Below are 56767 nucleotides of genomic sequence, written 5' to 3' on the forward strand. Positions count from 1 at the left end.
GCCGCAGGTCGGGTGACCTGCGGCTGCGGCGTCCTCGGGCGTCCCCGGAGGTCCCGCCGTACCGGGCGTCCGCTCGGGCCGACCACTCGGAGCCGCCCGCTCAGGCCGCCCGTTCCCCGGCCCGCAGCGCGACCCGGGCCGGGAGCCAGGTGCCCACCGCGGCGAGCGTGGCCGCGCCGGCGACGACGATCACGAGCTGCCCCACCGGCACGGCGACCCCGGCCGTCCCCCGGGTGATGCCCTGGGCGTAGGTGGTGAGCACCGCGAAGGCGATCCCGAGTCCGAGCACGGTGGCGATCACGACGGAGGCCGCGGTCTCCCAGCCGAGCATCCGGCGGACCTGGCGGCGGGTGGTCCCGATCAGCCGCAGCGCGGTGAACTCCTGGCGGCGGTCGGTGATGCTCATCGCGAGGGTGTTGAGCACGGCGATCGCCACGAAGGCGATGATCAGGCCGAGCGTGACGTAGCCGATCTGGGCGCTCACCCGGTTGCCCGCGGACTGCGCGGCGGCGCGGTCCAGGACGCCGATGCCGGGCTCGGCCCGCAGCGCCGAGGCCAGCGCCTCCCGGGAGACCCCCTCGCCCCGGACGAGCAGGTTGTCGTCGAGCGGGACGTCGACGTGCGCGGCGACCGGGCCGTGCGCCAGCGTCAGGTCACCGAAGCCCAGGCCCCGGGCGTACAGGGCGACGACGGTGACCTCGGCCGGGGTGCCGTCGGCGAGGGTGAGCCGGACCCGCTGGCCGAGCCGGTAGCCCAGCCCGTCCGCGGCCGCCGCCGTGCCGTCCGCCAGCGCGCCGAGATCGCCCGCGGTCACCGCGAGGTCCAGGGTGTCGGTCAGCCGCTCGGGCGTGACCGCCTGCACGCTGCGCCTGGTCAGGCCGTCGCGGACCTGGGTGTGCAGCACCCGGGTCACCGTCCGCACGCCGGGGACGGCGGCGACCGAGGCGGCGGCGGAGGCGGGGACGCGCGGCCCGACCACGAAGTCGGCGACGCTGCCGCGGTCGCGCTGCGCACCCGCAGCGCCGTCCACGGTGGTCTGGGTGAACAGGATGGTGCAGGCCATCGCGACCAGCAGGGTCAGCGGCGTGACCACCGAGGCCAGCCGGTGCGCGGCGGCCCGCAGGTTGTGGGCGGCGAGGTAGCCGCCGACCCGGGACGCCCGCAGCGGCAGGCCCAGCACCGCGACCCCGGCCCGGGCCACCAGCGGGCCGAGCAGGGACAGCGCCGTGCACCAGAGCAGGACGGCGACGAAGCAGGCCGGGGTGGAGGCCTGGTCCGAGTGCAGCACGGTGAGCACGGCGGTGAGGACGACGGAGCCCGCGGCCGCGACGACGCCGAGGACGATCCGCGCCCAGCCCGGCCGGGGCGGCTTGATCTCGGCCTCGCCGAGGGCCTCCACCGGCTTGATCGCGGTGGCCCGGCGGGCCGAGATCCGGGCGGCGCCCCAGCCGGCCAGCAGGGTGGCGCCGGCGGCGGCGATCGCGGGGAACGGGGAGAGCACCACGGGGAGGTTCGCGGGGATCACGTCCAGGGCGACGAACCGGTCCCGGAGCCAACTGCCCAACGGCAGGCCGGCGGCGGCGCCCAGCACCCCGGCGGCCAGCCCCACCGCGAGCGCCTCGCCGCCGATCATCTTGCGGACCTGTCGACCGGTCGCGGCGACGGCGCGCAGCACCGCGATCTCGCGCTGACGCTGCTGGATCGAGAGGCCGAAGGTGCCGACCACGACCAGCAGGGCGACCAGCAGGGACGTGCCGCCCAGCACACCGCCCATGCTGACCAGTCGTACCTGGGCGTTGGCGGCGTCGGGGAACTCCACCGGTCCGCGGTCGTCGCCGGTCCGGGCGAGGGCGACCGGGGCGGCCTGCGTACCGGTGGCGGCGGCGGTGCCGGCCGGGGTGCTCCGGAGCAGGGCCGCGACGTCGGCGGCGGCCGAGGGCGCCGCCGGGAACACGCCGATCGCACTGAACAGCCCGTCGTGGCCGGCCAGCTGCCGGGCCCGCTCGGGGGCGAAGAACACCCCGGCCTGGGCGTCGAAGACCTGGGCGGTGACGCCGACGACCCGCACGGTCAGCGTCCCCCCGGCGGTGCGGGCCCGCACGGTGGAGCCGACGGCGAGGTGGGTCCGGGCGGCCGTGCCCGCGTCCAGCACGACCTCGTCGGCGGCGGACGGCGCGGTACCCGAGGCCAGGGTCAGGCCGGCCAGCGGCGCGGACTCCCAGCCGTGGCCCCAGGAGTTCGCCGTGGGGCCGCCGGGCAGCAGCACCGGGAACGTCACCTCGGTGCTGACGGACCGCACCGAGGGCAGCGCCGCGATCCGGTCGGCGAGCGCGGCGGGCACCCAGGCCCGGCCGGCGATCGGCTTGGCCTTCTCCTTGACCTTCCCCTTGCCCTTGTTCTGGACCTGGTGGACGTCCTGGTCCCCGGCGACCACGATCGGCGCGGCCGCGTAGCGCTCCGGCCGGACGCCTCCGAGCAGCCCGGTGGCCAGCAGCGTCCCGCAGCCGCAGACCAGCGCGGCGGCGCAGAACAGGGCGACGAAGGCCCCGGCGAATCCGGCCTTGCGGTGCCGGAGGGTGGCTACGGCGAAGCTGAACATCATCGGTTCCACGCTCCCAGGCGGATCATGCGGTCGGCGACCTTGGCGGCGGTCGGCGCGGACATCGTGTCGGCGACCCGGCCGTCGGCCAGGAAGAGCACCTCGTCGGCGTAGGAGGCGGCGACCGGGTCGTGGGTGACCATGACGATGGTCTGGCCGAGCTCCTCGACGGTCTGCCGGAGCAGGGTCAGGACTTCGCGGGCGGTCATGGTGTCCAGGGCGCCGGTGGGCTCGTCGGCGAAGAGCACCTCGGGGTCCGAGATCAGCGCCCGGGCGATGGCGACGCGCTGCTGCTGGCCACCGGAGAGCTGACCCGGGCGGTGTCCGGTCCGCTCCCGCAGCCCCACCCGCCCGACCAGCGCGGCCAGCCGGGCCGCGTCGGCCCGGCGGCCCGCCAGGCGCAGCGGCAGCGTGATGTTCTGCTCGACGGTCAGCGACGGGACGAGGTTGAACGACTGGAACACGAACCCCGCGCGCTCCCGGCGCAGTTCGGTCAGCTTGGTCTCGCTGAGCCGCGACAGGTCGGTGTCCCCCAGCCGGACCGTCCCGGAGCTCGGCCGGTCCAGCCCGGCCGCGCAGTGCAGGAAGGTGCTCTTGCCCGAACCGGAGGGCCCCATCACCGCGGTGAAGCCGCCCTTGGGCAGCCGCACCGTCACCTCGCGCAGCGCGGCGACCGCCCCCCGCCCCTTGCCGTACACCTTGCTCACAGCTTCCAACGTGATCGCTTCGCTCATGCCTCCAGCCTGCCGAGCCGCGAACTCCCGGCCCAGGGACCGGATCACGAGCGACCCGTGACATCGTCACGGGTAGGGTCGTCGCATGATCAGACTCCTGCTGGCGGAGGACCAGCACGTGGTGCGCGGCGCGCTGGTGGCACTGCTGGAGCTGGAGCCCGACCTGGAGGTCGTCGCCCAGGCCGGCTCGGCCGACGACGTGGTGCCGCGCGCCCTCGTCGCCCTGCCCGACGTCGCGGTGCTCGACATCGAGATGCCCGGGCGCACCGACGGTCTCCAGGCAGCCGCGGCGCTGAAGGAGAAGGTGCCGAACTGCCGGACCCTGATGCTCACTTCGAACGGCCGCCCCGGACTGCTCCGCCGCGCCCTGGACGCCAAGGTCGACGGCTTCCTGCTGAAGACCGCCCCGCCGGAGGAACTGGTGGCGGCGATCCGGCAGGTGGCCGGCGGCGGCCGGGTGCTCGACCGGGGGCTCGCCGTCGCGGCCTGGGACCTCGCGGACAACCCGCTGACACCGCGGGAGAACGACGTGCTGCGGGAGCTGGCCGAGGGCGCCGAGCCGCCGGAGATCGCGGCGCGGCTGCACCTGTCGACGGGGACGGTCCGCAATGTGCTGACCGCGGTCGTCGGCAAGCTCAACGCCCGCAACCGGACCGACGCGGTACGCATCGCGCGTGAGGCGGGCTGGCTGTAGCCGCCGCGCCCGCCCGTTCCCCCGGCGCTCCGGGCGTCAGCCCGCGGTGAACGCCCCACGCAGCACCGGCCTCAGCCCGCGGGCACCTCGGCGCGCAGCAGGTACCAGCCGTCGTCCGGACCGGCCGCCAGGGTGCCGCCGATCGCGGCGAGGCGGACGGTCAGCCCGCCGATCCCGGAGCCGGGCGCGCTGACGCCGTCCGGCGCCCCGTCGTTCTCCACCTCCAGCCGCACCGCGTCCCCGGCCACCGAGGTGGCGATGCGCGCGTGGCGGGCGGCGCTGTGCCGCAGGATGTTGGTGACCGCCTCCCGGAGGACCACGCTCAGCACGGCGCCGGCCGCCGGCGGCACCGGGACGTCGTCGACCTCCACCGTGATCGCCGCCGCCTCCAGCACCCCGGCGGCCGAGGCGAGTTCGGCCTCGAAGGACAACCGGGGGCTGTCGCTCACCACCGTCCGCAGTTCGGTCTCGCCGCGTTCGGCCAGCCGCACGATGTCCCGCAGCTCGGCCCGGCCGCGGTCGGCGTCCGTGGCCGCCAGCCGCCGGGCCAGCTCGGCCTTGAGCAGGATCGCGGTCAGTCCGTGGCCGAGCAGGTCGTGCAGGTCGCGGGCGGCGCGCAGGCGCTCGGTCACCACCGCGGCACGGGCCAGCCCCGCCCCCGCCCGCTGGAGCTCCCGCACCAGCCGGGCCAGCCGCAGGACGCCGTAGACCACGACGCAGGTGATCAGGGCGTCGACGACGGCGAGCAGCACGGGCACCGGCCCGCCGCCGGTGAGCACACCGCCGGCCACCGCCGCCGCGACGGCGAGAGCCGCGCCGGCCCGGAGCGGCAGGGCGAACAGCAGCGCACCCGCGAGGATGCCGACCGCGCCGATCCAGTTCCGCCCGGACCAGGGCAGCGGAACGAGGGCGATCACCGCCGAGGCGAGCAGCACCAGCCGGGCGTGGCGCGGCGAGTCCTGCGTCGCGAAGCGGATCTGGAGCAGGCAGAAGACCAGCAGACAGGGTGCCCCGAGCGCGAGCAGCGGCACCGGGACGAGCAGCACGGCCTTGACGAAGAAGGTGCCCAGGACGAGGAGGTACAGGCCGAGCACGGTCCGCAGCTCGGGCGGGTCGGCCGCGTCCGCCGGCGCGGGCGTGGCCGCGACCGCCGCCTCGACGGCGAAGCGCCCGTCCGGTTCCAGACCGGCCGTCAGCCCACCGCCGACCTCACGGACCCGGTCGGCGAGGCCGTCGAGCAGATCGGCGCCGAGCGCGGCCGTCGGCACGCCGTCACTGACCACCCGCAGCACCACCTGCCCGGCCCGCTCCCCGGTGACGATCTCGCACCGCCGCGCGTCACCGACCCGCACCACCGCCGTGACCGCCTCACGCAGCACCGCCGCCAGCACCGTCCCGGCCGGCCCGAGCGGCTCCGAGTGCCCGACCCGCAGGTCCGCGGTGATGCCCGCGGACGCCAGCAGCGCCCTGGCGCTCGCCGCCTCGGGGGCCAGCGACAGGCTGCGCAGCTCCGCCGCCGTGGCCCGGGTCGCCGCCAGGGTCCGCCGCGCCGCGCCGATGAGGTCCGCCAGGACGCCCGGATCGTCCCGGAGCGCCAGATCGCGGACCTCCTCCAACCCCTCGGCGAGCCCGCTCCGCAGCCCGGTCGCGATCCGCAGCCGCTCGCCGGTCACCGCGGCCGCCGCCAGCGCGAGCCGGGCCGCGTGCACCCGCGCCGCGAACAGCGCGAGCGTGGTGACGGCGTACAGCATCACGCCGCCGATCGCCACGATGAGCGTCATGTCGACGGCGTCCCGCACACTGCCCGACCGCACCAGCTCGATCAGGGCCGCGGCGGCGCCGAACAGCGGCACCAGCACCCGGCGCCGTTCCAGCAGCAACGAGGCGGCCGGGAGACAGAGCAACCCGACCGACACCCCGAACCCCAGCACCGCGACGTACCCGACGGCCAGCTCCACCGCCGTCCCGACCCCCGGCGGCACCACCCCCAGCACCCGCCGCACCGCCGACGAACTGTGCCGCAGCTGCACCACCACCAGCACGACGCACGCCACGACCACGGCCACCCCGGCCCCCGGCTCCCCCGGAACCCGCGCGAGCCCCTTCAACAGGTGCACCGAAGCCACCGCGGCAGCCGCCGCCCCCACCAGCCCCCGCGCCGGCCACCCCGCCCGCGCCCCCACATCCACCCCCGCCACCCGGCGCATGCTACGCGGAACCCGATCAAGCCGGCAGCCCTGGCCCCGCCCCGAATCCGCCCCGAAAAACAGCGAAACCGCAGATCCGAAGACCTGCGGTTTCGCCATGAAGAGCGGGCGACGAGAATCGAACTCGCGCTATAAGCTTGGGAATCCTTGGGCCTTCGGCCCCGAAAGAGGCCCTGACCTGCGGCGATACCTGGCCAGGTGGGCACATGAGGCGATCAGTTCTGACCACTGCGGACCATCGTTCGCCGCCCGTTCTGGCACGGATCTGGCACGGCCTGATCAGGTCCCCCGATCAGCGCTCGCTCGCGGGCTCATGGACGACGTGCCGCCGCCCCTCAGCCTCTCACGCCGAGCGCCCAGTTCACAGACCTGACAGCCAGTTTGCCATCGACGATCACGACCAGTCGTAGGAAGCCCACAGAACCGCCTCCTGGGGCGACGAGTTGCGAGGCGGTCTTCCCACGAGCCCGCTCCGTGCCTAACACTGCTGACCGGGATCTTGGGAGGGGGACCGCATGGCCAAGCGAGGCGGACGTCGCTCATCCGCGCGGAAGCGCCCGAACAACCAGTGGAAGGCAGCCGCCGTTGGCACCGTTGTGCTACTGCTTCTCCTCACGGCCTTCTGGTCGCTGATCTGGCCGTACCTCCTCGGCGCAGCCGGGATCAGTGGTGTTGGCGCACTGGGGTGGCGGCTATGGCGCACTGACCGCCTCCTTCGCAGCGGCGATCGGAAGTGGCGGGCCGAGGAGCTGGTGCGGGCCGGCCACCGGACGCTCGCCGACGTGGACAAGATGACCGGCACCGAGTTCGAGGAGCTGGTCGCCGACCTCTGCCGCCGAGACGGCTGCTCCGAGGTCCAGCGAGTAGGAGGGGCCGGCGACAACGGAGCTGACGTGCTCGGCCGCCTGCCGGATGGCCGCAAGATGGTGATCCAGTGCAAGCGCTACACACCCACCGCCTCCATTGCGAGCCGTGAGGTGCGCGACCTCCTGGGTGCCAAGCAGCACTTCAAGGCCGACATCGCCATCTTCGTCGCCACCACTCGCTTCACGCGCCCCGCCGAGACCTTCGCCCAGGAGAACGGGATCATCGCCATCCATCGCGACCACTTCGGCGTCTGGAACAACGGCACCACCCTGGAGGCGCTAACCCAGGTCAGCGGAGCCGGCCAAGGAGATCTGAGTCATCGCGCTCGGTGGAGGAAGACCTATCAAGCCAAGGGTCGGTGAGTCCGGTCACCCCATACCTACCACGGCGTCAGATCTGCTGGTCAGGCCAAGGACGCCCGCAACTGCGGGCCACGTGCCGGAACACCGCACAAGCTCGTAGCGGCAATGAGCCCACAGACATGCGCCAGTCACTGGCCAAGAATTCCACAGATTACCGAATCGGACCCAGCAGATGGACTGCACACCGGTAGGGTACGCATCAAAACGCACTGTCATCAGGCAGCCCTGAATCAGTAGCCACGAGCCAGTCTCAAGGGGGAGTCATGGCCAGCCCGCTCGGTGCCACACGTCTGACCGTCACCGTCCTGGACGACGATCCGCTGCGGGAGGCGCGCGACCTTCGGTCTCTTCAAGAGGCTTTGACTCACGACGGTGTGCCCACCGAAACACGGCAGACCCGCATCGGCACGCCTGACTCCGATTCCAAGGGCCCGAGCACCTCCGAGATCCTCTCTCTGATCTTCGAGGGAAGCGGCCTCGGCATCGCCGCCATCCAACTGTGGCTATCCCGGGTACCTGCACGCCGTCTCCGGATCGAGCGTGCCGATGGCAGCATCCTCGAAATCGACGGGCGTACCCAGCGCGAAGACGCCGACGTGGTGAAGGCGTTCTGTGCCTCTGACGCGCCGCGCGAGGTCGAGGGCAGCTAAGAGATGCAGGACAACGATCGCCACGCTCTTCTCATCGGCGTCAGCGCCTACGACGCGCCCCACTATCAGGACCTTCCGGCCGTGCAAGCCGACCTTCATTACATGCAGGCCGTCCTCGAGCGGACCGACATCGGCATGTTCAACCCGTGCACAGTTGCGGCCGAGCCGACCGCCGCACAGATGATGCGTGTCGTCGAGGATTTCCTGTCCGAACGGACCAGCACCGACACCGCCCTGCTGTACTTCAGCGGTCACGGTCAGTACTCCGCCGCCGATGGTCAGTTGTACTTCATCACCCAGGACAGCGATCCCGACGACCTGTCCCACACCGCCGTCGCCGCCGAGTTCCTCCACCAGCAGCTTCAGGAGTGCCGCGCCACGGCCCGCGTCGTCCTGCTGGACTGCTGTGACAGCGGCGCCGCCGTCCAGTCCTGGTCCGCCAAGGGCACCACCGCCGGCCCGCTCAAGGCTCCCGACGAAGGTGTGCTGCTCAGGCCCTCCGGTGTCTACGTCATCACTGCCTCCCGGGCACGCCAGAGCGCTTCGGCGAAGGCCCCAGAGGGATCAACGCTGGGCACCTCCCGTTTCACGGGCGAGATCGTCGAAGGCTTGCGCTCAGGGCGGATGACCGACAAGAACTGGGTCACCACCGACGACCTATTCACCTACGTCTCCCAGCAACTGCGCGCTCCCGGTGGCCAGCAGCCCACTCGCTCCATGCTCGCAGCCACCGGCACCCTGCGTCTGGCACGCAGCGTCGCTTCGCCCGTCTCCCTCCCCGGGCACGGACCGCAGCCCGGGGACGCCACGCCGTCGATCCCCGACAAAGCTCTACACAGGGCGGCCGACGAGTCCAGGGGCAGCGCCCGGTGGCCGCAGCTTACCGATTTCTACCTCTCGTGCATGTCCAAGGAAGCGGCCGCCGACTGGCTGCCGTCCCGTGGCCAGAAGGACAAGTACGAGATCCTCGGCCGCGGTCGAGAACTCCTACAGTCAGGCGCTGGGCAGACCATGCCGGCTCCCAGCCGGCTTCCCGGCACCACGCTCGGCAGCGCTGACAGCGACCCCGAAATTTGGTACGGCTACCCCGTCGTCACATTGCCAGCCGCTGGCGGAGCTCGCAGGAAGGGCACCGCAGATGGCACTCGACTCGCGCCCCTGCTCCTCCAGCAGCTCGAACTCAGCACCGACGACTACGGCTCGCGGATTCTGCAGTCGGCTGGTGTGCCCATCCCGCACCCCGGCGTCCTCGAGGAGTTCCTGGAGACGCACGAGATCACCGAACTCACCAGTTCGTGGCAGCCTGACTGGCAGCACGGCAACACCGCCCAGATGCTCCAGAGCATCCGCCAGCTCCTGAAGATCCTCGGCATCGACGAGATACAGCCGTTGGACCCCCTCCTCCTCCAAAGCGACAGCGTCACTGCCGAAGTACGCCCCGGTGCCCATAACTGCGCGCTACTGCTGACGTCCTCAGGAGCCGACCGCGCGACCGTCGGCCTTGTCGCCAACCTGCGCGAACTCGCGGACCGGTCAAGCGAGATCGAGAACACCGCCCTGGCCGACCTCATCTCCGACCGCCACCGCGACAACCGTCGCCGCCGGAAAGCCGTGGAGGATCTCAGCGGCAGCCCGATCGTCTCCGTCCAGCCCCTCAACGAGCGTCAGGAAGAGATCATCCGTGCGGTCCTCGGAAACGGACTGACCGTCGCAACCGGACCAGCCGGGACGGGCAAGAGCCAGCTGGTCACCGCTCTTGTGGAGACCGCGGCTCACCTCGGCTGGAAGACCGCCGTGGCCTCCACCAACAATAAAGCCGTCGACGAAGTCGAAGGCCGTTGCTCCGCGATCGCTCCGGGGCTGCTTCTGCGGACCGGAAACCCAGATGTGCGCGTCCGCGAAGCGGAAAACCTGGCCCGCCTCCTTCAGAACGGCGAACCTCCGGAGTGCTCGCCAGGCACGGCCGGCGGCGAGCTGCGCATTGCTCGGGACGCCCTGACCGCCGCCCGCACCCGCCTCGCAAGCGTCACGGAACACGAAGCCGTGCTGGTGGCCACGGCGACCGAGCGCAACCGAAGGCTGACCGACGTCGGCGCCGAGCACACCACGCTCTCCAGTGTCTGGGCGGGACAGGACGACCAGCTTCGCCGCTGGGGGCATCGGGCGCGCAAAGCCGCCGACGCCCGTGTGCTGGGCCCATGGCGCAGACGCCGAACCAGCACCGTCCTGCTCAAGGCCCTCGATGCAGCCGGCACCACGGCCCCCGCCCTCACGGTCCGCGCGACCGACCCTGCCACCGTGTCCGCCACCCTCGCGGCGCTTGCCGATGCTGCCCAGGCCGAGTGGAAGCTGCGCCAGGACCTGCTCCTCCTGCCGTCGGACGCGGCCGCTCAGGCCATGGCCGCTCTCACCCGCGCCGGTGAACAGGCCAGCCGGGCATCAGGAAGGCTGATCCGCTCCACCACCAACGGGCGGGTCCGGGCCGCCCGCACGCTCATCCAGGCCAGGCTCAGCGCCCTCCAACGCGGCCGCGACCTGCGCCGCACCCAACGCGACCTGATGAGCGTCCTCGGTAGTTGGGCCGTGACGACCCACTCCGTCCAACAACTCGACCTGGCGCCAGGCCACTTCGATCTTGTCATCATCGACGAGGCCAGCCAGTGTTCCATCCCTGCGGTGATGCCGCTCCTGTTCCGCGCCAAGCGAGCTCTCATCATCGGCGACCCCGCTCAGCTGGGGCACATCAGTAGTCTCACGGTCGGCACTGAACGCGACGCCCGGCGCCATGCCCAGCTCAGTGCATCCTGGCTGGAAGAACGCCGCCTCGGCTACACGACGGCGTCGGCCTTTGACGCTGCTGCCCACGCGTTTGGCGAGCCGATCTTCCTCGATGAGCACTACCGCTGCCACCCCGATATTGCCGAGATTCCCAACCGTGCTTGCTACGCGGGCAGGCTCCGCGTCCTCACCGATGTCCGCAAGCTGAAACGGCCGGGTGCAGGCCAATCCGCGACGCCGCTGCGCTGGATTGACGTGTCCAACAGCCAGCCCCTGCCCGGTCCCCAGGGGTCCTGGTACAACAGCTCGGAAGTCCGACAGGTCCAGGAGGTCGTCAACGACCTGACAGCCGCCCTCCCCCCGCACGCGACAATCGGTGTCATCACGCCCTTCCGGGAGCAGCGCAAGCGACTCCAAGCCCAGTTGGACGGCACCCGCGTCGCGATCGGCACGGTTCACCGGTTCCAAGGCGGTGAATGCGACGTCATCGTCCTGAGCCTGGCTGCCAATGCCACCATGCCACGGCGTACCGTCAACTGGCTCAGCCGAGAAGCACAGTTGTGGAACGTCGCGATCACTCGTGCCAAGGCCCAGCTCATTACCGTCGGCGACCATGCGTTCTGGTCCGGGCAACCCGGACTTCCCGCCACACTCGCCCAACAGTCGGCCGAAGACGGGCCCTTCGCGTTTCCGGAACTGGCCGCGCGCGTGGACCAACTCGGCGACATGCTTCACGCCCACCTGATCAAGGCCGGTCACAAACGCGTTCAGCGAGACGTTCGTGCGGACGGCCATCACTGCGACTTCCTGGTAACCACCAACGAGGGCGACATCGCTCTCCTCATCGACCGAGGACCAGACGTCGACGAGGACGCTGCCCGCCACCTGCGCCTGCTTCACGCCCAGGCCGCCCTACTTCCCGGGTTGCTCCCCAGCACACCGGGCGTCAGCTGTAACCCGATCATTCGAACGGTGCGAATTCCCGCCTGGAAGATCCTCGCAGCAGAGCACGCCGGTGATCTTCTGGGCGACTGATCGTCGGCCGCGACACCAGCCGCCCACGCAAAACCCTTACCTGGAAGAACACCAACCGAGCTCCGTCACTGGCGCTGCCGCCCATGGGGCGGGTGCCGGGGGCGGCGAAGACCACGCGGACGCCAACGGTGGCGGTGGCACAGGCGTCGAGAAGGCGCTCCAGGAGGGCCGGAGCGCTAGCCCTTGGATGGCCTCTCAGCTGGCGACTTGCACCATGGCCACTGAGATCCACTGAGGTGGCGAGCCCGGGCTGCTGGCAACTGACCAGGCAGCGTTGGTTGGAACCGATTCTCCGTGTCGATATTGCTAGGGCCGATACCACCTGGGTGGCTGGCGGGAGGGGGATGATCCATGGGGATCAAGGTCGTGCCTGTGTCGGGGGTTCAAGACGAACTGCTCGCTGCGGCGATCGCGTTGGGTGATCGCTATACCAAGACGCTGGGCCTGATGACTCCACCGGCCTACGAGAAGATGGCGGACGACGGCGGGCTGCTCGTTGCCGTCGATGGTGACGTCGTCGTCGGCTACGCGCTGTTCGGGCTCCCGAAGCGGACCCCGCATGTGCGGCTGGCCCATCTCTGCGTTGCCCAGGAGCACCGAGGCAAGGGAATAGCACGTCACCTGGTGGAGGCGATCCGGGCCGGCCACGGGCAGCGGTTCGGGATCAAGGCCAAGTGTCGGCGCGACTACGGGCTCACTGGGATGTGGGAGAGCCTCGGATTCAATCCGCGAGGCGAGGTCAAGGGTCGCAGTCGCCGCGGCGACATACTGGATGCCTGGTGGTTGGACTTCCGGCACCCGAGCCTCTTCGCCGAGGTGGACAGCGATGCCCTGCTGACCGTCGTGGTGGACCACGGCGTCTTCGCGGATCTGCATGGAAAGGCGCTGTCGCCCGACGCGGCCGAGTCGCAGGCGCTCACGGCCGACTGGATGGCCGACCTGGTCGAGGTGGCGATCACGCCTCGGATCAATCACGAGGTCCGCGCGATCGAGGACACCATCGAGCGTCAGCACCAGCGCTCGGCTCTCACCGGGCTGCGGGAGATCACCCCCGATCCCGAGGCCGCCGCCACCTGCGGTCGCGATCTGTTGAACGCCGCAGTCGCGGCCTTTCCTGCCCTCACCGAACGGTCCGGGCTGGAAGCACGGCTGCGCTACGTCGCCGAGACCTCGGCCGCCGGACTGCAGGTATTGGCCACCCGCGATCCGCTGCTCACGCAGCTGGCGGATGTGGCCTGGGCAGTCGCCGGGGTCCACGTGGTGGCACCGTCAGTGGTGACACTGCACGTGGACGAGCTGCGACAGGCTCAGGTCTATCGGCCAGCCGGCCTGATGGGCACCGAGTTCCGGATCAACGAGGTCGTGCCGGGCGCAGAGGCCGAGCTGGCGGCCTTCTTCGAACAGACGGGCGGCGACAGCGGCTCAGCCTTCGTCGAGCGCCTGAGGGCCCTGGTGCGGGACTCACTCAGTTGGCGCCGCGAACTCATTCGCGACGGCAGCGGGCACCCGGTCGCGCTGTACGCCTGGGCGATCGACGGCCGCACGCTGACCGTCCCGGTTCTGCGCACCGCCGCCCATCCGCTGGAGGAGACCCTGGCGCGGCAGCTGCTCTTCACCCTAAAGCAGAGCGCTCGCGAATCCGGCGCCCACGTCGTGCGCATCACCGACCCCTTCGTATCAGCCACCGCGCGGGCAGCAGCTAGCGACGACGGCTTCTTCGAGCACACCGGCGGCCAGGCAACGCTGCTGGTGGACATCTGCGGAACAGCGGCAGCGGTCACCAATGCAGCCGCCTTGGCAGCACGGGAGCTGGGCAAAGCTGCGGATGTCCTCCCCGCTGAGCTGTCGGCCGAAGTTGCCAGCGTGGCTGAACGGTCCTGGTGGCCGGCGAAGATCATGGATTCGCAGCTGCCGTCCTTGATCGTGCCGATCGCCCCTCGCTGGTCCACAGAACTCTTCAACGTGCCCACGATGCTGCTGCCACGGCGCAACGAACTTGGTATCAGCAGGGAGCACGTCTACTACCGCTCGCCAGGGCACCGAGGGGAGAGCGTTCCGGCCCGCCTGCTCTGGTACGTCAGCCAGGGGCTGTCCCACCAGGAAGGACAGTTGGTGATTGGCTGCTCACGGCTGGAGGAGGTAGTTGTCGACACAGCCGAGGCCCTGCGTGCGCGATTCGAACACTTGGGCGTATATGGTCAGGATGAGATCCAAGCAATCACCGACAGATCGTCAGGCAAGGCTATGGCCTTGCGCTTCTCGGACACCGAGCTCTTCCCCAAACCGGTGACGTTGCGGCGCTTGACCTCGCTGGCGGACGGCCTGGGGCTACGGTTGTCCCTGATGTCGCTGACGAAGATCGACAACAGGCTGTTCCAGGCGGTCTACCAGGAAGGGCACCGACGGACGTGAACGAGATGGAACGCGCACTCCTGCTCTCAGTCCACCCGCGCTTTGCCACCGCGATCCTCGCGGGCAGCAAGACGGTCGAGGTGCGACGCCAGCGAGTCGCCGTTCCTCCCGGAACGCCCGTCGTGCTCTACGCCACCGCGCCCACCATGGCCCTGGTGGGCATGGCCCGTGTCGCTGCCGTCCAGGTCGGCACCCCGCGGGAGGTCTGGTCCGCCAGCCGTTCCCGTACCGGGATTACCCGGCGCGAGTACGACGAGTACATGAGCGGCGCCACCCAGGCCAGCGGTCTCACATTGGAGGAGCCGGTTACCTTCGAAGAGCCGGTGCCGCTCAGCGCGCTGCGGTCCACCGGAGCGTTCCACCCGCCACAGAGCTACCGCTACCTTCAAGGCGAAGCTCTCCGGCAGATGGCAGCGGCATCTCCAGTGGCGGGAACGACCCTTCTCGGCGTCCTGGGGACGCCCGCTCTCGCGTAAGGGCTGCGGAACGCAACACCCCTACGGCCGCGTTGCCGTCCGCGCCAATCACACGCTGCGCGGCCGACCAGCTGTCATCGAGCCGGCGCAGACTGCTCCAGTGGCGTACGGGGTACACCGTGGAAGACCTGTCGGGCATGCCACTCACGATGCCGCCCGGCGACGGGTGGAAGGCCCGCCTGCGGACCGATGACCGGCCGCCCGGCCAGCGCGAGCACGTGCTGCCTGCTCGCCTCGCTGCGGCCGACAAAACGCTGCGAGACAAGAACGCGCTGCCCCTCGCCCAGGCCCAGGACACCCTTGTCGAAGAGCTTGTGGTGCAACGAACACAGGCACAGGCCGTTGTCGACCTCGTCCGGACCGTCGTATGACCACCAGCGCACATGCGCGGCCTCCAGCCCGACGCTGCTCGCGCCGAGCATCCCGTCGTAGCCGCAGAAGGCGCACTGGAACTCATAGGCCGTCAGTACGAGTTCACGCATCCGCCGATCCCGCTGCCGTCGCGCAGCGGTCTCCGCACCACCCGGCAGGCCGGCCGCGGGCCCGGTCTCGGCCAGCTCCAGGTCGAGTCCGACGGCCTCGCACAGATCGGTGTGCAGCGACGGCGGGAAATGGATGTCCAGCAGCACTCTGGCCAGCCGCCCCAGGAGCGAAGGCTCCTTGGCGAGCGCTGTCCTCAACTCCGGCACGAGCCTGCCGGTGGCTCCGCTGGAACGGAGTGCCCGGCCCCCGCTCCCCGGGCTTCCCTGCCCACGATCGGTCCTGACCTCCCATACGCCGTCACTGACCAGATGATGGAAGGGGTACGCGGGAGTCGTCGGGTTCGGGGGCCCGTACTCGACCAGCAGCCGCTTGAGCTCCTCCTCGACCGCGCTGTAACGCAGTTCACCATCAGCATCCTGCTGGAAGCTGCCGAGGGCATACAGCAGCAACAACGGCTTGTGCGGAGCGCGGACCTCGTTGTTCGTCCACTGCCGCAACTTCGCCACCCGATCGAGCCAGTCCATGGCCGCCAGCGTAGTTCGTGGCACCGACGTCAACTCCGTGGTGGCGCTTAACGCCTCAGCGCGATCGACGTTCAGAGTAGGCCCATCCGGACCGGCTCCTCCCGACCCGTTCCACGCTTGATGCCCCCTGCAGCGTCGGCATAGGTTTGCCGCCGGTAACGGACGATCAAGCGAGGTAGGGTGCATGGCGGGATTGGATGATCTTGTGGAGTTTTTCGGCCAGCCCCCCGCTCGTGAACCGTCTCCGGAAGCCTGGGCTGAGGTGGAGATCTACGTCGGCTCGGCGCTGCCCAGCGACTTCAAGGCCTTCTTGAACGCCTATGGCACGGGCGTCATCTGCGGCGAGTTGGTCGTCTTCCACCCGCGAGGTTCCAGTCCGCTGCTGACGAGGATGCGGAAGATCCACGAGTCGTTCGGCCAGTCGTGGCGACGTGACTCGGACGAGTATCCGTTCCGGTTCCACCCCGACCCGGGTGGCCTCATCTCCTGGGGATACGACTACTCCGGCGACGAGCACTTCTTCTGGCCGTGCGACCCCGAGCCGGACCGCTGGAAGGTTGTCACCAACATCAATGGGACCGAGCCCGTGGTCTTCGACGGGCCGTTCACTGACTTCGTTCTCTCCTTCGTCAAGCGCTTGCGCGACGTGGACCCGCATCACGGCATTGACCCGGACGCCTTGGAGTTCCTTGAGCCGGAAGATCTGAACGAACTGGCAGAGCGCGGCGAGATCGGTCCGGTCAACCCGAGCTTCGAGCCGTTCTGACCTGCTGCCCGGCGGGGCCTGTCGCTCCAGCTACGGCCTCGGGCGCATCAGGGTCGCTCGCGACTGCGACTGTAGCGGGCGGCGTGGTCTGCACTTGGCCGGTTCAGACCCGCAGTCACGTGTTCGGGTCGCGGAGCATTGTGGTCAACTAGGGCCGTCGCTGCTCTCACACCGGGATGTGAACGCTGATGAGCAATCAGGCGGGCGAGCTCGAGCCGTGGCGGATCCACGGGGACCGAGTGGTGTACGACAACCCCTGGGTGCAGCTCGCCCTGGTGCATGTCGAGCCGCCGGGAGTTCCACGGTTCGAGCATCACGTGGTCAGGTTGAAGCGGGTGGCCATAGCGGCAGTCCTGGACTCCGAAGACCGCGTACTGATGCTGTGGCGATACCGCTTCGTGCCGAACTCATGGGGCTGGGAGCTTCCGGGCGGCATCGTCGATCCCGGGGAGGACGGCCGGCAGGCGGCGCTGCGTGAGGTGGAGGAGGAGACCGGCTGGCGTCCGGACGGCCTTGACCACGTGGTGACGTTCCAGCCGATGGTCGGGATGGTGGACTCCCCCCACGAGGTCTTCGTCGGCGAGGGAGCGACCTTGGTGGGCGAGCCCGAGAACGGCGAGGAGGCTGGACTCATCTCATGGGTGCCGCTGGCCGACATTCCGGCGCTCATGGCGGAGGGGAAGCTGATGGGCTCCGGCACCCTGGTGGCGCTTCTCCATATCCTGGCTACCCGAAACCGGTAGGTCGGCCTCCGGGCCAGACCCCCGCCGACACTGCTGTCATCAGAACCTGGCGCCCAACTGGTCGATGCGCGCCGCGCGTACCGAGCCGCGGCGGGCCAGCCGTAGTGGTCAGGGGTGAGGTGTCCCGTGCTCCAGGTAAGCAGTCGCCGAGCGAGATCGAGCGGCGACGGCAGCGTGGACTCGCCGGGCCAGACGAGGGATGAGGAGCGTGTCGATCTGGTCGGCGGTGTGGAAGGCGTACTCGCCGATCTCCATTCCGTCCAGGTTGATCCGAGCTCGCTCGTCGGCCGGGAGGATGCCGCCGTCGAAGACGAAGAGCAGCTTGTCGCCCTCGGTCGGGTGGGGTGCCCAGTCCGCGACGAGGAGTCGGCCGATGGGCGGGGTGATACCGAGTTCCTCCTTGACCTCCCGGGCCGCGCCTTCGCTCGGAGTCTCACCGAGGTGGAGGTAACCGCCCGGGATCTCCCATCCCGGCTTGTACGTGGGCTTCACCAGGAGCACGCGGTCAGCTTCGTCGAAGAACAGCACGCCGGCGGCGGTACGCGGCTGGGCAACGACCTCAGGCGCGTCGGAGTCGCTCATGGAAACAACTGTAGTGGTCCACGCTGGGTTACCACTGAGGTTCTGGCCGAAGCACCGATCACCCAGCAGGCCGTAGGTCAGCGTTCGGCCGACACTGTTGCTGTGACTCTTCGATCAACTGATCCGGCGGCCCGAGACCGCCCCTTTGGCCTCGGCACCGTGCGGCGATTCACTGAGGGGGACTCGGTGGAGCAACTGACCCGCTTGCTGCATCTCGCATACGCCGATCACGCCGCCGCTGGGCGGGTGTTCTTTGCCTCCTACCAGTCCCTGCAGGACACGGCCTACCGCCTGGGCAAGGGTGAGTGCTGGGTGGCGTTCCAGGGGGACGCGATGGTGGCGACGGTGACGGTGACGGCTCCTTTCGCGGCCCCGGAGGGCTACCCGGCTCCGGCGGGCGCGGGGTCGTTCTGGCAGCTGGCGGTTGAGCCGTCCCAGCGGGGCACCGGGCTGGGGCAGCGGCTGCTGACGCTCGCAGAGGAGCGGATTGCCGCATTGGGTTGCGGGCAGGTCGTGATCGACACGTCGTCCCAGGCGAGAGAGCTGGTCGGCTGGTACCGCCGGCGTGGATACGTGCCGGTGGGCACGTGGCGGTGGGACGTCACCAATTACGACAGCGTTGTCCTGGTGAAGAACCTGTCGGAGCGCTGATCGGGGCCGGCGGGAGGCATGCTGCGGGCGGTGGCGGCCCCGCGTGGAAGCCGCCACTCGCAGCGTGGTCATGCGCGTAGGCGTCTACTGGTTGAGGGCGCGGGTCGCCTCCTGGACCGCGATGCTGAGGGCCTCGTCGAGGGCTTCGACGCGGCGGCCTCCGGCGTTGGCGACTGGGCCCGTGCCGCCTGTTCCGCCGCCTACCGCGCGGGCAGCACCGGCGAGGATCTGGCTGGCCTCGGCTCCGTCGCTGAGAAGACTGGGCGTGATGGCGGCGACGAGCAGGGCCTTGCCGTCGTGTTCGGTCCCGAGGACGACTACGGCGCGGTCGTTGCGGAGGCGGTCGGCTGTGCCGGCGGCGAGGACGCGGAGGCCATCCGCCCCCAGCCCCGTGACTCGCTGCGAGACGATCCGGCCCCCGGGTACCTGGCGGGAGTCCGAGGCGAGCTGTTCCGACTGGCTCCGTAGGTCGGCCTCGCGCAGGCGGGCGAGCTCCCGCTGCATGGTGGCCAGGGCGTCGAGGCGCTTGTGCAGGACCTCGGGGGCATCCTTCGGGCGTGTGCCGAGAAGTGTGGAGACCTCTTCGAGCAGTCGGCGCTCGGTGTCGTGGTGGCGGAGAGTGCCGTGGCCGGTGAAGGCTTCGATGCGGCGGAGATTAGAACCGACCGAGGACTCGCTGAGCAGGCGGAAGGCACCGACCTGGGAGCCGTGACCGACGTGGGTTCCGCCACACAGCTCGCGGGAGAAGTCGCCGATGTCGACGATGCGCACGGTGTAGCCGTACTTCTCGCCGAACAGGGCGATGGCGCCGGCGGCCTCGGCTTCGACGCGGTCGGCATGCCAGGCCCGGACGGCCGGGTCGTCGAGGACGTGGCCGTTGACGGCGGCCTCGATCGCAGCGAGCTGCTCGGGGGTGACGGCGGAGAAGTGGGCGAAGTCGAAACGGAGCCGGTCGGGTTCGACGAGGGATCCCTGCTGGCGGGCGTGGTCGCCAAGAGTGGCGCGGACGACGGCGTGCAGGATGTGGGTGGCCGAGTGGGAGCGCATGAGGCCCTTGCGCCGGTCGGCGTCGACGGTGGCTTCGCCGCTCGCCCCGGTGCGGATCTCGCCTTCGATCACGCGGGCGCTGTGGACGCGGAAGCCTTCCAGACCGTATCGGGTGTCGGTGATCCGCAGGAGGGTGCCGTCGGTGGTGCGCAGCGTGCCGGTGTCGCCGATCTGGCCGCCGGCCTCAGCGTAGAACGGGGAACGGTCGAGCACGAGTTCGACGTCGGTGCCTTCGGCGGCGGTGGTGGTAACGGCTCCGTCGGAGATCAAGCCCAGGACGGTGACCTCGGCGGTTAGGTGGTCGTAGCCGAGGAAGTCGGTGCGGGGCAGGTGAGCGGACAGCTCGCGGTAGGTGTCCTGCTTGCGCAGGGCTTCGGTGGTCTTGGCCTTGCCGCCGGCCTTGGCGCGCTTCTTCTGCTCGTCCAGCAGGGTGGCGAAGCGGTCTTCGTCGACCGTCAGCCCGGCGTCGTGGGCTGCCTCGACGGTCAGTTCGAGGGGGAACCCGAAGGTGTCGGCCAGTTCGAAGGCGGTCTCGCCGGGCAGCGCGGTGGAGCGGCTCTCACGGGTACGGGTGATCGCGGCGTTCAGCAACCGGGTGCCCTGCGTGAGGGTGCGGGTGAACGACTCCTCCTCGGCGGTGACGACCTGCTCGATGAGGGCGGCTTGGTCGGAGAGTTCGGTCCAGACGTCGCTGAGGTTGGCAATCACGCTGGTGGTGGTCGGCGCGAGGACGTCCTGGTTGATGCCGAGCAGGCGCGCGTGGCGGATCGCGCGGCGCATGAGGCGTCGCAGGATGTAGCCGCGTCCGTCCTTGGCGGGCAGGACGCCGTCGGCGATGAGGAAGGCGATGGAACGGGCGTGCTCGGTGACCACCTGGAAGGAGACCTTCTCCTCACCGCTGCCGAGGTAGTCGCGGCCGGCGAGTTCCTGGACTGTCTTGAGGGTCGGCAGGAGGAGGTCGGTGGTGCAGACGTTCTCGACGCCCTGGAGGATCGCGGCGAGGCGGTCGAGGCCGAGGCCGGTGTCGATGCTCTGCTGGGCAAGGTCGCCGAGGATCGGGAAGTTGCCCTTCTTGTCACCCTCGCCACGCTGGGACTGCATGAAGACGAGGTTCCAGATCTCCATGAAGCGCTCGCCGTCGACGGCGGGGCCGCCTTCGGGGCCGAAGGCTGGGCCTCGGTCGTAGTGGAGCTCCGAGGAGGGGCCGCAAGGGCCAGGGACGCCCATCGACCAGAAGTTGTCCTCCATGCCCAGGCGCTGGATTCGCTCAGCGGGTACGCCGATCTTGCGCCACAGCTGCTCAGCTTCGTCGTCGTCCTCGTAGACGGTGACCCAGAGGCGGTCCTTCTCCAAGTTATAGCCCTGGGTGAGGAGTTCCCAGGCGAAGGCGATGGCGTCCGCCTTGAAGTAGTCACCGAAGGAGAAGTTGCCCAGCATCTCGAAGAACGTGGCGTGCCGGTTGGTGCGGCCGACGTTGTCGATGTCGGAGGTGCGGGCGCACTTCTGGATGCTGGTGGCACGCGGGTACTCCGGGGTGACCTCGCCCAGGAAGTAGGGCTTGAACTGGTTCATGCCGGCGTTGGTCAGCAGCAGGGTCGGGTCGGCGGGGATCAGCGGGCTGGACGGAACCTCACGGTGTCCGCGGGAGGCGAAGTAGTCCAGGAAGGTGGAGCGGATCTGCGTCGAGCGCATGGCGGTATGGCCTCACGGAAGAGTCGTGGAGGGTGGGGGAGATCACACGCCGAGCCGGGCCGAGAACAGGGACTGAGAAGTTCTCAGTTCTCCAGCTCGACGCAGATAGCTCGCGCCCCCACGGTGTAGACCATGACTCCAGATCCGTTGCTCACAGATGGTGCAGCCGACGCGGACCCAGGGGTCCTGTGCAGGCTGCACCACCCAGAGTAGCGGGTCCGGAGTCAAGATCGCTGGGATTCCTGGCGCGACCGCTCCGCTCCCACCAGAAGGAGCAGTACGTCGGCGAGCTCTGCGGGATGCGGCAGGACGAGGTCGGCGCCGGCCAGGGTGAGCGCGGCGGGGCCGGCGAAGCCCCAGCCCGCGCCGACGGCCGTGACACCTGCCGCGCGGGCGGCGTGGACGTCGACGTCCATGTCGCCGACGAACACGGCGTCCCTCGGCGCGACGCCGAGCTGCCCCAGAGCGAGCAACAGCCCGTCGGGCGCGGGCTTGGGAGCCGCATCCTCGAAGCAGACGACGGTGTCGAGCATTTCGAGGATGTCCGGTGCCAGCAGCCAGCCGACCCGGCGACGGCTCCGCAGGGTCACGATGCCGGTGCCGACACCGGCGGCCCGAAGGGCGGTGAGGGTGTCCACGACGAACGCGAAGACCTCGGTGTGCAGGCTGGCGGTCGCGGTGGCCGCGTCCCAGCTGTCCTCGTTGATCGCTCCACGCAGCCCGAGTCCGGCCAGCACTTGCTCGCGTGGTGTGGTCGCCGCAGCGGCTGGAAGGTCGGCGACGGTGATCCGGCGGCCGAGCGCGGAGGTCGCGAAGCCTGCCAGGGTCCCGAGTTGAGCGGAACGGCTGTCGACGAGGACGCCGTCGAGGTCGAAGAGCACGGCTCGCCTCACGCAGCATCACCCGCAAGTGGTACCGGAAGGTCGGCCTCGGTCAGCAGGGAGTGCAGGGTGACGCGGTGCTCAGCCAGCAGCACGCGACCGCCGAGCGAGCGCTCCAGCACGCACAGCGCGTCGGCGACGGGCGCCCCGGCGATCCGCAGGGTGCCTGCCATGGTGAGTAGTTGGCCACCGGAGCGGACGACGTCGTCGACGAGGACAGTTCGGCGACCGTCGAGGGCAGCGCCCTCGATCTGGCGGCGGGAGCCGTAGCCTTTCGGGCGGCGCCGCAGGAAGACGGCAGGCAGACCGGTGGCGGCAGAGAGGGCGACGACGAGCGGGACGCCGCCGAGCTCGATGCCGGCCAGAAGCTGGGCATCGTCGGGGACCAGGCTGGCCATGGCTGCGGCGGTGTCGCGCAGGAGCGCGGGGTCGGAGGCCAAGCGGTACTCGTCGAAGTAGGCGTCCAGCTGGTGGCCGTTGGCGAGGCTGAACGGGGCGGTGACGCAAGCGGTTTCGGCGAGCCGGGCGGTGAGGCCGGCCAGCGTTGTGCTGGTGGTCATGCTCCTCCGATCGGGTTGGTGCCAAGCGTGGCGAGGTGGGTGCGGAAGGCATCGGCGGTCTCGGTGGTGGCGAGGAAGCCGAGGGGCCGGGTCGGGGTCTCGTACAGCCACTTCTCCTCGCGCAGGAAGTCGAGCAGGCGCAGGGCCGCCGCTCCGGCGAGGCAGACCGGTACGGGCCGGATGGCGGTCGCGTAGTACAGCGCGGCGGTCAGTTCGTGCAGGGTGCCGACGCCGCCACCCATCGCGACGACCAGGTCGGCGTGTTCCAGGTAGTGGTTGAGCCGTGTGCCGAGGTCGGGGAGGTGGACCGAGGTGGTGGCGTGCGGGTTGAACGCACCCCACTCGTCGTGCTTGCCGATCAGGGTGACCGCCGTGACCAGGGCTCCCTGGGAGCCTGCTCCGCGCGCGGCGGCCTCCATCAGCCCGTTGTAGCCGCCGTGCTGGAGCGAGTACCCGGCCTGGGCCAGGGTCCGGCCGATCTCCTCGGCCAGCTTCTCCTCCTCGACGGAAGCGGGGACGACGCCGCCGAAGAACACGGCGGTCAGGCCCTCCCGGGCCCGGATGGTGGCCGGGCCCGCGAGGTGGAGTGCGTTCACACCAGCTCCTGGTAGGTGCGGTAGGCGGCGATGGCGTCGCCCAGGCCGTCGAGGGCCTCGGGGCAGGCCCGCTCGACCAGGGCGAGCATCCGCTCGATAGCCGCGTCGACGTCGGTGGCCAGCGGCACGGCCGGTCCGCTGATCGCCGCGTCCAGGTCGCCCAGGCAAGCCCGGCCGATCGGGGTAACGGCGATCTCCTCGCGCAGCTGGTACCAGCCCCAGAACGGGGAGGCTGGGGCCAGGGCAGCCTTGATGAGGTCCTTCGTCGCGGTGTGGAGCCGGTGCCACTCCGCGTAGGCGACAAACCGCTGACCGCGCTTGATGCGCTTGTGCAGCAGGACGGCCAGCACCAGGTGCTCGATCAGCAGCTCGGTGCACGACCGCGGCTGGTCGAGGAAGTCGGCGGCGAAGCGCTCGGCCACCGCGACCTCCTCCGGCGTAGCGGGTGCGGGCTGGCGGTTGAGGAGCGTGGCGGTGGCCACCGTCGCCTGCAGGTGCGGAACGCGGGAGGCGGGCGCGAGGTAGAGGTCGATCTGGTGCAGCCTGCCCTCGTCCGGGATGAGGAAGACCGTCCCGACTCCGCCGAGGTCAGCGACGATCGTGTCGCGCCAGCCAGGCAGCAGGGCGCCGGCCTCGATCGACATGAGGTCGTTCAGCGCCTCTACGAAGGCCGGCAGTTGGGCGTCGTGGACGCCGACGACGAAGTCGACGTCGGAGAGGCGGTCGGCGGTGCCGTGGGCGAGCGAGCCGCGGACCATCAGGTGGGTGACGGCCGGGGAGGTGGCCAGCGTGTCGGCGAGCTTCGACAGGAGCGGGAGCTGGGCCGGGCGGTTGGCGTGGGTGAGTTCGGCCAGTTGCAGGGTGGGCATGCGCGTCCTCCGTTCGGATTCCGGCGGGACTGGGTTTGTCGGGTGGCCGGTCAGGCCGTGATGGCGAGGAGGCGTCGCTTGGCCGCCGTCCAGCGTGTAGTGGCCTCCATGTCGCCGAGCGAGGTGTGCAGCTCGGCGATCAGGTCGTAGACCGTGCCCTCGGGGAGGGCGTAGGCGTAGAAGAGCCGAAGCAACATCCGCTCGGCGGCCTCGGGGTAGCCGAGCTCGGCCATGCTCCGGGCGGCCTGCAGCCGCTCGGCGAGGAGCGTCTCCTTCGCGGCGGGGAGTGGCTCGGCGTTGGCGGGGTGAAGAGAAGGGCGCCGGGCCAGGCGCCGGTAGGTGTCGTCGGCGTACACGTCGGCGATCAAGTGGATACGGTCAGGGCCGAGCAGGTTGCACACCCCGTGGGCGTAGGTCGGCGTCAGCCGCCAGATCCGTCCGCCGGTCATGTGCACCTTGGTGCCGCCGGTGACCAGGAACGCCGACGTGTTGGTGTGCAGCGGAATGTGCAGCCGGTGCCGCTCGACTTGGTCGAGCTCGTCGTAGTCGCGGTGTTCCCAGAGGAAGGCGTTGGCCTCCAGCCGCGCGAGCCGCACCCACATGTAGTTCAGACCCAGGTCGGCCAGGAGCGCGGAGGTGGCCGGCATCCGGGCCAGCAGGCCGGTCGGCCTTGCGGCGCAGTCGTCGATCGTCACGTCGGCGGCGTCGCCGGAGCCGTTCATCAGCGAGGTCGTCCACCAGCCGCCGGACTGGTAGGTGCTGTACTCCGCCTTCCAGGGGGCCGGAGCGGTCAGGGCCTCGTGGCGCATCCGCTCCAGCTGGGCGGGGTCGACGGCGTCGAGTTGGGCGATCTGTCCGGCCAGAGTGGTCAAGGTGCTGTCCATCTGTTCCCTCCCGTTGCCGGCCCACGAGTCGTGGGCCGGTGGGCACGTGGTGCTGGATGGGGTTGGTCGGGTGGTGCTGTGGCCGCACACCCGATCTCACGCTTCGCTGTCGGTGGTGCACGGACAGCGAAGTGCCGTTCAGCATGGCGTCGGGCCGGAGCGCATGGATACGACGTCACCGCCGTCGCGAGGCCGCCCTCGTTCCCGCCCGGACGGCTGGTCCGCGTCGCAGTGCGTCATCACTGCCGTCATGGCTGCCGTCATCTGGTCGGCAGAGCCTGCGGAAGGGGTTTCCCGCTGATCGGCCGGGGCTATCGTCAGAACAGACGAACGGAGACCGGAGGGGATCTGCCGTGGCTGAAACTCCCACGCTCTTAAGGGTCTTGACGCTGCAGCGGCACTGGCAGGTCTACAAGACCTTCCTGCTCCGGTTCGAGGAAGCGGCACACCGCTTGGCGCTGGACGAGGGCGACCCGTCGCTTGCGGGCCTGTCCGTCTCCAAGCGGCAGTTCGAGCGCTGGTACGGCGGCGCGGTGAAGACCCGCCCGTACCCGGATCAGTGCCGGGTACTGGAGGCCATGTTCGGCGTCAGCGTCGATCTCCTCCTCGCACCCGCGCCGGCCGCTTCACCGCCGATGCCTCCGGTCGGCTCCTCGCTCGTCATCCCACCGCCACGGCCGCTCTCTGTCCTCCTCCCACCCGAGCAGGCACAGCTGCTGCCTGCCGGTGGTCCGTTCAGCAGCGAGACCCGCTTCGAGGCGGGCACCACAGAATTGGAAAGGCAGGTTGCGATGGCGGCTCGTCGTGCGCTTCGGTTCACCGTGATGGCGGAGGGCAGCAGTGTCGGCCCGGAAACCTTGGGCCAGATTCAGGACGAGGTGCGACGGCTGACCGTCGCGTACCCGAGACTGGCGCTTCCGACCTTTCTCGGCGACCTGGTCGAGGTACAGGACCTCACCTTCCGCCTGCTGGAACACGGCCGGGTCAAGCCACTCCAGGCCCGCGAGCTCTACCTACTCGCCGGGATCACGTCCGGCATGCTCGCCAAAGCCAGCCACGACCTGGGCAACCCGAGCGCCGCGATGATGCAGGCCCGCACCGCCTTCGTGTGCGCCGACAACGCCGACCACCACGCCATGCGCGCCTGGGTCCGCTCCCTGCAGTCGCTCATCTCCTACTGGGCGGGCCGACCCGCCGAGGCCGCCGACTACGCCACCCTCGGGCAGGCCGCCGCCAGCGGCGTCCGCGGCACCACCAGCGTGTGGCTGGCCTGTCTCTCGGCCCGCGCCCACGCCCTCCTCGGCGACGGAGAGGCCACCCGCACCGCCATCCAGCAGGCCGAGGACGCCCGCTCGGTGGTCGAACTCGACGAACTCGACGGCTTCGGCGGCATCATGACCTTCCCCGCGCCCCGGCAGCTCTACTACGTGGCCGAGGCCACCGTGCACCTGGGCGAGGACCCCGGGCTCGGAGAGAGCCGGTCGGAGGCCGCCGTCAACGCGTACCGCAACGCTTCCGAGGACGAGTGGGCCTTCGGCGACGAGGCCGGCGCGCAGACCGACCTCGCTCTCGCCCGGATCGCACGTGGCGAGATCGAGGGAGCCGTCGAGGCCGTCCGCCCGGTGCTCGATCTCCCCGCCGAGCAGCGGAACTTCGGCATAACCAGCAGCGCCCAACGCGTCCACGCCGCGCTGCACGCCAACGGCCGACGAAGTGGCGGTGCGGGTGCCGGCCTGCGCGAGGAGATCGAAGCGTTCACTGCGACCCCGACGTCGGTCCTCGTCCGGTGACCCGCAGGTAGGCTCCGCAGCCATGACTCCAGTCCACCTGGCCGGCCCCCGCCTGGCACTGCGCGAAGTCGAGCCCGACGACACCGAAGCCCTGCTGGCCGTCTACGGCGACCCCGACGCCACCCGGCACCTCAGCTTCGAGCCCCGCACCGCCGCCCAGGTCCAGCGGATCATCGACCGCTCCATCGCCTCCGCGAAGGACACCCCGAGAACCGAGTACTGCCTCGCCATCACCCTGGTCGGCGAGCGCCAGCTGATCGGCTACGCACGTCTCGCGACCGAGCCGCAGGAGGCAGCCACCGTCGGTTTCGCACTGCACCCGGCCGAGTGGGGCAAGGGACTCGGAACCGAGACCGTCCACCTGCTGTGCGCACTCGGCTTCAACGTCCTCGGTCTGCACCGCATCTGGGCGGCGCGCTCGCCTCTCAACGAGGCTTCAGCGCGCACCCTCCTGCGGGCCGGAATGACCGAGGACGGCCGGATCCGTGACCATGTCTTCGTCCGCGGAGCCTGGCGCGACTCCATCACCTACTCGATCCTGGAGCACGAGTGGGCGCCGATCGCGGGGCTGGACACCAACAGGGCGCCCGAGGTCGAAACTGTCTCGGGCTCGACCCAGCCGTACGCTGCCCAGGCCGACGACGGAAGTCGACCAGGGAGGTGACCTCGTACTGACCGAACTGGCCGTGCCGCACAGGGTGATACCCGGCATCACCGAGTTCGACCGTGGCGGCCTGCCTTCCCCGCCAGCTACCGACGACAGCAACCACTGAGTCGACGGCTTCTGCTGGCTGCGCTGCGGCCAGCAGTGGACGCGAGTCGTGTGGATCGCCCCCGGCGAGCGTCTCCGGTGCTCAGGCCGCGATGCACGCCTGCGGACCCTGCATTCAGGAACTCCGGAAGTGGCCCATATCACTAAGAGTTGATCTCGCGATTTGAGACGCGTCGCGCGCGCCCCTGAAGGGCGGCCCGGCGACCGAAATCCGACGAATCCAACACTACGCCAGCGACGATCTGGTGCGACGACCCGACATTGGCCTAGACAACAAGAAAGCCCCAGGCCGTTGACCTGGGGCTTTACCTCTGAGCGGGCGACGAGAATCGAACTCGCGCTATAAGCTTGGGAAGCTCATGTTCTACCATTAAACTACGCCCGCCTGATGAGCCGTCAGAGACCGCTCGATCTGCACCCACTGTACCCCATCCGTGACGCCCGTTGCACAGGTGGCCCGGGGTCGTGGCGGAGCCGCCCGGGGTGGGGGTGGAGGCGTACTGTGTGGGCCGCGTGAGAGTGCTCCGGCGGGTGGGTTCCGGGGCGGCGAGGCATCCTGCGGAATGTCCGGAACATCCCCTAATGTGACGCTGTCCCGAAGGCTCGGCCGTTCGGGGTGCGAAGAGTACGGGTGAGTACCGGGGTAAGGATGGGAAGGGGACCGATGGAGCAGCGCGCCGTCGTTCGTTGTGCCGAGGGGCACCTGTTCAGCACCACCACGTTCCCGATGCAGAACCTCGGGCCGGGCCGGCTGGGGCCCGGGCGGCTGATCCGCTGCCCGCAGTGCGGGCGGATGCGCAGTTCGGTGCTGGCCGACGTACGGGAGCTGTCCGCGCCGCAACTGGCCCGGGCGATGCGGCTGGAGGCCGCGGAGTTCCTCGCCTGAGGGCGGGTACCAGGACGGACGGGGCCCCGGACGATTCGTCCGGGGCCCCGTCGTGCACGTAACCTCGGAGCGTGCTGCTCTCTGACAAGGACATTCGGGCCGAGATCGACAAGGGCCGGGTCGTGATCGACCCGTTCGACCCCGCGATGATCCAGCCGTCCAGTATCGATGTGCGACTGGACCGCTTCTTCCGGGTGTTCGAGAACCACCGGTATCCCCACATCGACCCCTCCGAGGAGCAGCCGGACCTGACCCGGCTGGTCGAGCCGGAGGGCGACGACGCGTTCATCCTGCACCCCGGCGAGTTCGTGCTGGCGTCGACCTACGAGGTCATCTCGCTGCCGGACGACGTGGCCTCGCGGCTGGAGGGCAAGTCCAGCCTGGGCCGGCTCGGCCTGCTGACGCACTCCACGGCCGGCTTCATCGACCCCGGCTTCAGCGGGCACGTCACGCTGGAGCTGTCGAACGTCGCGACGCTGCCGATCAAGCTCTACCCGGGGATGAAGATCGGGCAGCTCTGCCTGTTCCGCCTCTCCTCGCCGTCGGAGCACCCGTACGGCTCGGCGCGGTACGGCTCGCGCTACCAGGGCCAGCGCGGCCCGACGCCGTCCCGGTCCTACCTGAACTTCCACCGCACGGACATCTGAGCCCGGACGGTCCCGAGCACACCGAGCGCACGCACAGCGGGCGGCCGCCCCTCCGTCGAGGGGTGGCCGCCCGCGGCGTTCCCGGTGGTGCTCAGACCCGCTCGGGGCGGGTGACGGCGACCAGCTCGCTGCCGTCCTCGGAGAGCCGCAGCTCGGTGCGGAGCGCCGCCAGCTCGCCGAGGTGGTGCAGGTGGGTGCCGCCGCAGGAGATCTGCGCGGCGCCCTCGGGCAGCTCGCAGTGCCACTGGCGGCGGGCGGTCAGCTCGGGGCCGGGGACGTCGATGCGGACCGGCGCGTCGGCGGCGACCCAGGCGGCCAGCTGCCGGTTGACCGCCTCGGTGAGGTCGGGCAGGGCGTCGGCGAGGGCCGGGAACTCGTCGGTCGCCTCGGCGGTGAAGCCCTTCTTGCGCAGCGACTTGCCGAGCCGGTAGGTGTCGGTGCTCGCCTCGGTGTCCATCACGGAGCTCGCCATCGCGAGGCTGTCGAAGTCCGGGTTGCCGAAGGCGTCGGCGCGGCCCGGGTCCTTGCGCCAGCGCGGCGCGAGGGCCGCGTTCAGGGCGAGCGCGAGCAGGTGGCAGCCGCTGTGCGAGGCGCAGAGGGCGGCGCGCCGGCCCGGGTCGACGGCGAGCGCCGCGGTCTTGCCGACGAGGCCTTCCGGGGCCCCCTCGACCACGTGCAGGACCAGCCAGGACCACTCCTCGTCACCGCGCCGGACCGGGATGTCGGCGCCGACCAGCGGCGCGCCGCCGTCCGGGCCCACCGCACCGGTCAGGCAGTCGACGACGGCCAGTTCGGTGCCGTCCACGGTCAGGGTGCCGAGGTCGGCCGGCTGGTCGGGCCAGGTGTGGTCGAGCGGGTGGAACGGCGTCGCCGCGGTGACGACCGCGTGGCGGCCGCCGTCCAGCGGGTGCACCGCGAGCACCGGGGACTCGCCGGTCACCGCCCCGGCCGGGAAGCTGACGTGGGTGGTGGGGAGGGTCATGCCTGGCTCCGTGCGCGTGAGGGTGGTGGACGTGAGGGTGGTGGAAGCGGAACGGGCCCCGCAGGCGGGGCCCGTCGACCATTCTCCCCCGGGCCCGCGCCGCGCCTTCCCCGGTTCCTCGGCCGGGAACGGACCGGCCGACCGGCCGGAAGGGACCGCCAGGAAGGAGACCCAGGAGCGGGACGGCGGCTGATCAGCCGAGGGTGGGCAGCTTGATCAGCACCAGCAGCGCCAGCAGCTGGAGCGCGGCGGCGCCGGCCGCCTTGCCCCACGGCAGGTCGTGCACCCGGCGGACCATCGTGGTCAGCAGGACGGCGCAGAACAGCCAGGTGGCCCAGCCGACGACCTGGACGACGAGGTTGTCGGACGGCAGCACGAGCGCCAGCAGCAGCCGGGGCGCGTCCGTCGTCCAGCCGATCAGCACCGCGAGGCCGACCGTCGACTTCCACGGGCCGTCCCCGCCGAACTGGCGGGCCAGCGCGTAGGTGACCGCGCCGAGCGTGGCGCCGGCCACGGTGAAGCCGATCGCGGCGACGACCATCGCGGTGAGCGCGCTGGTGAAGGTCGAGTTGACCACGTCGTCGTGGGTCAGGCCGATGCCCAGCACGGCCAGCGCGCCGTACAGCAGCGAGACGGTGAGCGCGGGCAGCCAGACCTGGTGGTCGCGGGTGCGGTCGAAGGTGGCCGTCGGGTTGCGGAAGATCCCGGTCAGCAGCTCGCGCCAGCGCGGGCGCGGGCCGGTGGCGTGCGGGGCGGCCTGGCCGCCGGCCCGGTACACCGCGACGTTGTCCGGCTGACCGTCCTGGCCGCCGTAGCCGTAGGCCTGGTCGTAGCCCTGGTCGCGCCCCCGGTCGTAGCCCTGGCCATAACCCTGCTCGTACCCCTGCGGGTAGGGCTGCTGTCCGTACTCCGCCGGGTACCCCTGCTGCGGGTACGGCTCGCCCGCGTACGGGTCGCCGCCGGTCGGGAAGGCCCGGGTGTGCCCGGGCTGGTCGGCCGCGTACGGGTCGTACCCGCCGGCCTGGGGACCGCCGTGCCCACCGGGGGACGGCGCCCCCGGCCGCGGTGCCGTTCCCCGGTGCGGAGCGGTGAAGTACTCCGGACCGTCCGCCTGCCCGTACCCCCCGGGCGCCCCCGCCGAGGGGGGAGGAGCCGACCACCCGCCACGGGGGTCGGCGCCCTGACCGCTGTCGTATCGATTACCAGCCACGCTCCGAAGGTACCCGTCCGGCCGACTCCGCGTCGGTCGGGCACCGAGCCGGAGCCGGTTTGCAGCGAGCCTGTGACGACGGCGCCCCGGGCGGGGCCCGGGGCGCCGTGTCGGGCGGGTCCTACCGCTGCGCGCTCACGGCCGGCGCGTGCACCGCCGCGGCCGCCGAGGCACCGGCCGGGCAGCCGCCCGGGCCGGCCGAGGTGCGGACGGCGCCGACCGGCAGCAGCGTGCCGCAGGCGACCCGGATGCCGTTCGGCAGCTCGTTGTCCGACTCGACGATCGCGCCGTCGCCGATCACCGCGCCGTCCAGCGCCGTCCGGTCGCCGACGGTCGCGTACGCGCCCACGATCGAGTCCTTGACCAGGGTGTCCGGGCCGATGGACGCGCCGGGCAGGATCACGCTGCCCTCGACGATCGCGCCGGCCTCGATCACCGCGCCCGCGGAGACCACGGTCCCGCCGCTCAGCACGGCGCCGGGGTGCACGGTGGCACCGGGCAGCAGCAGGGCGTCACCGGTGGGGCCGGGGACGGCCGGGGAGTCGACCTTGCCGAGGACCAGGTCGGCCGAGCCGCGGACGAAGGCCGCCGGCGTCCCGAGGTCCAGCCAGTACGAGGTGTCGACCACCCCGCGCAGCAGCGCGCCGGTGGCCAGCAGCTCGGGGAAGGTCTCGCGCTCGACGGAGACCTCGCGCCCGGCCGGGATCCGGTCGATCACCGAGCGGGTGAAGACGTAGCAGCCGGCGTTGATCTGGTCGGTGACGATCTGCTCGGGCGTCTCCGGCTTCTCCAGGAACTCCAGCACCCGCCCGTCCTCGTCGGTCGGGACGAGCCCGAAGGCGCGCGGGTCCTCGACCCGGGTGAGGTGCAGCGTGACGTCGGCCCCGGCGGCCACGTGGCCGTCGCGCAGGGCCGCGATGTCGACGCCGGACAGGATGTCCCCGTTGAAGATCAGGACCGGCTCTTCGGGGCCGCAGGTCAGCCCGGAGGCCGCGTTGCGGATCGCGCCACCGGTGCCGAGCGGCTCCCGCTCGGTCAGGTAGACCAGCTCGATGCCGTACGGCGTCCCGTCCTGGAAGTGGTCCTCGAAGACCTCGGCCAGGTAGGAGGTGGCGAGCACCACGCGGGTCACCCCGGCCGCGGCCGCGCGGGCCAGCTGGTGCGCGATGAACGGGACGCCCGCCACGGGCAGCATGGGCTTGGGGGTGTGGGTGGTCAGCGGACGCAGTCGCGTGCCCTTACCACCGACCAGCATGATCGCCTCGGTCATGGTCTGCGCTGTTCCCCTTGTGGTCTCCGCGGCCCGGCCCGGCGGGCCGATACCTCCGTCAGTGGTCTGGAAACCCGTCCGGACGGCCGGCACGGGTCGACCGGCACAGAGCCGGTCCGGCGCCTACTGTATTTCCTTCCGACCCGGGCCCGGTCGGGCGGGCGGGCGGTTGGCGTCCCGCCCACCGCGCGGCGCTCCGGAGAACGCCGCGCCAAGTCCGGTGGAAAACCGGGTGCGAGCCGCACCGGAGCCCGGCGAAAAGCCCGGCCCGGCGGGCGCTCGTCGCACCCACCGGGCCGGGCAGTTGTAGCAGAACTGTCGAACAGCCGGGCGGTCGTGGGCCGGGCCGACCGCCCTCGGGCCGGAGGCACCGGGCCGACCGTCACCGGTCAGGCGTCACCGGTCAGGCGTCACCGGTCAGGCGTCGACGGTCTCCGCCGGCTCCGCCGGCTCGGCCGGCGGCAGTGCCTTCACCGAGTCGAGCAGCAGCTGGGCGACGTCGACCACCTTCAGGTGCTCCTTGGCCGCGCCCTCGTTCTTCTTCCCGTTGACCGAGTCGGAGAGCATCACCAGGCAGAACGGGCAGGCGGTGGAGACGATGTCGGGGTTGAGCGACAGCGCCTCGTCCACGCGCTCGGTGTTGATCCGCTTGCCGATGCGCTCCTCCATCCACATCCGCGCGCCACCGGCGCCGCAGCAGAAGCCGCGCTCCTTGTGGCGGTGCATCTCCTGCTGGCGCAGACCGGGGACCTTGTCCATGATCTCGCGCGGCGGGCTGTAGACCTTGTTGTGCCGGCCCAGGTAGCAGGGGTCGTGGTAGGTGATCAGGCCCTCGACCGGGTTCACCGGGACGAGCTTGCCCTCGTCGATCAGGTGCTGCAGCAGCTGGGTGTGGTGGATGACCTCGAAGTGGCCGCCCAGCTGCGGGTACTCGTTGGCGATGGTGTTGAAGCAGTGCGGGCAGGTGGCGACGATCCGCTTCTTCGGAGCGTCCTCCAGCGCCGCGTTCAGGGTCTCGACGTTCTGCGCGCCGAGCATCTGGAAGAGGAACTCGTTGCCCAGGCGGCGGGCGGAGTCACCGGTGCAGGACTCCTCCTTGCCGAGGATCGCGAACTGCACGCCGGCGGTGTGCAGCAGCTCCGCGAAGGCCTTGGTGGTCTTCTTGGCGCGGTCCTCCAGGGCGCCGGCGCAGCCGACCCAGTAGAGGTACTCGACCTCGGCGGGGTCGATGTCCTCACCGATCACCGGCACCTCGATGCCGGTCTCCTTCTTCAGCTCCTTGACCCAGTCCAGGCGGGCCTTGGTGGCCATGCCCCACGGGTTGCCCTTGTTCTCCAGGTTCTTGAGCATCGTCCCGGCCTCGGTCGGGAAGGAGCTCTCGATCATCACCTGGTAGCGGCGCATGTCGACGATGTGGTCGATGTGCTCGATGTCCACCGGGCACTGCTCGACGCAGGCGCCGCAGGTGGTGCAGGACCAGAGCACGTCGGGGTCGATGACCCCGCCCTCCTCGGCGGTGCCGATCAGCGGGCGCTCGGCCTCGGCGAGCGCCTCGGCGGGCACGCCGGCCAGCTGCTCGGCGGTGGCGCGCTCCTCGCCCTCCATGTCCTTGCCGCCGCCGGCGAGCAGGTACGGCGCCTTGGCGAAGGCGTGCTCGCGCAGGCTCATGATCAGCAGCTTGGGCGAGAGCGGCTTGCCGGTGTTCCAGGCGGGGCACTGCGACTGGCAGCGGCCGCACTCGGTGCAGGTGGAGAAGTCGAGGATGCCCTTCCAGGAGAAGTGCTCGACCTGGGAGACGCCGAAGACGGCGTCGTCGGCCGGGTCCTCGAAGTCGATCGGGGCGCCGCCGCTGGTCATCGGCCGCAGGGCGCCGAGCGCGGTGCCGCCGTCCTCCTCGCGCTTGAAGTAGATGTTGAAGAAGGCGAGGAAGCGGTGCCAGGCCACGCCCATCGAGGGGTTGATGCCGATGGTGATCGCCCACGCGAAGGAGATGCAGATCTTCAGCATCGCGAAGAGGTAGATCAGGTTCTCCAGCGTGCCGTGCGCCAGGCCCTTGAAGGCCAGCACCAGCGGGTAGGAGATCAGGTACTTCGCCTCGTACGAGCCGACGTTCTCCAGCGCGCCCTCCAGGCCGCGCAGGATCATGATGCAGAGGCCGATGCCGAGGATCGTGTACTCGACGTAGAAGGCCTGCCAGGCGATCGAGCCGGCGAACCGGGACTTGCGGCCGGACCGCGACGGCAGGCTGAGCAGCCGGATCACGATCAGGGTCGCGATGCCCAGCGTGGTCAGCGTGCCGACCAGCTCGGTGAAGAGCTCGTACGGCAGCCAGCCGCCGAGCACCGGCAGCACGAACTCGGCGTCGAACAGCTGGAAGAAGGCGGTCAGCAGGGTGAGGCCGAGGGTGAAGAAGCCCACCGCGACGAACCAGTGCGCGATGCCGACGACGCCCCAGCGGTTCATCCTGGTGTGGCCGACGAACTCGACCGCCACGGTCTTCACCCGCTGGGCGGGCACGCCGAATCTGGTGGGGTCGGACTGGCCCGTCCGCACCACCTTGAAGATGTACATCGCCGCACGGGCGGCGAGCGCGGTGCCGATCACAAACGTGACCAGCGAGATGACGATCGCTGCTAGCTGCATCGGCTCTCCGTCTCCTGCGGCTTCCTGGTGAGAGTTTCTACGCGTGCGAGTGTACTCGTCGGTAACTTGCCGGGCCGACGGCCCGGACATTACCGCCCGTCAACACTCCTCCAGAAGATGCTCAAGGTATGGCGGCAGTCACGCGAGCCCGGCGCACCACGCCTCCCCGGCGGGTCGGCGCGATTTTCGGCTCAGCAAAGTTGAGCCGCTGGGACTCATAGCTGTTGACGCCCTCCGCCGAGTCGTGCATCCTTGAGCCTGTAAAGCTCAACTCTTCCGTGGAGGTACCAACGATGGCACGCGCGGTCGGCATCGACCTCGGTACGACGAACTCGGTCGTCAGCGTCCTTGAGGGTGGCGAACCCACCGTCATCACGAACGCCGAGGGTGCGCGGACCACGCCGTCCGTCGTGGCCTTCGCCAAGAACGGCGAGGTGCTGGTCGGCGAGGTCGCCAAGCGCCAGGCGGTCACCAACGTCGACCGGACCATCCGCTCGGTCAAGCGCCACATGGGCACCGGGTGGAAGATCAACCTGGACGGCAAGGACTTCAACCCCCAGCAGATCAGCGCCTTCGTGCTGCAGAAGCTGAAGCGGGACGCCGAGGCCTACCTGGGCGAGACGGTCACCGACGCCGTCATCACCGTCCCGGCCTACTTCTCCGACTCGGAGCGCCAGGCGACCAAGGAGGCCGGTGAGATCGCGGGCCTCAACGTCCTGCGCATCGTCAACGAGCCCACCGCGGCCGCCCTGGCCTACGGCCTGGACAAGGACGACCAGACCATTCTGGTCTTCGACCTCGGCGGCGGCACCTTCGACGTGTCCCTGCTGGAGATCGGCGACGGGGTCGTCGAGGTGAAGGCCACCAACGGTGACAACCACCTCGGTGGTGACGACTGGGACCAGAAGGTCGTCGACCACCTGGTCAAGGTCTTCCAGGCCGGCCACGGCGTGGACCTGTCCAAGGACAAGATGGCCCTCCAGCGTCTGCGCGAGGCCGCCGAGAAGGCCAAGATCGAGCTGTCCTCGTCCTCCGAGACCTCGATCAACCTGCCCTACATCACGGCCTCCGCCGAGGGCCCGCTGCACCTGGACGAGAAGCTCACCCGCGCCCAGTTCCAGCAGCTCACCTCCGACCTGCTGGAGCGCTGCAAGGTCCCGTTCCACAACGTCATCAAGGACGCCGGCATCGCGCTGTCCGAGATCGACCACGTGGTCCTGGTCGGCGGCTCGACCCGGATGCCCGCCGTCGCCGAGCTCGTCCGCGAGCTGACCGGCGGCAAGGACGCCAACAAGGGCGTCAACCCGGACGAGGTCGTCGCGATCGGCGCCGCGCTCCAGGCCGGTGTCCTCAAGGGCGAGGTCAAGGACGTCCTGCTGCTCGACGTCACCCCGCTGTCCCTCGGCATCGAGACCAAGGGCGGCATCATGACCAAGCTGATCGAGCGCAACACCACGATCCCGACCAAGCGCTCGGAGATCTTCACCACGGCCGAGGACAACCAGCCGTCCGTGCAGATCCAGGTCTACCAGGGCGAGCGCGAGATCGCCGCGTACAACAAGAAGCTCGGCATGTTCGAGCTGACCGGTCTCCCGCCGGCCCCCCGCGGCCTGCCCCAGATCGAGGTCACCTTCGACATCGACGCCAACGGCATCATGCACGTCGGCGCCAAGGACCTCGGCACCGGCAAGGAGCAGAAGATGACCGTCACCGGCGGCTCCGCGCTGCCGAAGGACGACATCGAGCGCATGATGCGCGAGGCCGAGCAGTACGCGGAGGAGGACCACAAGCGCCGCGAGTCGGTCGAGACCCGCAACCAGGCCGAGCAGCTCGTCTACTCGACCGAGAAGTTCATCGCGGACAACGCGGAGAAGCTCCCGGCCGACGTCAAGACCGAGGTCGAGACCGCCATCGGCGAGCTCAAGGAGACCCTGAAGGGCGAGGACATCGCGGCCATCCGCGACGCCTCCGAGAAGGTCTCCACCACCGCCCAGAAGCTCGGCCAGGCGCTCTACGCCAACGCCGACGCCGCCGGTGCCGCGCCGGCCGGTGACGCCGCCGGCGCCAAGGACGACGACGTCGTCGACGCCGAGATCGTGGACGACGAGAAGCCCAAGGGCGGTGCGGCATGACGGAGAAGCCGCAGGGTGCTGAGCCCGGCGACGACTCCGCCGCCGAGGAGGCCGTGATCGAGGCCGCCGAGGAGGCCGCGGCAGCCGGTGACACCACCGGCGCCGCGGGCGACGCCGCCGCCAAGCAGCTCGCCGAGCGGACCGCCGACCTCCAGCGCCTTCAGGCCGAGTACCAGAACTACCGCAAGCGGGTCGAGCGGGACCGTCTGACGGTCCGCGAGATCGCGGTCTCCAACATCCTGGAGTCCCTGATCCCGGTGCTGGACGACATCGGCCGGGCCCGCGAGCACGGCGAGGTGACGGGCGGCTTCAAGTCCGTCGCCGAGTCGCTGGAGACGGTCGTGGCCAAGCTGGGCCTCCAGCAGTTCGGCAAGGAGGGCGAGCCCTTCGACCCGACCATGCACGAGGCGCTGATGCACAGCTACTCCTCGGACGTCACCGAGGACACCTGCGTCCAGATCCTCCAGCCCGGCTACCGGATCGGCGAGCGGATCATCCGCCCGGCGATGGTGGCGGTCGCGGAGCCCCAGCCGGGCACCCAGACCACCTCCGCGCCGGACGCCGAGTCGGCGAAGTCCGCGGAGTCGGACAAGGCTGACGGTGGCGCGGACAGCTGACACCCCGTGCGCTGCGGAGTCGTACGCCGGCCAGTACGGCGGCCGGCTCCGCAGCGCCGTATCCGTTGACCCGGTTCCCCGCGGCGGGGAGTCCGGTGGATCCGTGGCCGGCGGGCCCACCCGCGCCGGATCCCTACCTGTTGACTCCGGGAGGTGGCGGCAGCCATGAGCGAGCGAGTGGAGAAGGACTACTACAAGGTCCTCGGCCTGCCCAAGGACGCCTCCGCCACCGAGATCAAGAAGACGTACCGCAAGCTGGCGCGCGAGTTCCACCCCGATGCGAACACGGGCGACGCCAAGGCCGAAGAGCGCTTCAAGGACATCTCCGAGGCCTATGACGTCCTGTCGGACGAGAAGCGCCGCAAGGAGTACGACGAGGCGCGCACGCTCTTCGCCAACGGCGGCTTCCGCTCCGGCGGGCCCGGCGGGGGCAGCTACAGCTTCGACTTCGGCGACCTCTTCAGCGGCAGCCAGGGCGGCGGCGCCGGCGGCGGCGGGATCGGCGACGTCTTCGGCGGCCTGTTCAACCGCGGCGGCCGGCAGGCCCAGCCGCGGCGCGGCGCGGACGTCGAGACCGAGGTGACGCTCTCCTTCGAGGAGGCGGTGGACGGCGCGACCGTCCCGCTGCGGATGACCAGCCAGGCCGCCTGCCGCACCTGCAGCGGCACCGGCGCCAAGGCCGGCACCACCCCGCGGGTCTGCCCGACCTGCGTCGGCGCCGGCACCGTCAGCCGGGGCCAGGGCGCCTTCGCGCTGTCCGAGCCGTGCCGGGACTGCCGCGGCCGCGGCATGATCGTCGACGACCCGTGCGCCGACTGCCACGGCAGCGGCCGGGCCAGTTCGGCCCGCACCATGCAGGTCCGGATCCCGGCCGGCGTCCAGGACGCCCAGCGCATCCGGCTGAAGGGCAAGGGCGCCCAGGGCGAGCGCGGCGGCCAGTCCGGCGACCTCTACGTCACCGTGCACGTCGACGCGCACCCGGTCTTCGGGCGCAAGGCCGACAACCTGACGGTGACGGTGCCGGTGACCTTCCCCGAAGCCGCTCTGGGCGGCACCATCGAGGTACCGACGCTCAACGGCCCCTCGGTGAAGCTCAGGCTGCCCCCGGGCAGCGCCAACGGCCTCACCCTGCGGGCCCGCGGCAAGGGCGCCACCCGCAAGGACGGCACCCGGGGCGACCTCCTGGTCACCGTGGAGGTCGTGGTGCCCCAGCACGTCACCGGCGACGCGCTGACGGCCCTGGAGCAGTACCGCGAGGCCACCGCCTCCGACGACCCGCGAGCCGCCCTCTTCAAGGCGGCGAAGGGAGCGTGACGACCAGATGACCCCCGACAGCGGCCCGATCGGGCCCGGCATCGGCGAAGGCCTGCCCGGCGGCGCCCCGCGCGCCCGCCGTGCGGCACCGCCGCCGCACTACGTCCTCACCGAGGACACCCCGGTCTACGTGATCTCGGTCGCCGCCGAGCTCTCCGGCCTGCACCCGCAGACCCTGCGCCAGTACGACCGGCTCGGCCTGGTCTGTCCCGACCGCACCGCGGGCCGCGGCCGCCGCTACTCCAGCCGCGACATCCAGCAGCTGCGCGAGGTGCAGCGGCTGTCCCAGGACGAGGGCATCAACCTCGCCGGCATCAAGCGGATCATCGAGCTGGAGAACCAGGTCACCGCGCTGCAGTCGCGGATCACCGAGCTGGTCGACTCGCTCGAAGGCGCCGCCTCGGCGCTCCAGCAGCGCGAGGCCGCCGTCCACGCCTCCTACCGGCGGGACCTCGTCCCGTACCAGCCGCCGAGCCAGTCCAGCGCACTGGTCGTCTGGCGCCCCAAGCGGTAACCCCGCCACCACGGCACCCGCCGCCGGCTCCCTCCTGATCGGGGGGTGCCGGCGGCTCGGTCGTCTGTGAGAGAGTGCTGGACCGGAGCGTGCCCCTGGCAGGCAGTGCTGTCGGTGGCCGTCCTTACCAGCCGTGACCGCGACCTAGGATGCCTGGTACAACCGACTTTAGAACGTTGACTACTTGTCCGGTCGACGACAGGGAGCCGAAGATGAGTGGGCGAGAGCAGCCCGGTTCCGCAGGTGGCGGACCGCGAATACTGTCTGCCGACGCCCGCTCGCTCTATCTCAGGACCGTCCACGGCAACGGCCGGCTGACAATCGGCGCCGGCCCGGGCGAGACCGCCGCGCTCCGCGAGCTCATGGACCTCGGTCTGCTCATTCCGGACAGTGACGAACCCGGCTCGCTCATCGCGGTCGACCCGGCCCAGCTCTCCTTCAGCCTGAGCTCCGCCTGGCAGCGCCAGGCCCTCGACCTGCTGGCCCGCGCGGTCGCCCTGCCGGCCGATCTCAGCGAATTGGCCGACGCCTTTCACAGCCCCGACCAGTCGGGCGGCCCCATCGAATACGTCCAGGGCAAAGCGCTCATCAATCAGCGCCTCCAGCAATGCATGGCCACCGGGATGACCGAGGGCCTCGCCATGCAGCCGGGCGGCCCCCGCCCGCCCGAGCTGCTCGCCGCGGGAATGGAACGGGACCTCAAGAGCCTGCAGCAGGGCGCTTCGATGCGCACGATCTACAACGCGAGCACCCGATACCACCAGCCCACCCGCGAATACGTGTCCCGGCTGGCGAAGGAGGGTTATCAGTTTCGCACCCTGGACGAGCCCTATGCCCGCCTCATCATTGTCGACCGGCGGCTCGCGGTAATTCCGGTGGGCGATGACGACCTGGCCGCTTTCATCCACGATCCGGCGGTCATCAAATATCTCGTGGAAGAGGTATTCGAGCGGAACTGGGGCCGGGCGCTGGAGTTCGACGGCGACACCACCGTCCCGCAGCAGGTGGTCTCCCGGCTGCGCCAGACGATCATCGACCTGCTTCTTTCCGGTACGAACCATCGGGTCATCGCCCGCAGACTCGGCATCAGCGAGCGCACACTGGCGCGACATATCGCCGAGATGCGGGAGGACTACAACGTCGACTCCCTGTTCCAGCTGGGCTACGTCCTCGGCCGGGCCGCGCAGCACCGGCCGGAGTGAGGGCCCCGAACGGCGGCGGGCGCCCGCGCCTGGAGCCTTTCGGCACTCGAACGTCCGCTATGACAGGGAGCGGTCAGCCCCAGTTCATGTCATTGGCGACGAGGTAAACGGCGGCCTTGGCGCGGGAATCCCCGGCACCTGCGTCCACCTGCGGCTGCGTACCGTTTGACAGGACGCAGACACCGGCCAAAGCTCCGGCCGCGATGGCAATCGGAAGCACGACCTTGCGCACAAGCCTGGACATACGGGACACCAGCCCACTCCCTTTCCGAAAGTTGCTCTAGCCGAACTAATAGCACTGGAGTCCACATGATGCCGCACGCCGAGTTGTGGTGTCACCTCCCCGTTGTCCCCCGGCGGCGTCATCTCCCTGCCAGGCAGCCAGATGACAGGGCAGAAACCTGGACGCGAGCGTGACCACTGATAGACGATCAGTTCGCCCCCGATGGTCCAGCACCAGGTCAAAAACCTGTTGCTGTACGGTCAATTCTTCATCACCACAGGGCACTGGATCCACCTGAAGCAGCAACTACTCTCAACGCCTGCCGGCACCGTCCCCCAATCCGGTCGGCCTTCCCCCGGAGTCGACATGACCGAGCCCTACCTGCGTCACCACGACAGCCAGGCCCCCGAGGGCCGGCGTGCACGTGTGTTCCTGGCCGCGCCGCTGATGCGGTTGACCGGCCCCGCGGACAGCGTGGTGACCCTGGCCAGCCGGACGCGGCTGACGACACTTCGCACCACGCTCCTGCGCAGCGGTGCCGCCGTGTACAGCGCCCACCACAGTGACGCCTGGACGATCGCCGGCCGGGCCCCCGAGCCCCGGGTGCCGTCGGACTTCCGGGCCCTGCAGTCCGCCGACCTGGTCTTCGCCTACGTCGGTGCGCCGCTCTCCGCCGGTGTGAGCCTGGAGCTGGGCTGGGCGTCGGCGCTGCGCAAGCCGATCGTCCTGCTGGTGGACGAGGCGATCACGCACAACCCGCTGATCGCCACCATCGAGCAGGTCGCCCCGGTGCTGCCGCTGGTCTTCGACGACACCTGGTCGCAGGAGGCCCTCCACCACACCGTGGAGACCGCCCTCGACTGGGCCGGCATGGCGCTCTCGCTGCGCGAGGGTTTCTGGACCGCCCCCGGCGACCAGTTCAGCATCCCGCGCCAGCAGCCCCCGGTGGTCGGTCCGACCGGCTACTGGCCGACCGGCGCGGCGACCGGCTGACCCCGGCTCACCCATCGGACTCCCCCGGCCGGGCTCCCCGCATCTGCCAGCCGAGCTGGAAGAGCGTCTCCGCGTCGTAGAGCTCGCGCAGGCGCGAGATGTGACCGGCCACCGTCCGCTCGCTCAGCCCCAGCCGGCCGGCGATCGTCCGCTGCGTCAGCCCCTGCGACAGCAGCCGGCCGATCTGGTCGTGCACCGCCGGCTCGGTGGCGCCGGCGGCCAGCGCCGACCAGTTCACCCCCTCCGCCTGCCGCCACTGCTGCTCGAACACGTCCACCAGGAAGGCGACCGTCGCGGAGTCCTCCACCAGGGCCGCGCTGGTGTTGTCCGGCGCGGCCGGGATCAGCGCCACCCTGCGGTCGAAGATCAGCACCCGCCTGAACGGCGCGGCCAGGGTGCGGATCGGACTGCCGAGCCGGGCCGACGCCGCCGCGTACTCGACCGTCGGCGCGTCGAGGCGGGCGCTCGCCTCGTAGATCGTGCGCATGGTGCCGCCGCGGGCGAGGTAGCGGCGGGTGTGCTCCAGCGCGTCCCGCATGTGGGCGGCCGGCCGGGCTCCGCCGGGCTGGGCCGCCCAGGCCTCGCGGTGGTGCTCGTCGGCGAGCTGTGAGATCAGGTGGCGGATCTGCCCCATGCCGGTGATCCGCCGGGCGCCGCCGGTGCGGTCCTCCCGGCCGGGCGCGGCGTCGTAGGCCTTCGTCAGGTCGTCGATCAGCTCCGGGACGAGCGCCGCCCGGGCCAGCAGGCGCGCCCCCTCCTCGCGCAGCCCGGCCCCGATCCGCTCCCCGACGGCACGCGGGTTCACCACGCTGTACACGCCGTCCGCGTAGCGCGGTGTGAGCAGCCCGACGTCGGTCAGCTGCCGGACCGACCGGGCGTCCTGGGCGCTCACCTCGGCGATCGGCAGCCGGCCGCCCTCGCGCAGGATGGTCCGGTACAGCTCGCGGGCGTCGGCGTCCGGCAGCGGGGCGTCGGTCGTCGCGGCGTCGGTCGTCGCGGCGTCGGTCATCGCGGCATCGGTCATCGCGGCGTCAGTCATCGCGGCCGCCCCGCATCAGCCAACCGAGCTGGAACAGGGTCTGCGCGCCGTGGCGCTCGCGCAGCCGGGAGATGTGCGCGGCCACGGTGCGCTCGCTGAGGCCCAGCCGGGTGGCGACGGTGCGCTGGGTGAGGCCCTTGGCGAGCAGCCGGCCGACCCGGTCGGGGGCCTCCTGCGCGACGCCCCGGGCGAGGGTGCCGGCCCAGTCGGTGGGGTCGGCCCGGGCCCAGTCGCGTTCGAAGGCGCCGACCAGGAAGGCGATCGCGGCCGGGTCGGAGATGAAGGCGGCGGTGCTGTGGTCCTCGTTGGCGGAGATCACCGCGACCGAGCGGTCGAAGACGAACAGGCGCTGGAACGGCTCGTCCAGGATCCGGATCTGCGAGCCGTGCCGGGTGACCTCGTCCGCGTAGGCGAGCGCGGCCGGGTCGGAGACCGCGACCGGCTGGTAGACGGTGCGCAGCGAGCAGCCGCGCTGCAGCAGCCGGAGGTCCTGGAGGAGCGCGATCTTCAGGGCGTCGGCCGGGCGGTGGCCCGGCTGGGCGGTGAGGACCTCCGTCCGGCAGTCGGCGACCAGTTGGGAGATGCGCTGGCGGATGTGGACGTGGCCCTCGATGTAGACGGCGCCGCCGGAGCGCTCGGGCGGGCGGGGCATCGCGTCGTACGCCTGGGTGAGGGTGTCCAGCGCGCCGGGCAGGTTCTCGGCGCGGACCAGCAGCCGGGTGGCCTCGCTGCGCAGTTCGGCGCCGAGCCGGTCGCTGACCGAGCGCGGGCTGACGGCGGTGTAGCAGGCGTCCATCGGGTTGGGCATCAGCAGGCCGATGTCGACCAGGAGCCGCAGCGCGGCCCGGTCGGACTCGGGGACGTCGGCGGCGGGGACGCGGCCGCCGCCGGCGAGGACGGCCAGGTAGAGCTGCCGGGCCGCCTCGTCGGGCTCACCGCCCGGCGCGCTGGTGCCCGGGGCGGCCGTCGGATCCGCCGTCACCTCGAACACTCCCTGCCGGATGGGTCTCGGATCTGCCTGTGCCGCGCGTGCCCCCCGCACGGGTCGATCGTGGTCGCGGTACCGCGCGCCGCACGCGATCACGGTACTGCGGACCGGCGGACCCCCGGGGACCGGGTGCCGTCGCACACGGGTTTCCCGGGGGTCGCCGGTAGCACGCCAATCCCAGGGCGCTCCCGGCGAGGCGGAGCAGCAACGCCTCGCCGGTTCCGGTCCCGGGGACCATCACCACACATGGCGTCCCGGCCGGCGCTCTTCCCCCCGACATGCAGGTACGGACGTACCTCTCGCATCCAGTATCGAAGAGCAAGTCACCACCATCGGGCTGCGATCGCCCGGACGGCTTGGCGTGTCTCCACCATCACAGCGTGACGGCCGGTGAACAAGTGCCGCCCGACTGCATGTTTTCGCAATTGCAGGAACCTGCACCGTGAATCCGCGGCGGCCCCCGGGCGGCCTGGCGGGGTCGAGGAAGGAAGGCCAGGTCAGGGCGATGGCGGGGTGGGCGGCGACCGTCCGTTCAGTCGGCTGCGGAGCGGGGCGCTCCGAATCCGGACTGCCCCATCGGGCAGCCTTCGCCGATCCTTCACGACCCCTTCACAGAATCCCCCTCCGCCCTCCGGTCACCCATCGTGACCGCTCTTGCCGCTACCGTGACGGCTCTGCTAGCGGGCCAGCAGCCTGCCGCCGGCCAGCCCGGCCGCGGTGCCGCCGGCCGCCACGGCCCAGGCGGCGGCCAGCAGGACGAAGAGCCCGGCCGCGAGGCCGGTGAACCCGGCGAAACCGGTGTGCCGGGCGAGCGCGGAGGCGCCGGTGACGCAGGTGCCGACCGGGAAGGTGTAGGCCCACCAGGTCATCGTGAAGGGCATCCCGGCCCGGCGGGCCCGCAGGTTGGCCGCGGTGGCGATGACCAGCCAGAGCATCGCGACCCCGAGCACCGCGACCCCGTAGAGCTCGGCGAGGGCGAGCGCCACCGGTGCCAGCTGCGGCGCCACCGGGCGTGCGGCGTCGGCGAGTTGGTGGACGGCCGTGGTGGACTGGCCGAGCGGGCCGAGCACCAGGAAGAGCGACGGGGTGAGCACCAGGGCGGACAGCTTGCTGTGCACCAGCCCGGTGAGCACCACCGGCAGCAGCGCCAGGATGGCCAGCAGCCCGACCCCGAACAGCGCGCAGCAGCCGTACAGCAGGCTCTGCTGCGCGGTGCCGGCCGGCAGGTGCGGGACGAGCGCGGGGCCGGTCGCGGAGGCGACCAGCGGCGCGACCACCGGCAGCAGCCAGGTCGGGTTGGCCTCCAGCGGGGAGACGGCGTGCCGGGTGATCATCAGGTACGGGACGCCGGCCGCGACCGCCAGGGCATAGAGCGTGCCGATGCCCCAGAGCGCCGCGTCCAGCGCGACGGCCGGGCCGGTGCCGATCACCCGCGAGCCGAGCGTGAGGGTGCCCAGGCCGACCGAGAGCATGGCGATCGGCGGGCACCCGTAGAAGACCGCGGTGGCCGGGTTGTCCAGCAGGTGGGCGCGGGCCTCGGCGCGGTACCGGAGGAGGTGGACCACCCGCGCGGGGACGAGCACCAGCAGCGCGACCGCCCCGAGCGCCCACATCAGCTCGCCGAAGCCGATCAGCCCCGGCAGCCGGACGGGCAGCGCGGCCGCGCCGTTGCCGACGATCGCGGTGCCCATCACCACCGCGTACCAGTTGGGACCGAGCTGGGCGAGGTCGAAGCGGGCGGTGCGGGTGAGCGGTCGGACGCCGGTGAGGATGGCCATGGAACCACCGTGCCGTCCGCCTCCGGCCACCGGTAGCGCCCCCCGGCCTATGAGGGCATAGCCTGAGTCTATGGCTCTCTCCCCGCACGTCCCCGAGCTCGGCGCCCTGGAACTGCTCCTCACGGTGGCACGACTGGGCAGCGTCGGCCGGGCGGCGGCCGAGCTGGGCGTGAGCCAGCCGACGGCGAGCGCCCGGATCAAGGGCATGGAGCGGCAGATCGGCGTCCCCCTGCTGGAACGGTCCCCGCGCGGCTCCCGGCCGACCAAGGCCGGGCTGCTGGTGGTCGAGTGGGCCCGGCACGTGGTCGAGGCGGCGCACGCGCTGGACGCCGGGATCGACGCGCTGCGCGAGCGGCGGGACGCCCGGCTGGTGGTGGTGGCCAGCCTGACCGTCGCCGAGTACCTGATGCCGGGCTGGCTGCTGGCGCTGCACGACAGCAGCCCGGGCACGGCGGTGATCCTGCGGACGGCCAACTCCTCCGACGTCGCCGGGCACGTGCTGGCCGGCGAGGCCGACCTCGGCTTCGTCGAGGGCCCGTCCACCCCGCCGGGGCTGGCCGGCGCGGTGGTGGCCGCCGACCGGCTGGTGGTCGTGGTGGCGCCGGGCCACCCCTGGGCGCGCCGCCGCTCCCCGGTGACCGGCCCCGAGCTGGCCGCCACCCCGCTGGTGCTGCGCGAGCCCGGGTCGGGCACCCGGGAGGTCCTGGAGATGGCACTGGCGCCGTTCGGCGGCGCCGCCAAGCCGCGGCTGGAGCTGGCCTCGTCGACCGCGCTGAAGGCGGCGGCGATGACCGGCGCCGGACCGGTCTGCCTGAGCGAGCTGGCGGTGACGGAGGAGCTGGCGACCCGGCGGCTGGTGGCCGTGCCGCTGGCCGAGGGGCTGGACCTGCGGCGGCCGCTGCGCGCGGTCTGGCCGGCCGGCCACCGGCCGGGCGGGCCGGCCCGGGAGCTGCTGGTGCTGACCCGGCGGACCGGGCCGTCGGTCCGCAGCGGCTGGCAGCCGGCGCCGCGGCTCGACCGGTACACCGTCTCCGGGCACCCCAAGCGTTCATCCGAAGGTTGAGCGGAATAGACTCAACTTAGTGCATGCTGTACTCAGCAGGGCCGGTGGCCGGGGGCCGCCGCCGCCCGTACGAAGCAGTTCGCCATCAGCGAGGAGGACACCCCAGCAGTGGACGCCAGCAAGTTCACCACCAAGACGCAGGACGCCCTGTCCGCCGCGATCCGGCAGGCCGGCGCCGCGGGGAATCCGGACGTCAAGCCGGTGCACATCCTGATCGCCCTGCTGGAGCAGCCCGAGGGCATCGCCGGGCCGCTGCTCAAGGCGGTCGGCGCGGACGCGACCCGGATCGACACCGAGGCCCGCCGGCTGCTGGCCGGACTGCCCCGCGCGATGGGCTCCACCGTCGCCGCGCCCCAGCTCGCCCGCGACACGCTGGCCGTGCTCACCGAGGCCGGCAAGCGCGCCGAGGACCTGGACGACCAGTACGTCTCCACCGAGCACCTGATGGTCGGCCTGGCCGCCGAGGGCGGCGCGGTCGCCGACCTGCTCGCCCAGCGGGGCGCCACCGCGAAGGCCCTGCTCGCCGCGTTCAAGGACGTCCGCGGCAGCGGCCGGGTCACCTCCCCCGACCCGGAGGGCACCTACAAGGCCCTGGAGAAGTACGGCACCGACCTCACCCAGGCCGCCCGGGACGGCAAGCTCGACCCGGTCATCGGGCGCGACCAGGAGATCCGCCGGGTCGTCCAGGTGCTCTCCCGGCGCACCAAGAACAACCCGGTGCTGATCGGCGAGCCCGGTGTCGGCAAGACCGCGGTGGTCGAGGGCCTGGCCCAGCGGATCGTGGCCGGTGACGTGCCGGAGTCGCTGCGCGGCAAGCGGCTGGTCGCGCTGGACCTCGGCGCGATGGTCGCCGGCGCCAAGTACCGCGGCGAGTTCGAGGAGCGGCTGAAGGCCGTCCTGAACGACATCAAGCAGAGCGACGGCCAGGTCGTCACCTTCATCGACGAGCTGCACACCATGGTCGGCGCGGGCGCCGGCGGGGACTCCGCGATGGACGCGGGCAACATGCTCAAGCCGATGCTGGCCCGCGGCGAGCTGCGGATGGTCGGCGCCACCACGCTGGACGAGTACCGCGAGCGGATCGAGAAGGACCCGGCCCTGGAGCGCCGGTTCCAGCAGGTGCTGGTCGGCGAGCCCAGCGTGGAGGACTCGATCGCCATCCTGCGCGGCCTCAAGGGCCGGTACGAGGCGCACCACAAGGTGCAGATCTCGGACGCCGCCCTGGTCGCCGCCGCCACCCTGTCCAACCGCTACATCACCTCGCGCTTCCTGCCCGACAAGGCGATCGACCTGGTCGACGAGGCGGCCTCCCGGCTCCGGATGGAGATCGACTCCTCCCCCGTCGAGATCGACGAGCTCCAGCGCGCCGTCGACCGGCTGCGGATGGAGGAGCTGGCCCTGGAGAAGGAGTCCGACCCGGCCTCGGTCGACCGGCTGACCCGGCTCCGGCGCGATCTCGCCGACAAGAACGAGCAGTTGAGCGTGCTCACCGCCCGGTGGGAGCAGGAGAAGAAGAGCCTCAACCGGGTCGGCGAGCTGAAGGAACGGCTCGACGACCTGCACGGCGCCCTCGACCGGGCCCAGCGCGACGGCGACTTCGAGCGCGCCTCCAAGCTGATGTACGCCGAGATCCCGGCCGCCGAGCAGGAGTTGACCGAGGCGCAGGAGGGCGCCGAGGAGCGGGACGCCACCTCCTCCATGGTCAAGGAGGAGGTCGGCCCGGACGACATCGCCGATGTGGTCGCCTCCTGGACGGGCATCCCGGCCGGCCGGCTGCTGGAGGGCGAGAGCTCCAAACTCCTGCGCATGGAGGACGAGTTGAGCCGACGCCTGATCGGCCAGGCGGAGGCCGTCCAGGCCGTCTCGGACGCGGTGCGGCGCACCCGCTCCGGCATCGCCGACCCGGACCGGCCGACCGGCTCCTTCCTGTTCCTCGGCCCCACCGGCGTCGGCAAGACCGAACTCGCCAAGGCCCTGGCCGACTTCCTCTTCGACGACGAGCGGGCGATGGTCCGGATCGACATGAGCGAGTACGGCGAGAAGCACTCCGTCTCCCGCCTGGTCGGCGCCCCGCCCGGGTACGTCGGCTACGAGGAGGGCGGCCAGCTCACCGAGGCGGTCCGCCGCCGCCCCTACAGCGTGGTGCTGCTGGACGAGGTGGAGAAGGCCCACCCCGAGGTCTTCGACGTCCTGCTCCAGGTGCTGGACGACGGCCGGCTCACCGACGGCCAGGGCCGCACGGTCGACTTCCGCAACGCGATCCTGATCCTCACCTCCAACCTGGGCAGCCAGTTCCTCGTGGACCCGGCCACCCCGGAGGAGATGAAGAAGCGGCTGGTGCTGGACTCGGTGCGGGCCGCGTTCAAGCCCGAGTTCCTCAACCGCCTCGACGACATCGTGGTCTTCGAGCCGCTGGGCACCGCCGAGCTGAGCCGGATCGTCGACCTCCAGGTCGCCCGGCTGGCCACCCGGCTGGGCGAGCGCCGGCTCACCCTCCACGTCGACGAGGCCGCCCGGGACTGGCTGGCGCTCACCGGCTACGACCCCGCGTACGGTGCCCGGCCGCTGCGCCGCCTGGTGCAGTCCGCGATCGGCGACCAGCTCGCCCGGGCCATCCTCTCGGGCCAGGTGCACGACGGCGACACCGTCCTGGTCGAACGGGCCGAGGAGGGCGACCACCTCACCGTCCGGGCCCGCGGCCCGCTGGAGAAGTAGCGCCGCGCAGCCCCCGGACCGGGCCGCCCCCGCTCCCCGAGGGGGCGGCCCGGCGCCGCGCTCACCCTCGGTGGCCACGGCCCCGATCGGGGGCCCCGGCAAGATCCACAGGTGCCCGCCCGCCGCCCGGGCGCCCCTGTGAGGCAGGCCCAGGATGAGGCAGGATGGGAGATGGAAGGGCGGCCTCTCATTGCCGGCCACCACGTGCACTGAGGAAGAGGACCCCCATGAGCATCGACCCGTCGTCCATCCCGTCGTTCGGCGTGCCGCAGGGCGGCCAGCCCGGCGGCCAGGGAGGTCGGCCGGCCGGCCCGCCGCCGATCGTCGTCCCGGACCAGGCCCTGGTGACCCAGCTGCTGGACCAGATGCAGCTCAAGCACGTCGTGGACGAGGAGGGCGACCTCACCGCCCCCTGGGAGGGCTTCCGCGTCTACTACATGTTCCGCGGCGAGCAGAAGGAGCTCTTCGCGGTCCGCGCGTTCTACGACCGCGCCTACCCGCTGGAGGACAAGGCCGAGATCCTCGACCTCATCGACGAGTGGAACCGCGAGACCCTCTGGCCCAAGGTCTACACCCACACGCACGAGGACGGCGTGGTCCGCCTGATCGGCGAGGCCCAGATGATCGTCGGCACCGGCGTGAACCTGGACTACTTCGTCACCACCACCGCCAACTGGACCCAGGCCGCCGTCGGCTTCGAGCAGTGGATCGTCGAGCGCCTCGGCCTGCAGAAGGAGATCGAGGGCGAGGAGGGCGAGGGCGAGGCCCCCGAGGGCACCAACGAGGCCTGATCCTGATCCTCCCGCCACCGCTCCGCTCCACGGCACGGCCCGCCCCGGCACCCCCGGCGGCGGGCCGTTCTTGTCCCCGGCCACCCGCTGCCCCAGGATGGGGCCGACGACGAGGCGTGAGGAGCCGCAATGGGTACGAGGCCGCTGCTGAACCGACGGCTGGCCGGGATGGGCACGACGATCTTCGCCGAGATGTCCGCCCTCGCCACCGCCACCGGCTCCATCAACCTCGGCCAGGGGTTCCCGGACACCGACGGACCGGCCGAGATCGCCCGGGCCGCCGCCGACGCCGTCCTCGCGGGCCGGGGCAACCAGTACCCGCCCGGCCCCGGCATCCCCGAGCTGCGGAGCGCGATCGCCGAGCACCAGCAGCGCTTCCGCGGCCTCGCCTACGACCCGGACACCGAGGTGCTCGTCACCGCCGGGGCCACCGAGGCGATCGCCGCCGCCCTGCTGGCGCTGCTGGAGCCGGGCGACGAGGTGATCGCCCTCGAACCCTTCTACGACTCCTACGCCGCCTGCATCGCCATGGCCGGCGCCGTCCGCGTCCCGCTCACCCTGCGGGCCCCGGACTTCCGCCCCGACCTGGAGCGACTGCGCGCGCTGGTCACCCCGCGCACCCGGCTGCTGCTGCTCAACTCCCCGCACAACCCCACCGGCCTGGTACTCTCCGCCGACGAACTGGCCGCGATCGCCGCGATCGCCGTCGAGCACGACCTGCTGGTGGTCACCGACGAGGTCTACGAGCACCTGGTGTTCAGCGGCGCCCACCACCCGATCGCCGCGCTCCCGGGCATGCGCGAGCGCACCGTCTCGATCTCCTCGGCCGGCAAGACCTTCTCCTTCACCGGCTGGAAGGTCGGCTGGGTCACCGGCTCGGCACCCCTGGTCGCCGCCGTCCGCACCGCGAAGCAGTACCTGACCTACGTCAGTGCCGGTCCCTTCCAGTACGCCGTCGCCGACGCCCTGCGGCTGCCCGACGACTACTTCGACGGGTTCCGCGCCGATCTGCTACGCAAGCGGGACCTGCTCGCCGACGGGCTGAGCGCGGCCGGGTTCCGGGTTTTCCGACCGGAGGGCACCTACTTCATCACCACCGACATCACCCCGCTGGGCGAGAAGGACGGCATCGAGTTCTGCCGTGCCCTGCCCGAGCGCTGCGGCGTCGTCGCGATCCCCAATGTCGTCTTCTACGACGACACCGAGGCCGGCCGCTCGCTGGTCCGCTTCACCTTCTGCAAGCAGGACGAGGTCCTGGAGGAGGCGGTCAGCCGACTCGGTCGGCTCTGACCATCGGACGGTACGCGTCGCACGTCCTGACGAATAGTCAATTGATCAGCCGGGGGCGACGATTGTCCCCGGTCGAGGTTCGCCGGGCCCGCCCCGGTCCTTCGTGTGCCCCGTGCGCCGGGCGCAGTGGGGACCGGGGCGTGCGCGCGTCGTGAGTGGCGTGCGCGCAGCGCGCACGGCGCGCGAACCGGGGCAAGGGGCGCGCGCTGTGCAAAGTCGCACACCGGCTCGATCAGAGCGGGGAAGCCGGGGTGCTCGAAACGGTGAATGCTTGACAAAGTTGGGTAAATCACCGACGGACCCGGCGTATTCATGCTTCTCTGCTGCTGAATCTCCAGCCGGAATCCTTCCTTCCACGGTCGGCCGCGCCCTGGACCGCACAGCCACGAACAGCCTCGCCTTTGCCCAGGCCTACTCGCTGCTGCACGGCGGGCGCGCACGGAGCTGAAACGCGGAGCCGAGCATGCTCACCACACTGCAGACCTCCTACACGGACACCCGCGCCGGTGACCTGGCCTGGTGCCTGGGCGGCGACCCGCTGCCCGCTCTCGCAGTCCGCGACCTGAGACTCGCCAACGCCGGGCGCCCCGGGCCGCCCGGCACCCTCCAGCTGCGGCTGCTGGGCGCCTCGCACCAGGTGGTGATCGCCGCCGGGCCCGGCAGATGCCTGGAGACCGTCGCCTGCCTGCCCGGCCGCCGGACCCCACTGCCGGCCCGGGTGGCCAAACAGGTGGACGGCTGGGAGTACGAGTTCGCGGCCCGGATCGAGGCGCTACCGCCGCACGACTTCGCCGCTCGCGCCCAGGAGTTGCTGGCCCTGGTCGAGGGCCACCCCCGCGGCCTGGCCGGTGTCTTCCCGGGCGACCCGAGCGCCTTCACCGCGCTGGTCACCCAGGGCGCCGCGGACCGGCTGCTCTGGCGCACCTGGCACGCCTATCCGCAGGAGGGCCAGCTGGTCTGTACGCGGTCCTCCCTGGTGGCGACCCGGTGAGCACGGCCGCCGATCCCGATGGGGTCATAGGTCCGCACATCGGCCTTCATTCGTACGCAGGAACGATTCGTCAACCTGCCGTATCGCACTGTCCGTCGAATGGACGCAGCCATCCGTACCGAACGTCGCCTAGCGTTTGTTCGTGATCAACCATCCGGCCGGTCCACCCGCACAGCCGGGACTCGACCTCGACAACGGCAGCCCACCCCGGCCCGGGCGGAGCCTGACCCCTCTGCCCGCCCGCCGCAGGGCCCGGCTGCGCGCCCACCCCGCGCTCTCCCGGCTCACCGTCCTGCTGGCGGCGTTCGTCTGCGCCGCCTGCGGACTCGTCTACGAGCTCGAACTCGTCGCGCTCGGCAGCTACCTGCTCGGGGACTCGGTCACCCAAACCTCCGTCGTGCTCTCCGTCATGGTGTTCGCGATGGGGCTGGGCTCGCTGCTCGCCAAACGGTTCACCCGCCGCCCGGCCACCGCCTTCGCGCTGGTCGAGTGCGCGCTCGCGCTCACCGGCGGGCTCTCCGTCCTCGCCCTGTACTCCTGCTGGGCCTGGATCGGCCGGTACCAGGCCGCGATGATCGCCCTGACCTGTCTGATCGGGGTCCTGATCGGCGCCGAGATCCCGCTGCTGATGACGCTCGTCCAGCGGATCCGCCGGGAGGACGCCGGGCGGGCCGCGGCCGACCTCTTCGCCGCCGACTACGTGGGCGCGCTGATCGGCGGCCTCGCCTTCCCGTTCCTGATCCTGCCGCTCTTCGGCCCCGGCACCGGCGCCCTGGTCACCGGCGCCGTCAACGCCGTCGCCGGGGCCGCGGTGGTGCTCTGGCTGTTCCGCGAGGAACCCCCGCCCCGCACCCGGCTGCTGCTGTGGGGCGGCTGCGCCCTCGTCCTCGCCCTGCTCGCCGCGGCCGCCGTCTGGTCCGGCGCGATCGAACGCGCCGCCCGGCAGGCCCTGTACGGCGGGCAGGTCCGGTACGCCGCCCACACCCGGTACCAGGAGATCGTGCTCACCGGCCCCGCCGAGGGCCCGCTGCGGCTGTACCTGGACGGGCGGCTCGCGGTCTGCGGTCCGGACGAGTACCGGGGCAGCGAGGCCCTGGTCCACCCCGCGATGGCGGCCGGGCCGGACGCCCGGGTGCTGCTGCTCGGCGGCGGTGACGGCCTCGCCGCGCGGGAGGTGCTGCGGCACGGCGGCGTCCGCTCGGTGCTGGTGGTCGACGCCGACCCGGCCCTCGCCCGGCTGGCCCGGACCGACCCGGGCCTGGCCGCGCTCTCCGGCCACTCCCTGGACGACCCCCGGGTGCGGACCGCCACCGCGGACCCGGTGGAGTGGCTGCGCGGCGTGCACCCGGGCGAGGCGTCCTTCGACGTGGTGCTCGCCGATCTGCCCGGACCCGCCGACAGCGGGACGGTGAAGTTCCACTCGCAGGAGTTCTACGGCCTCGCCACCCGGCTGCTCGCGCCCGGCGGGCGGCTCGCCGTCCGGGCGGACGACGAGCCGAACGGCCTCTGGCAGGTCGAGTCCGGCCTGCGGGCCGCCGGGCTGCGGACCGTCCCGTACGCCGTCCGGGGCGGCCCCGCCGCGAGCTGCCGGCCCGGCTCGCCGGACAGCCAGGCCTTCCTGCTGGCCGCCGCCGCCCAGCCCCCGCTCACCCTCGCCCCGGACGCCCCGCCGCCGCGCGCGTTCACCGCGGACGCCCTGCGGGCCGCCGCCGCCCACCTGACCGCCCTCCGCCCGGCCCGCCCGCCGGCCGCGCTGACCCTGCTGGGGCCGCGCTGACGGACCGCCCGGGGTGAAGCGGGCGGAACCGGGCGGGGCGGAGCGGACGGAACCGGGCGGAGGGCGGCCGCGAGCGGTCGGCGGAGGGCCGGGTGCGGCCGGTCGGGGACCTCCCGACGGCAGGTAGGGGCCACTGCGGGGACCACCGCGGGTTCGGTCGGTAGGCTCCGTGACATGGAGCATGAGGTTGTCGTCCCGATGCCGGCCGAGCTGGTCCGGCAGGCCCTGCAGGATCCGGCTCTGCTGGCCCGTTGCGTCCCCGGACTGAGCACCGAGCCGGCCGCCGTCGGCAGCGGGTCCGCCGAAGAGATCGGCGGGCGGCTGAAGCTGCGGATCGGCACCTCCACCATCACCTACAAGGGCGTGCTGTCACTGATCGAGGGCCGCGAGGGCGTCCTCACCGTGTTCGCCGAGGGCGAGGAGGTGCGCGGCAGCGGCGAGGCCACCGCCACCCTCCGGGTCGCCACCGCCGACGGCACCGCGGCCGGGACCACGCTGGTCCGCTTCGTCGGCGACCTGAGCGCCACCGGCCGGCTCACCGAGTTCGACGGCGAGACCCTCGCCGGCGCCGGCCGCCGCCTGCTCGACCGCTTCGCCGCCGCCCTCGCCTCCCCCGACGCGGAGGCGGCGGCGGAGGCGGCGGACGCCGAGGTCGAGGCGCGACCCGCCGACGTGGAAGCGGACGTCGAGGTGGAGGGGGAAGCCGAGGTGGAAGCCGCCGTGGAGGCGGCGGACGCCGACGTCGAGACGAGCGTCGAGGCGGAAGCAGAGGACGCCGACGTCGAGGCAGAGGCCCCCGAGGCCGAGGGCGAGGCGGACACCGACGTCGAGGACGAGGACGAGGCGGAGGACGACGAGGAGCCCACCGCCACCGTGCTCTTCCTGGACGACCACCAGGACAACCCCGGCGACGACCTCGACGACGACCTCTCCGACCTCATCGCCTTCTCCGACGCCGACGCCGAGCGCTTCGGCCTCCCGATCGGCGGCGACCGCGAGGAGGAGGACCGTGAGGAGGCCGCCGACGTCGACGGCCCCGCCGCCGAGGCCGGGGACGGCGCCGGCACCGAGCTCCCCGCCGACCTGCCCTTCGGCTACGAGCAGGAGCCGGTGCTCGGCGGCCCGGTCCGCCGCAGCATCGTCGGCCGCTCCGCCGAGGAGGTCGACCACGCCCCGCCGCGCGGCCCGTACGCCCCCGCCCTGCCGGCCCGCAGCGCGCGGGCCCGGGCGGCGTCCCGCTGGGGCGGCGAGGCCGGCGGCATCGTGGTGCCGGGACCGGGCGGCCGCAGCGCGGTGCCGTGGATGATCGGCGGCGGCGTGGCCCTGATCGGCGGCGCCGTGGTCCTGGCCAGGGCCCTGCGCCGACGTTAGAAGGCCGGACACCCCCTAGACTGAACGCTCATGAGCAACGACCGCGACGCCCTGCTGGCACAGATCAAGGACAAGGCCGTCGTGCACGGCAAGGTCACCCTTTCCTCCGGCAAGGAGGCCGACTACTACGTCGACCTGCGCCGGATCACGCTGGACGCCCAGGCCGCCCCGCTGGTGGGCCGGGTGATGCTGGACGCGACCGAGCACCTGGAGTACGACGCCGTCGGCGGCCTGACGCTCGGCGCCGACCCGGTGGCCGCCGCGATGCTGCACGCCGCCGCCGCGCGCGGCCGCGAGCTGGACGCGTTCGTGGTCCGCAAGGCGGGCAAGGCGCACGGTCTGCAGCGCCGGATCGAGGGCCCCGAGGTCAAGGGCCGCCGGGTGCTGGCCGTCGAGGACACCTCCACCACCGGCGGGTCGGTGCTGACCGCCGTCGAGGCACTGCGCGAGGCGGGTGCCGAGGTGGTCGGCGTCGCGGTGATCGTGGAGCGGGGCGGTGCCGCCGCGGTCGAGGCCACCGGCCTGCCGTACGTGACCGCGTACGACCTGGCCGACCTGGGCCTCTGACCCGCGCTCGCCGGTAGCCCGGCGGCACAGCGGCACAGCGGCACAGCGGCACAGCGGCACAGCGGAAACGGCCGGGGCCGGGTCCTGTTTCACGTGAAACAGGACCCGGC

The 56767-nt window shown here is 71.5% G+C and carries 44 protein-coding genes, 1 tRNA gene and 2 pseudogenes; 27 read left to right on the top strand and 20 right to left on the bottom strand.

The window, feature by feature from the left end; all coding sequences use genetic code 11:
* Window positions 1-100: 100 nt before the first annotated feature.
* Together ABT263_RS06895 and ABT263_RS06900 are read right to left on the bottom strand one after the other, a co-directional pair.
* A complete protein-coding gene (locus ABT263_RS06895) occupies window positions 101-2602 on the bottom strand; it encodes an FtsX-like permease family protein (protein WP_352288386.1) in 2502 nt (833 codons plus the stop codon).
* Window positions 2599-3333 carry an ABC transporter ATP-binding protein gene (locus ABT263_RS06900; RefSeq protein WP_352288389.1) on the bottom strand — a complete coding sequence of 245 codons (735 nt, stop codon included), beginning with the start codon at window positions 3331-3333 and terminating at the stop codon, window positions 2599-2601. The genes ABT263_RS06895 and ABT263_RS06900 overlap by 4 nt, the downstream gene beginning before the upstream one ends.
* Window positions 3334-3418: 85 nt before the next feature.
* On the opposite strand from ABT263_RS06900, the gene ABT263_RS06905 reads away from it, so the two are divergent.
* A complete protein-coding gene (locus ABT263_RS06905) occupies window positions 3419-4027 on the top strand; it encodes a response regulator transcription factor (RefSeq protein WP_329488698.1) in 609 nt (202 codons plus the stop codon).
* A gap of 71 nt (window positions 4028-4098) precedes the next feature.
* Here ABT263_RS06905 and ABT263_RS06910 read toward each other — a convergent pair whose 3' ends face one another.
* Window positions 4099-6093, bottom strand: coding sequence for a histidine kinase (locus ABT263_RS06910; RefSeq protein WP_352288392.1), 1995 nt, complete (start codon window positions 6091-6093; stop codon window positions 4099-4101).
* 656 nt (window positions 6094-6749) lie between these two features.
* Between ABT263_RS06910 and ABT263_RS06915 the strand changes: the two genes are divergently transcribed.
* From ABT263_RS06915 to ABT263_RS06935, 5 genes are all read left to right on the top strand, one after another.
* Window positions 6750-7463: a restriction endonuclease gene (locus ABT263_RS06915; RefSeq protein WP_352288394.1), complete on the top strand. Its 714-nt coding sequence runs from the start codon at window positions 6750-6752 to the stop codon at window positions 7461-7463.
* Between the two features lie 263 nt (window positions 7464-7726).
* Window positions 7727-8113 (top strand): effector-associated constant component EACC1, encoded by a 387-nt coding sequence (locus ABT263_RS06920; protein WP_352288396.1) that lies wholly within the window; start codon window positions 7727-7729, stop codon window positions 8111-8113.
* A 3-nt stretch (window positions 8114-8116) separates the two neighbouring features.
* Entirely contained in the window at window positions 8117-11926 is a 3810-nt protein-coding gene (locus ABT263_RS06925) for a caspase, EACC1-associated type (protein ID WP_352288398.1), read from the top strand.
* Window positions 11927-12277: 351 nt separating this feature from the next.
* The gene (locus ABT263_RS06930; protein ID WP_352288401.1) at window positions 12278-14338 is read left to right on the top strand and encodes a GNAT family N-acetyltransferase; all 2061 of its coding nucleotides are present in this window, start codon (window positions 12278-12280) and stop codon (window positions 14336-14338) included.
* A 5-nt stretch (window positions 14339-14343) separates the two neighbouring features.
* On the top strand, window positions 14344-14814 hold the full coding sequence (locus ABT263_RS06935; protein ID WP_352288623.1) for an ASCH domain-containing protein: 471 nt from the start codon (window positions 14344-14346) through the stop codon (window positions 14812-14814).
* A 74-nt stretch (window positions 14815-14888) separates the two neighbouring features.
* Here the strand turns inward: ABT263_RS06935 and ABT263_RS06940 are convergent, their stop codons facing one another.
* Complete coding sequence (locus tag ABT263_RS06940; protein ID WP_352288404.1) at window positions 14889-15821, bottom strand: phosphorothioated DNA-binding restriction endonuclease; 933 nt, start codon at window positions 15819-15821, stop codon at window positions 14889-14891.
* A gap of 262 nt (window positions 15822-16083) precedes the next feature.
* Between ABT263_RS06940 and ABT263_RS06945 the strand changes: the two genes are divergently transcribed.
* Complete coding sequence (locus tag ABT263_RS06945; RefSeq protein WP_352288407.1) at window positions 16084-16587, top strand: hypothetical protein; 504 nt, start codon at window positions 16084-16086, stop codon at window positions 16585-16587.
* Window positions 16588-16793: 206 nt separating this feature from the next.
* Window positions 16794-17330, top strand: a pseudogene (locus ABT263_RS06950) (NUDIX hydrolase); the annotation flags it as partial.
* A gap of 108 nt (window positions 17331-17438) precedes the next feature.
* Here the strand turns inward: ABT263_RS06950 and ABT263_RS06955 are convergent.
* Window positions 17439-17912 (bottom strand): NUDIX domain-containing protein, encoded by a 474-nt coding sequence (locus ABT263_RS06955; RefSeq protein WP_352288409.1) that lies wholly within the window; start codon window positions 17910-17912, stop codon window positions 17439-17441.
* A 186-nt stretch (window positions 17913-18098) separates the two neighbouring features.
* On the opposite strand from ABT263_RS06955, the gene ABT263_RS06960 reads away from it, so the two are divergent.
* Window positions 18099-18563, top strand: a complete 465-nt coding sequence (locus ABT263_RS06960) for a GNAT family N-acetyltransferase (RefSeq protein ID WP_352288411.1) — start codon at window positions 18099-18101, stop codon at window positions 18561-18563.
* An 84-nt stretch (window positions 18564-18647) separates the two neighbouring features.
* Here ABT263_RS06960 and alaS read toward each other — a convergent pair whose 3' ends face one another.
* The 6 genes from alaS to ABT263_RS06990 all read right to left on the bottom strand — a co-directional run bounded on the left by alaS (window position 18648) and on the right by ABT263_RS06990 (window position 25092).
* Entirely contained in the window at window positions 18648-21302 is a 2655-nt protein-coding gene (gene alaS / locus ABT263_RS06965; RefSeq protein WP_352288414.1) for an alanine--tRNA ligase, read from the bottom strand.
* A 224-nt stretch (window positions 21303-21526) separates the two neighbouring features.
* Window positions 21527-22195, bottom strand: a complete 669-nt coding sequence (locus tag ABT263_RS06970) for an HAD family hydrolase (protein ID WP_352288416.1) — start codon at window positions 22193-22195, stop codon at window positions 21527-21529.
* Window positions 22192-22743: an orotate phosphoribosyltransferase gene (locus ABT263_RS06975; protein WP_352288418.1), complete on the bottom strand. Its 552-nt coding sequence runs from the start codon at window positions 22741-22743 to the stop codon at window positions 22192-22194. Before ABT263_RS06975 ends, ABT263_RS06970 begins: the two co-directional genes overlap by 4 nt.
* A complete protein-coding gene (locus ABT263_RS06980; RefSeq protein WP_352288421.1) occupies window positions 22740-23339 on the bottom strand; it encodes an SLOG cluster 4 domain-containing protein in 600 nt (199 codons plus the stop codon). The genes ABT263_RS06975 and ABT263_RS06980 overlap by 4 nt, the downstream gene beginning before the upstream one ends.
* A complete protein-coding gene (locus ABT263_RS06985; protein WP_352288423.1) occupies window positions 23336-24208 on the bottom strand; it encodes a hypothetical protein in 873 nt (290 codons plus the stop codon). The genes ABT263_RS06980 and ABT263_RS06985 overlap by 4 nt, the downstream gene beginning before the upstream one ends.
* 50 nt (window positions 24209-24258) lie before the next feature.
* Complete coding sequence (locus tag ABT263_RS06990) at window positions 24259-25092, bottom strand: aspartyl/asparaginyl beta-hydroxylase domain-containing protein (RefSeq protein WP_352288426.1); 834 nt, start codon at window positions 25090-25092, stop codon at window positions 24259-24261.
* Window positions 25093-25475: 383 nt separating this feature from the next.
* Between ABT263_RS06990 and ABT263_RS06995 the strand changes: the two genes are divergently transcribed.
* Window positions 25476-26882, top strand: coding sequence for an NsdA family TPR-like regulatory protein (locus ABT263_RS06995; protein ID WP_352288429.1), 1407 nt, complete (start codon window positions 25476-25478; stop codon window positions 26880-26882).
* Window positions 26883-26904: 22 nt separating this feature from the next.
* Complete coding sequence (locus ABT263_RS07000) at window positions 26905-27546, top strand: GNAT family N-acetyltransferase (protein WP_352288431.1); 642 nt, start codon at window positions 26905-26907, stop codon at window positions 27544-27546.
* Window positions 27547-27968: 422 nt separating this feature from the next.
* Here the strand turns inward: ABT263_RS07000 and ABT263_RS07005 are convergent.
* Window positions 27969-28039 (bottom strand) — tRNA-Gly (locus tag ABT263_RS07005).
* Window positions 28040-28318: 279 nt separating this feature from the next.
* Between ABT263_RS07005 and ABT263_RS07010 the strand changes: the two genes are divergently transcribed.
* Together ABT263_RS07010 and dcd are read left to right on the top strand one after the other, a co-directional pair.
* Window positions 28319-28540 carry a hypothetical protein gene (locus tag ABT263_RS07010; RefSeq protein WP_329488707.1) on the top strand — a complete coding sequence of 74 codons (222 nt, stop codon included), beginning with the start codon at window positions 28319-28321 and terminating at the stop codon, window positions 28538-28540.
* Window positions 28541-28611: 71 nt separating this feature from the next.
* Window positions 28612-29187 (top strand): dCTP deaminase, encoded by a 576-nt coding sequence (dcd, locus tag ABT263_RS07015; RefSeq protein WP_329488708.1) that lies wholly within the window; start codon window positions 28612-28614, stop codon window positions 29185-29187.
* Window positions 29188-29278: 91 nt separating this feature from the next.
* Here dcd and ABT263_RS07020 read toward each other — a convergent pair whose 3' ends face one another.
* From ABT263_RS07020 to ABT263_RS07035, 4 genes and pseudogenes are all read right to left on the bottom strand, one after another.
* Entirely contained in the window at window positions 29279-30169 is an 891-nt protein-coding gene (locus ABT263_RS07020; protein ID WP_352288433.1) for an alanyl-tRNA editing protein, read from the bottom strand.
* 193 nt (window positions 30170-30362) lie between these two features.
* Window positions 30363-31379 carry a YIP1 family protein gene (locus tag ABT263_RS07025; RefSeq protein WP_352288436.1) on the bottom strand — a complete coding sequence of 339 codons (1017 nt, stop codon included), beginning with the start codon at window positions 31377-31379 and terminating at the stop codon, window positions 30363-30365.
* Between the two features lie 196 nt (window positions 31380-31575).
* Window positions 31576-32649: pseudogene (gene manB / locus ABT263_RS07030) on the bottom strand (mannose-1-phosphate guanylyltransferase); the annotation flags it as partial.
* 417 nt (window positions 32650-33066) lie between these two features.
* Window positions 33067-35292 (bottom strand): (Fe-S)-binding protein, encoded by a 2226-nt coding sequence (locus ABT263_RS07035; RefSeq protein ID WP_352288438.1) that lies wholly within the window; start codon window positions 35290-35292, stop codon window positions 33067-33069.
* Between the two features lie 293 nt (window positions 35293-35585).
* Between ABT263_RS07035 and dnaK the strand changes: the two genes are divergently transcribed.
* The 5 genes from dnaK (at window position 35586) to ABT263_RS07060 (ending at window position 41071) form a co-directional block, all read left to right on the top strand.
* The gene (gene dnaK, locus ABT263_RS07040; RefSeq protein ID WP_352288440.1) at window positions 35586-37424 is read left to right on the top strand and encodes a molecular chaperone DnaK; all 1839 of its coding nucleotides are present in this window, start codon (window positions 35586-35588) and stop codon (window positions 37422-37424) included.
* Window positions 37421-38041, top strand: coding sequence for a nucleotide exchange factor GrpE (gene grpE / locus ABT263_RS07045; RefSeq protein WP_329488713.1), 621 nt, complete (start codon window positions 37421-37423; stop codon window positions 38039-38041). The genes dnaK and grpE overlap by 4 nt, the downstream gene beginning before the upstream one ends.
* 165 nt (window positions 38042-38206) lie before the next feature.
* The gene (gene dnaJ / locus ABT263_RS07050; RefSeq protein WP_329488714.1) at window positions 38207-39355 is read left to right on the top strand and encodes a molecular chaperone DnaJ; all 1149 of its coding nucleotides are present in this window, start codon (window positions 38207-38209) and stop codon (window positions 39353-39355) included.
* A gap of 7 nt (window positions 39356-39362) precedes the next feature.
* Window positions 39363-39869 (top strand): heat shock protein transcriptional repressor HspR, encoded by a 507-nt coding sequence (locus ABT263_RS07055; RefSeq protein ID WP_329488715.1) that lies wholly within the window; start codon window positions 39363-39365, stop codon window positions 39867-39869.
* Window positions 39870-40081: 212 nt separating this feature from the next.
* Window positions 40082-41071 carry a helix-turn-helix domain-containing protein gene (locus ABT263_RS07060; protein WP_352288442.1) on the top strand — a complete coding sequence of 330 codons (990 nt, stop codon included), beginning with the start codon at window positions 40082-40084 and terminating at the stop codon, window positions 41069-41071.
* A 73-nt stretch (window positions 41072-41144) separates the two neighbouring features.
* Here ABT263_RS07060 and ABT263_RS07065 read toward each other — a convergent pair whose 3' ends face one another.
* A complete protein-coding gene (locus ABT263_RS07065; protein WP_352288445.1) occupies window positions 41145-41303 on the bottom strand; it encodes a hypothetical protein in 159 nt (52 codons plus the stop codon).
* A 357-nt stretch (window positions 41304-41660) separates the two neighbouring features.
* Here ABT263_RS07065 and ABT263_RS07070 point away from each other — a divergent pair, with 357 nt between their 5' ends.
* Window positions 41661-42287, top strand: a complete 627-nt coding sequence (locus tag ABT263_RS07070; RefSeq protein ID WP_329488718.1) for a hypothetical protein — start codon at window positions 41661-41663, stop codon at window positions 42285-42287.
* 7 nt (window positions 42288-42294) lie between these two features.
* On the opposite strand, the gene ABT263_RS07075 is transcribed toward ABT263_RS07070, so the two are convergent.
* The 3 genes from ABT263_RS07075 to ABT263_RS07085 all read right to left on the bottom strand — a co-directional run bounded on the left by ABT263_RS07075 (window position 42295) and on the right by ABT263_RS07085 (window position 46092).
* The gene (locus tag ABT263_RS07075; protein WP_352288446.1) at window positions 42295-43326 is read right to left on the bottom strand and encodes a helix-turn-helix transcriptional regulator; all 1032 of its coding nucleotides are present in this window, start codon (window positions 43324-43326) and stop codon (window positions 42295-42297) included.
* On the bottom strand, window positions 43319-44308 hold the full coding sequence (locus tag ABT263_RS07080) for a LuxR C-terminal-related transcriptional regulator (RefSeq protein WP_352288449.1): 990 nt from the start codon (window positions 44306-44308) through the stop codon (window positions 43319-43321). The genes ABT263_RS07075 and ABT263_RS07080 overlap by 8 nt, the downstream gene beginning before the upstream one ends.
* 683 nt (window positions 44309-44991) lie before the next feature.
* On the bottom strand, window positions 44992-46092 hold the full coding sequence (locus ABT263_RS07085) for a TDT family transporter (RefSeq protein WP_352288451.1): 1101 nt from the start codon (window positions 46090-46092) through the stop codon (window positions 44992-44994).
* A gap of 70 nt (window positions 46093-46162) precedes the next feature.
* On the opposite strand from ABT263_RS07085, the gene ABT263_RS07090 reads away from it, so the two are divergent.
* From ABT263_RS07090 to pyrE, 8 genes are all read left to right on the top strand, one after another.
* The gene (locus ABT263_RS07090) at window positions 46163-47155 is read left to right on the top strand and encodes a LysR family transcriptional regulator (RefSeq protein ID WP_352288453.1); all 993 of its coding nucleotides are present in this window, start codon (window positions 46163-46165) and stop codon (window positions 47153-47155) included.
* Window positions 47156-47263: 108 nt separating this feature from the next.
* Complete coding sequence (clpB, locus tag ABT263_RS07095; protein ID WP_352288455.1) at window positions 47264-49870, top strand: ATP-dependent chaperone ClpB; 2607 nt, start codon at window positions 47264-47266, stop codon at window positions 49868-49870.
* Between the two features lie 227 nt (window positions 49871-50097).
* Window positions 50098-50661 (top strand): type III secretion system chaperone family protein, encoded by a 564-nt coding sequence (locus ABT263_RS07100; RefSeq protein WP_329488724.1) that lies wholly within the window; start codon window positions 50098-50100, stop codon window positions 50659-50661.
* 129 nt (window positions 50662-50790) lie between these two features.
* Entirely contained in the window at window positions 50791-51951 is a 1161-nt protein-coding gene (locus tag ABT263_RS07105) for a pyridoxal phosphate-dependent aminotransferase (RefSeq protein ID WP_352288457.1), read from the top strand.
* A 463-nt stretch (window positions 51952-52414) separates the two neighbouring features.
* Window positions 52415-52942: a DUF2617 family protein gene (locus ABT263_RS07110; protein ID WP_329488726.1), complete on the top strand. Its 528-nt coding sequence runs from the start codon at window positions 52415-52417 to the stop codon at window positions 52940-52942.
* A 142-nt stretch (window positions 52943-53084) separates the two neighbouring features.
* Window positions 53085-54719 (top strand): polyamine aminopropyltransferase, encoded by a 1635-nt coding sequence (locus tag ABT263_RS07115; protein ID WP_502885767.1) that lies wholly within the window; start codon window positions 53085-53087, stop codon window positions 54717-54719.
* 174 nt (window positions 54720-54893) lie between these two features.
* Window positions 54894-56090 (top strand): SRPBCC domain-containing protein, encoded by a 1197-nt coding sequence (locus ABT263_RS07120; RefSeq protein WP_352288460.1) that lies wholly within the window; start codon window positions 54894-54896, stop codon window positions 56088-56090.
* A 30-nt stretch (window positions 56091-56120) separates the two neighbouring features.
* Window positions 56121-56657, top strand: coding sequence for an orotate phosphoribosyltransferase (pyrE, locus tag ABT263_RS07125; protein WP_329488728.1), 537 nt, complete (start codon window positions 56121-56123; stop codon window positions 56655-56657).
* The last annotated feature ends 110 nt before the right edge of the window (window positions 56658-56767 follow it).

The organism is Kitasatospora sp. NPDC001603 (assembly GCF_040298365.1).
Lineage (GTDB): Bacteria > Actinomycetota > Actinomycetes > Streptomycetales > Streptomycetaceae > Kitasatospora.

Coding starts and splice junctions, on each gene's coding strand:
- ABT263_RS06895 (WP_352288386.1), bottom strand. CDS start 2,602: ATGATGTTCAGCTTCGCCGTAGCCACCCTCCGGCACCGCAAGGCCGGA.
- ABT263_RS06900 (WP_352288389.1), bottom strand. CDS start 3,333: ATGAGCGAAGCGATCACGTTGGAAGCTGTGAGCAAGGTGTACGGCAAG.
- ABT263_RS06905 (WP_329488698.1), top strand. CDS start 3,419: ATGATCAGACTCCTGCTGGCGGAGGACCAGCACGTGGTGCGCGGCGCG.
- ABT263_RS06915 (WP_352288394.1), top strand. CDS start 6,750: ATGGCCAAGCGAGGCGGACGTCGCTCATCCGCGCGGAAGCGCCCGAAC.
- ABT263_RS06920 (WP_352288396.1), top strand. CDS start 7,727: ATGGCCAGCCCGCTCGGTGCCACACGTCTGACCGTCACCGTCCTGGAC.
- ABT263_RS06925 (WP_352288398.1), top strand. CDS start 8,117: ATGCAGGACAACGATCGCCACGCTCTTCTCATCGGCGTCAGCGCCTAC.
- ABT263_RS06930 (WP_352288401.1), top strand. CDS start 12,278: ATGGGGATCAAGGTCGTGCCTGTGTCGGGGGTTCAAGACGAACTGCTC.
- ABT263_RS06935 (WP_352288623.1), top strand. CDS start 14,344: ATGGAACGCGCACTCCTGCTCTCAGTCCACCCGCGCTTTGCCACCGCG.
- ABT263_RS06940 (WP_352288404.1), bottom strand. CDS start 15,821: ATGGACTGGCTCGATCGGGTGGCGAAGTTGCGGCAGTGGACGAACAAC.
- ABT263_RS06955 (WP_352288409.1), bottom strand. CDS start 17,912: ATGAGCGACTCCGACGCGCCTGAGGTCGTTGCCCAGCCGCGTACCGCC.
- alaS (WP_352288414.1), bottom strand. CDS start 21,302: ATGCGCTCGACGCAGATCCGCTCCACCTTCCTGGACTACTTCGCCTCC.
- ABT263_RS06975 (WP_352288418.1), bottom strand. CDS start 22,743: ATGACCACCAGCACAACGCTGGCCGGCCTCACCGCCCGGCTCGCCGAA.
- ABT263_RS06985 (WP_352288423.1), bottom strand. CDS start 24,208: ATGCCCACCCTGCAACTGGCCGAACTCACCCACGCCAACCGCCCGGCC.
- ABT263_RS06990 (WP_352288426.1), bottom strand. CDS start 25,092: ATGGACAGCACCTTGACCACTCTGGCCGGACAGATCGCCCAACTCGAC.
- ABT263_RS07000 (WP_352288431.1), top strand. CDS start 26,905: ATGACTCCAGTCCACCTGGCCGGCCCCCGCCTGGCACTGCGCGAAGTC.
- ABT263_RS07010 (WP_329488707.1), top strand. CDS start 28,319: ATGGAGCAGCGCGCCGTCGTTCGTTGTGCCGAGGGGCACCTGTTCAGC.
- ABT263_RS07020 (WP_352288433.1), bottom strand. CDS start 30,169: ATGACCCTCCCCACCACCCACGTCAGCTTCCCGGCCGGGGCGGTGACC.
- ABT263_RS07035 (WP_352288438.1), bottom strand. CDS start 35,292: ATGCAGCTAGCAGCGATCGTCATCTCGCTGGTCACGTTTGTGATCGGC.
- dnaK (WP_352288440.1), top strand. CDS start 35,586: ATGGCACGCGCGGTCGGCATCGACCTCGGTACGACGAACTCGGTCGTC.
- grpE (WP_329488713.1), top strand. CDS start 37,421: ATGACGGAGAAGCCGCAGGGTGCTGAGCCCGGCGACGACTCCGCCGCC.
- dnaJ (WP_329488714.1), top strand. CDS start 38,207: ATGAGCGAGCGAGTGGAGAAGGACTACTACAAGGTCCTCGGCCTGCCC.
- ABT263_RS07055 (WP_329488715.1), top strand. CDS start 39,363: ATGACCCCCGACAGCGGCCCGATCGGGCCCGGCATCGGCGAAGGCCTG.
- ABT263_RS07060 (WP_352288442.1), top strand. CDS start 40,082: ATGAGTGGGCGAGAGCAGCCCGGTTCCGCAGGTGGCGGACCGCGAATA.
- ABT263_RS07070 (WP_329488718.1), top strand. CDS start 41,661: ATGACCGAGCCCTACCTGCGTCACCACGACAGCCAGGCCCCCGAGGGC.
- ABT263_RS07075 (WP_352288446.1), bottom strand. CDS start 43,326: ATGACTGACGCCGCGATGACCGATGCCGCGATGACCGACGCCGCGACG.
- ABT263_RS07085 (WP_352288451.1), bottom strand. CDS start 46,092: ATGGCCATCCTCACCGGCGTCCGACCGCTCACCCGCACCGCCCGCTTC.
- ABT263_RS07090 (WP_352288453.1), top strand. CDS start 46,163: ATGGCTCTCTCCCCGCACGTCCCCGAGCTCGGCGCCCTGGAACTGCTC.
- ABT263_RS07100 (WP_329488724.1), top strand. CDS start 50,098: ATGAGCATCGACCCGTCGTCCATCCCGTCGTTCGGCGTGCCGCAGGGC.
- ABT263_RS07105 (WP_352288457.1), top strand. CDS start 50,791: ATGGGTACGAGGCCGCTGCTGAACCGACGGCTGGCCGGGATGGGCACG.
- ABT263_RS07110 (WP_329488726.1), top strand. CDS start 52,415: ATGCTCACCACACTGCAGACCTCCTACACGGACACCCGCGCCGGTGAC.
- ABT263_RS07120 (WP_352288460.1), top strand. CDS start 54,894: ATGGAGCATGAGGTTGTCGTCCCGATGCCGGCCGAGCTGGTCCGGCAG.
- pyrE (WP_329488728.1), top strand. CDS start 56,121: ATGAGCAACGACCGCGACGCCCTGCTGGCACAGATCAAGGACAAGGCC.